Origin of the sequence: Streptomyces sp. NPDC051041 (assembly GCF_044456065.1) — a bacterium.
In the GTDB taxonomy this organism is placed as follows: domain Bacteria; phylum Actinomycetota; class Actinomycetes; order Streptomycetales; family Streptomycetaceae; genus Streptomyces; species Streptomyces glaucus.
On the sequence record NZ_JBITFM010000015.1, the window covers coordinates 1 to 57,671 of the forward strand.

Genomic DNA, 57,671 nt, shown 5'->3' on the forward strand with positions numbered 1-57,671 from the left:
GCGGGGCGGCGGCGGGGGGCGGGGGGGGCCCGCAGTTTGGGTTTGGTGGGGGGGGCCCCCCCGGGGTGGGGGGGGGGGGGGGCCGGGGGGGGGGGGGGGGGGGGGGGGGGGGGCCCCGGCCCCCCCCCCCCCCGCACTCGCGCGGTGAGGGTCAGTCCTTGCCGAGCAGCTTGTTCATCTGCTCGATCTCCGCACCCTGCGAGGCGATGATGTCCGCGGCCATCTTCTTGGCCGGAGCGTAGGCGCCGTCGGCCTGCTCGGTCCTCGCCATCTCGACCGCGCCTTCGTGATGCTTGATCATCATCTCCATGAAGGCGGTGTCGAACGCCTCGCCCGAGGCCTTCTCGAGTTCGGTCATCTCCTCGGCCGTCATCATCCCGCCCATGCCGTGCATGGAGTGGTCCATGGCACCTTCGGCGGGCACCTCCTCGCCCCAGGAAGCCAGCCAGCCCGACAGCTTCTCGATCTCCGGGCCCTGGGCCTTCTCGATGTCGGCGGCGAGCTTCTTCACCTCGGCCGACCGGGCCCGCTCGGGCGCGAGGTCGGCCATCTCCACGGCCTGGCGGTGGTGGGGAATCATCCCCTTGGCAAAGGTGACGTCGGCCGCGTTGTGCTGCCCCTGCGACGCCGGCGTCGAGGCGGACGAGGAAGCGGCGGCGTGGTGACCGCCGTGTCCGGCCGAGCCGGTGTCGTCGCCGTTGCCGCCACAGGCGGCCAGGACGAGTGCTGCCGCTCCCGCGGCAGCAACGGCGGCAGTACGGCGGACGAGTGAACGCGTGCGGTTCATGGTGGTGCAACTCCTTCACGCACGCCGGTCACGGCGCACGGTGGATCGGATGTGGGACGTGCGGGAGCACGGCACCCGCCACCGGTCATCACGGGGCGCGAGGGGTGCCGGGCGGGCCGCTCTATATCCGAGGAAGTTGCAGCTCAAACAGGTCGGGCGGGGCCCGTCCGTCATGGGGTGAGCCGGTGGCCGCCATGGTGGGGGAAGGGGCGGCGGGCACGTGAAGCACCGTGCCGGTCAGCGCCGGCGGCGTATACGCCGAACCCGTGCCGGCGGCCGCGCACGTGCCGTCAGCGTGATCGAGATGACCCGATCCGCCGTCCGTGTGCGCACATTCTCCGTCCTCGTGCGGCACACCGTCAGCTGCGGCCATCATCTGGTGACCGGTCGCTGTCTGCGCCGTCGCCACCCCGCCCGGGGCCAGGCCGTGCATGCCCAGCACACCAGTCAGCACCGCCAGCACCAGCAGCATGAACAGATGCCCGGCCGGGCATCTGTTCATGCTGCTGGTGCTGGCGGTCACGGACTCATCGTACGGGCATCCCCGCCCCGAGCGGGCGCACCCGCCAGCTGCCCTCACCGCCTCCCCGCGCACATGTCCGCTGCGGTCCGGGGATCCCGGCGGTCGCCTTCCGGTACGCGCCCAGTTCTTCTTCGCAGGTCCGGCCGGCGCCAGGCGCCCGCACCGGGGCCCGGCACCGGCCTTCCCGGCGGGGTGAAGGCGGCCGGCACCGTGGCAGTGACGGCCGGCGGCACGCTCGGAGGTGGGACGGCCTGCGCGGATCTCGTCGGCGGCGCTGTGCGTGACCGAGTACAGGACATTGACCGGCCACGCGATCGGCGGGTCGGTGCGGAAAACCCCCTCGGCGCGGCCGCGGGCGATGAGCGTCTCGCCCGGGGCGCGGGCGCCGCCATGCTCTCCCTCGCCGCCCCGTCGGTGGCGGTGAGACTGTTCGGCGGCGACGAACGCGACAAGGCGCTGGGCATCTGCTCGACAGCAGCCCGGGCGCCAAGTGCCTCATCCGGCGCCGGGGCTCACCCCGGGCGAACGGACACGCTATCCGGCCCGTCAGAACCTCGGACGTCTTCTGCCAGTGGACAGGATCTACGCTGTGACCCGCGGCCACCACAAGATCTTCGGTTTCCACACGCCGGTGATCAGCGGTGGCCGTACCCGTCGGTCAGCCGACCCGCATCGAGCGCTCCAAGTGGTTGTGGCCGCGCTCCACGTCGAACGTCGTAAGTCATCACCGAAGCACGGCCGCAGCCTTGCACCTGACCATTCCGATCACCAAACAGGCCCTATCCTCTGACCTGCGCATACGCGCCTTCGAGGTATTCGGGGGCGAGCGTCCGCTGCACGTCCGCCGTGCCGCCTCGCACGCCGTGCCGTCGGGTGTGCATCGGCCGCACCGCTTCATGCGTGAGCGATGAGTCCGGACGGCGGATCGGGTCTGCCCTGGCATGACTCGCCTCATCGCCGATATCTCGGCCTCCCTCGACGGCTTCGTCACCGGCCCCGACCCCGGCCCGGACAACGGTCTGGGCACCGGCGGTGAGGCCCTGCACACCTGGGCGTTTTCCGACGACCCCGACGACCGCCGGGTCCTGCGCGAGGGGACCGCCCGTTCGGGCGCCGTCGTCCTCGGCCGCCGCCTCTTCGACGTGGTCGACGGGCCGAACGGCTGGGACGACACGTCCGGCTACGGTGCCGGCGAGGTCGGCAGGCCCGCGTTCGTCGTCGTGACGAGTTCGCCACCGAAGTCGGTGCGGACGACCGACCTCGACTGGACGTTCGTCACCACCGGTCTGCCCGACGCCGTCACCACCGCGCGCGAGCGAGCCGAGGCGGCGTCGTCGGACAGCGGCCAGGACCTCGACGTCGTCCTCATGGGCGGCGGCGCCACGATCGGCTCGGCGCTCGACGCCGGGCTGGTCGACACGCTGACCCTGCACCTCGCGCCCGTCGTGCTGGGCGCCGGGACGCCACTGTTCACCGGTGGACGGCCGCGCACGCTGGTGCAGCGGAGCGCGGTCCCGACATCGACCGCGACGCACCTGACCTACGACGTCCTGAGGTGATCCGATGACCACGGTCGACGCCGATGGAATCACCTTGGGCATCGAGTCGTTCGGTGACGACGACGCGCCACTCGTCCTGCTCGCGGGCGGGACGACGATGCTGTCCTGGCCCGACGCGCTGTGCGAGCGCCTCGCCGCCGGCGGGCGCCGCGTGGTGCGCTACGACCTGCGCGACAGCGGCGAGTCGACGACGGCGGACCCGGAAGCGCCCGCCTACACGCTGCGCGACCTCGCCGCCGACGCGGCGGCCCTTGCCGTCGCGCTCGGCGGCGGGCCCGCGCACCTCGCGGGGATCGGCGTCGGCGGGATGGTCGCCCAGGTGGCCGTGCTCGACCATCCGGACGCGTTCTCGGCGCTCACCCTGGTCGGCACCCGCGCGGTCGCCCCCGGCCCGCCCGACGACGACCTCCCCGACCACGACCAGGCGACGATGCGCCGGCTGTTCGCCCGTCCGATGCCCGACTGGACCGACCGCGAGGCGGTGGCGGAGTTCGCCGCCGCCGGCGCGGAGATCCTCGGCGACGACCCCGTCGCCGCCCGCACGATCGCCGCCCGCATCTGGGACCGCACGCCCGGCACCGCACCCCCGGTCCACATGGCCAACCAGATGGGCATGGTGTTCTCCCGGCTCGACTGCACGCCCCGCTGGCGCGAGCGCCTGCCCGGGATCGGGATCCCCACGCTCGTCGTCCACGGCCGCCGCGACCGGTTCTTCCCCGTCGGCAACGGCCAGGCGATCGCCCGCGAGATCCCCGGGGCACGGCTGCTCGTCCTCAAGACGGCCGCCACAGCGCTCCCCGATGCGTCGGTCGGCGAGGTCACCGAGGCGATGCTCACGCTCGGATAGGGGACGGCGGGTGCCGCGCGGGTCCGGCCTCCACGCAGCGGTGGACGTCGGAGGCTCGGTCCAGCCGCGCGCCCGCGATCGGCACGAGTCCCCACCGAGGTCGTCCAGGATGCTCCGGTCGACCCGTGTTCCGTGAACCCGCGGCTTCCGCCGTCAGCGCTCCACGCCGAACGTCGCAATCGTCACGGAAGCTCGGCCACAACCGACTGGAGCAGTCCCGACTGCACGACCCCACCAGGACCATCGGCACCGGGCCGAACGGGTGACGGGCCGAGGTGCTCGGGGTTTCAAGATCAACTCATTGCCTCTTCGACCCGCACCTCGGCGATACCCCGTCTTCGTTCGTCCACACACCACCCGATGATCACGTAGTGGCCGTACCCGTTCCCGACCGGGTACGGCCGCAGGATCGCGAAACCGGACCGGAGTGCCAGCGGAGCTTGCCCGGGCCCTCGATGTCCAGGGAGCCCTTGCGGGAGATCAGCACCTGGATGCGGCGGCGTCGCAGCTCAGCGCGTACAGCCTTGGAGTCGTACGCCTTGTCGCGGGTCGTCGGCGGTGCGCACCCGGAGGGCGTGGTGTCCTTCGGGGCGCGCGGCAGGGGGTCGGGTTCAGGCGTTGTAGCCGCCGTGGGCGTCCAGCACCGCGCCCGTGACGTACGACGCGGCGGGGCTCGCCAGGAAGGCGATCGCCGCGGCGATCTCGTCGGGGTGGCCCATGCGTTGCAGGGACAGCGAGCCGACCAGGGCCTTGAGGGTCTCGGGGTCCGGCGGTTGCATGCCGCCCTCCATCAGTCCGGCCTCCACGACGTTGGCCGTGATGTTCCGGGGCCCGAGGTCGCGTGCGACGCCCATGGTGTACCTCTCGATCCCCGACTTGGTCGCCGCGTAGTCGGCAAGGCCGGGGGCGCCGACCCGGGAGCCCAGTCCGGAACTCACCGTGACGATGCGGCCGCCCGTGCGCAGCACTCGGGAGGCGGCCCGGATGATGGCGATCACGCCGAGGTAGTTGGTGGCGTGCATCCGGTCCAGTGCGGCGGTGTCGGCGTCCGGGTCGTCCACCGTGCGGCCCTGCTCCACCGAGATCGCCGCGTTGTTGACGAGGATGTCCAGGCCGCCGAAGTGCGCGACCACGTCGTCGATCAGCGCCGGCGCCCGGCTCGTGTCCGCCTGGTCGGACTGGAAGGCGACGGCCCTGGCTCCCTTGCCCCGCACCTCGTCGACGACGGCCTGCGCCTGCTTCCCGGAGCTGGCGTAGGGAAGGCGACGTCGGCGCCCTGCTCGGCCAGCAGCCGTACGGTCGCGGCTCCCAGTCCCCGCGACCCCCCGGTGACCAGGGCGACCTTGCCCATGAGCGGCTTGCTCATTCTTCTCACCTCGTTGATTGACCCTTCCCAACAGTCGCAACGTTAACTGTTACGACAGAGTGTTGCAACCACTACTGTTACGACTGCGCTGTCGTAACATGAGGCGTTGCGGCCGAGAGGAGGAGTCCATGAGCGCCAACAGCAGGCTGACCATCGCCGCCCACGCGCTGGCCTGGATCGGTCTCTACCAGCGCCAGGGCCACGAGGTCGCCACCTCCGAGCAGATCGCGACCAGCGCGAACACCAACCCCGTGGTGATCAGACGACTGCTCGGCGAGCTGCGCAGGGCCGGGCTCGTGGAGTCCCGGCGGGGCGCGGGCGCGGGCTGGTCGCTGGCACGCGAGCTGGAGTCGATCACCCTGCTCGACGTGTACGAGGCAGTGGAACCCGGCCCGCTGTTCGCGATGCACCGCACCGCCCCGGACCAGGAGTGCGTGGTGGGTCACGGCATCCAGCCGGCATTGCAGAGCATCTACGAGGGCATCGAGGAGACCCTGAGGCACGAGCTGGCCCGCGTCACGCTCGAGAACGTGCTCCGGGACGTACTCGCGGTACCTCGCCAGCCTTCCCGTTACGCCCTGGGAGGACGTTGAGTCCGTTTCCGGTAGCGGCCGCGTCCGGGTGGTTCGAGGAGTCCCCGGCAAACGAGTCGTCCCGCCGGGCGGCGGTGAGGGCGGTCGGGCGACGGAGGCCCAGTAGACGCGGGAAGCCGTGCTGTCGGGCCGGCGACCGTAGTCGCGGGCGAGGCGCCGCTGCACCACGAGGGTGCCGTTGACCTGCTCGGCCACTCACCGCTTCGGTTGCGGAACGAGGCCCCTGCCATCATCGCCGGGGCTGCCCCGGACCACCTCGACGGTGATGTCCCTCACCGCCCCGTGGATGACCGCGGCGTCCTCGGGGCCTGGCCGACCAGGACCTTTTCCGGGCGCATCCCGCGTCGTTCGGCCGTCCGGCCCGGCGGAGCGGTACCGGCCTCGTCGTCGTGCGCGCTCACGGCCAGGACCACAACCCCGGTGATCAGGCCCAGCACGTCGACGGCGAGTCCCCGCTTCCTGCCGGGCGTCTTCTCGCTCGCGTCCAGTCCCGTCGTCTCCTTGGCACCCCGGCCGCCGCGCGCACGGACCGGGTGTCGATGATCACCGGGGACGGGTCCTCTGATCGTCCGGACCGCTCCCGCGCCTGGCAGCGCAGGATCTCCTGGATCCGCTGGCCAAGGCCGCCCCGGCGCCACGGAGTGAGGTAGTGGGGCACCGCCGGCCAGGCCGGGGAATCGTGCGGCGGAAGTCGCCACCGACAACCCGTCCGGTTCTGGCGGAGCAGCGCGTTCACGGCCTCGCGCGGGTCGCAGGAGCCCGGATCCCGGGTCCCGACCGCGCCACCCGCTCCTGCTTCATGCGGTGACCAGCGGCTCGATCAACACCCACTGCTCGCCGGACAAGTCGGTCGCATACGGCCTCCGTCCCATGCCCGCGGCTCCACCATGTGCACGACATGACGCGGGCGAGGGACTCCCGGACCGCCGGTTCTGCGCCTGCCGCACGGCCGGTGACTGTCGGACGTCTCCCAGGAACGGGCTTGCCGGGGCAGCGGCTGGCCCTTCCCGGATGGCGCCGCCTGCGGCGATACGGGGCGCCGACACCGCCCTCGCGCCACGACTCACCACGAACACCGAGCTCAGGATTCTTCCTCGTCCTCGGTGCCGTCGTCGCTCCCGGCCACTTGGCCCCGTGTCATGTCAAGGAAACGCCGGATGACTTCGACCGGCATGTCGAGTCCTTCGGACGCGGATTGCTCGCCGCCGAAGACCTGCACGGCCTCGGTGACCGCCACGGCCAGTTCGACCTCCGCCTTGCGGACCTTGGCCTCGGCCTTGTCCACGGTGTCGACCGCCGCCAACTGGCGGCGCTGTCTTTCCTGGAGCCTCTGTTTGCGGGAAGGGGTTTTGTCAGGGTTCTGCACAGTCATGGCCAAGATCATAATCAGTCGGACGCACGCCCATGAAATCGGCAACTCACCGGCACCACCAGGGCGTTCACGACCTGAAGGCTCGGTATCGGCGGCCCCGGGACGCCGCTGCCCAACACGGGTGGGGTACCAGGGCGTTGTCACGCTGACGGCGGACGCCTGCCGATGGGGCCTCGGAGCGTGCCGAGTCGTGGTCCCGGCTCTCCGCGAGGGGCACCATGTGGTCGATGTCCAGGCCGGAGGCCGACGCCACCCAGACCTGGTCGTGGTACGGCCGCCAGCGCCCGCCCGTCGGACGGCAGCCGGATCCGGCCATGGGGGTTCGACGGCCTCGGGGAGCGGGACCTCCGTATCCGTACGCAAGCCCTGGCCGGAATCGACGGGTGCCGGGCCGACGGGGACACACCTGGTCCGGTCCGCGGACGGCCACGCGCCGGGCCACGACATCCGCCTACGGTCGGCCCGGTTCCCGGCGTGGGCGGAGGGACACCACGACGCGGGCGCCCCCGGGCCGACCCGTCTCCCGTCCTTCGGCTCGGGGGTCGCGCGCCGGGTTCGGTGTCTTCGTACGGAGCGGCGGTCGCGGCGGGCAGCGCATGCCGTGCCGCCACCGGCACGGTCCGGCTCGGTCCGGGGTCATCCGCCCAGCGGCCGGGGCAGCCGGGTCCGGTCCAGGACCTCGATCGACCGGGGGTGCCGCCCCACCGGCTCGACGTGACCAGGAGGGCCATGGGACGGCGCCCCCTCATCGGCGGGGTGACTCATGAGGCCGCTCCCTCCAGCACCGTGATGTCGGCGATCGGCGGCCGACCGTACAGGGCGAGGATCTCGTTGGCGAGGGCGATGGTCCGCAACGGGTTGTCCCGCTGCCTGTGGGCCTCGATGTCCGCGGCGAGAAGCCCGGTGGGCACAGCTCCCGCGTCAAGGAGGACACGCCACTCCGCGGGTGGGAGTTCCAGATACTCCAGGTGGGCGAGCCGGGCGATCTCACAGGGATCGGCGAGAGTGGCGGGATAGGCGGAGAGGGTCCGCAGGCGCGGCAGGCCGAAGACGGGGGCGAGACCGAGGGGCTCCTTGTCCCAGACCCCGATGCTGAGGACCTCCAGGCCAGGGTGGGCGGCAGCCTCGATGCCGGGGATGGAGGCGCGGTTGACGTGGGCGACGAGTGGGGGCCGTTCGGTCCTTCGGACCGGCCGGCCGTCGAAGTGACGGTGGACGACCATGTCGGTGAGGGAGTCGGCGACCAGCTCGGCACCGATGTTCCTCTCGTGATCGATGATGATCACCTGCCCGATGTGCCCGTCCGGACCCGGTGTGAGGTCGACGGCGATACGGTCCCCGCCGCCGTTGTCACCGAAGACGATCCAGCCCGGCGAGCCGACAAGCCCCTGCACGGCGTCCTCCGGCCCCGTCTCGACCGCCTCCATGGCGCCGAACCGCCACAGCACATGCCGGGAAGCCGCGTCGGCGACGTACACCTCGCCGAGGGGAAGGAGTTCGCAGCCGATGGCGTCGTACGGCTCCCGGTAGTCGTCCCAGTCCTCGTACCGGCCCCGGACGACCTGGTACAGGGCCTTCAGCTCGGCGGGCAGCGGCACGCCCAGACGCGCCTCGACCGCTGCGATCTCCTCCTCGGCGGCGCCCACCGCGTCCGGGAGCCGTTCGCGAAGAGTGCGTCGCAGCAGTTCCACGTCCGCGGACGGAGCCGGTACCGCGCCCGGCACCGGCTCGGGCAGGCGGCGCACCGGCTCGGGCAGCGCTCCCTCCGCGAGGAGAAGCGTGCCCGGGTGCGCGGTCGCGATACCCGGCTCCGCGGAGGAGCCCAGGTCGATCAGATGCAGCCGGACACCGCCGGGAGCGGAAGAGGCCTCCACGACGAAGGAGACACCGTCGCTCCCGTCCTCCTTGAGCGATTCGACGATCCGGCCCATGGCGTCGAACTGCTCCTGATTGTCGGAGACCTGTGAGGCGCGCCCCGGCTGCGGCGGCCGGTACGGCAGCGGGACACTCCATGCCCCGGGACTGATCTGCCCCGCCACGTGCCCGCCGGGCGCGGTGAGCGTTTCCGCGTGGGCGACGCACAAGAGGCGCAGCAGGGGTTGCCAGGTGGTGAAGTCATGGAGCGAGGGCACGAGAAGACCTCCTGAAGGTGTGCCCGCTGATTCTGGATCAGAGGCGGGGCGCCGACAATACGAGGCGTCCCGATGCGGAGGCGACCTGGGGGAAGGAGTCCTGCCTCGGGTCCGCGGTTCGGTGCCGTCGCCGAAGCGGGTCTCGACCCGGACCCCGGATCCCGGGCCACCCGTTTGCCGATGGGGGACGGCCCGGCAGCTTCTGGGGGCGGCGAGGAAGGTCGCAGCCGCACAGCCGGGACCCGGCGTGGAAATCGGGGCCCGCCTGCGCACGACCTCATGGAATCCGGCAGTCGATACGCTGCGCGCCCGGAAGCGGACCGACCTGACGGGTGACACCACGCTTGTGGCGGCGCTCGACGACGTGGACCGGCTCTCGCCTCCAGTGGTGTGCGCGAGGGCGGGCGGGCCCATAGGGCGCGCCTATACGGGGCATCGATTTTTGGTCGTGGACCTCCCCTCGCGTGACCGGCTTCACTGACCCGACAGTCAGAGCGGTGCCGGTCGGGCCCGGCGCCGCGTGCATCGCCGTCGCGGCCGTCCGTACCGGACCTCCTCAGGGTGCGTCGGTGATGCTCAGCCGTGCCTGGATGGAGGTTGCAATGACGCACACCCCGGACGAAGCCGCGGGCGGCACCAGCCCGGTGAAGGCCAAGCCCTGGTACCGGCAGCTGTACGTACAGGTGCTGGTGGCCATCGTCGTCGGCGTCGTGCTCGGCTGGCGGTGGCCGGATCTGGGCACCTCGATGGAGCCGATCGGCACGACCTTCGTCACGGCGATGAAGATGCTCATCGGCCCGATCGTCTTCCTGACCATCATCGGCGGCATCGCCGGCGTCGCCGACCTGAAGAAGGTGGGCCGCACGGGCGTCAAGGCGCTCGCCTACTTCCAGATCGGCACTGTCGTGGCCATGGCCGCGGGACTGGTGGCCGTCAATCTCTTCCCGCTCGGTGAGGGCGTGCACGCCGACGTGGGCGAGCTGGACACCGCGGGGGACGCCGGTCAGTACATCGAGAAGGGCGAACACCAGCACTGGTGGGAGTTCCTGACGAACCTGGTCCCGGACAGCTTCTTCGGCGCGTTCGTCGAGGGAGACATCCTCCAGGTGATCTTCCTGGCCGTGCTCTTCGGCATCGCGCTGAAGACGGTGGGCAAGGCCGGCGAGCCGATCATCGCGTCCGTCAACCGGCTGACCGAGGTGGTCTTCGGGGTCCTGTCGTTCGTGATGAAGGCGGCCCCGCTGGGCGCCTTCGGGGCCATGGCCTTCGCGATCGGCAAGTTCGGCCTGTCCACCCTCACCAGCTTGGGCTCGCTGATCGCGCTGTTCTACATCACCTCGATCCTCTTCGTCGTGGTCGTGCTCGGCGCGGTGCTGGCCGCCTACGTGAGGCTCAACATCTTCCAGTTGCTGCGGTACTTCAAGGAGGAACTGCTGCTGGTCCTCGGCACGTCGACGGCCGAGCCCGCGCTGCCGGGGCTGATGCGCAAGCTGCAGTTCATGGGGGTCGACCGGCCCACCGTCGGCCTCGTCGTACCGACCGGTTACAGCTTCAACCTCGACGGCGCTGCGATCTACCTCTCCCTGGCCACCCTCTACATCGCCCAGGCCACCGACACCCCGCTGTCGGCGGGCCAGCAACTCGGTCTGCTCGCGGTGATGCTGCTGACGTCCAAGGGCGCGGCCGGTGTGGCCGGCGGCGGGTTCATCGCCCTGACCGCGACGCTGTCCACCGTCGGCCATGTCCCCGCCGCGGGCATCATGCTCGTGTTCGGCATCGACAAGTTCATGTCCGAGTGCCGGGCCGTCGTCAACTTCTGCGGCAACGCGGTCGCCACCCTGTTCGTCGCGCGCTGGGAGAACGGACTGGACCTCGAACGAGCCCGCCGTGTTCTGGCCGGACAGCCCGTGGAGGACCTGACCGAACCGGAGGCGGCACGGGAGGAGCCCGGGCGAAGCGGCATGACGCCGTTGCGCAGGGGACGAGACGCCGCGGGCGCGGAGGAACGGAGCGCCGATCAGGAGGTTTCGGGGCCACGCCCGGCCGGCGGCCTTCCCTCCGCCGTTCCCCCTCGGCCGGTCCGGGCGGCGCATCGGCTTCCCTGCCCGAGTCCGGGCCGTCGTCCGCCCGTCCAATAGGCTGCCCCTATAGCGCGAGGTGGCGGAGGCAGGCAGAGTGGACGCCCGGCAGTTGCAGTACTTCCTCGCCATCGTGGAGCACGGCGGCTTCAGCAAGGCCGCCGCCGCGCTCCATGTGGCGCAGCCGTCGTTGTCCCAGGCGATGGCCAATCTGGAGGCCGACCTGGGGGTCTCCCTCTTCCACCGCATGGGCCGCGGCGTGGTCCTGAGCGAGGCCGGAGCCCAGCTCCTGGAGCCCAGCCGCCGCGTCCTGCGCGACCTGGACGCCGTACGGGCGCGGGCGGCCGACCTGGCCGGGCTCGGCCGCGGCACGGTCGAGGTCGCCGCCATGCCCTCACCCGGCATCGAGCCGCTGACCACGCTGATCCACCGCTTCACCGAACTGCACCCCGCCGTCACCATCAACACCCGGGCGGCCTTCACCCCGGAGGAGACCGTCGACCTGGTCCGCAGCGGCGCCTGCGAGCTGGGGCTGCTGGGAGCCGCCCGGCCGGTGACCGCCGCGGGCATCGAGGTCCTGCCGGTGGAGGAGCAACCGTTCGTCGTCGTGTCCGCGGCCGGCGGGGGCTTCGAGGACGGCGACGTCCTGCGCCCCGAGGACCTGGCCGGGTGCAAGCTGATCGCCTCCCGCCCGGGCAGTCTGATGCGCACCATCGTCGACGACATCACCGCCCGCAGCGGAAGTACGGAGATCGTCACCGTCGTGGACCACCGCACCTCCATCCTCCCTCTGGTGCTCACCGGCGTCGGCATCGCCGTGCTGCCGGCCTCCTGGACCCGGCTGGCCCGCCGCTGCGGGCTGGCGGTCGCCTCCCTGGCCCCGACCGCCCACCTCCACGTGGCGATGATCAGCCTGCCCGCCCACCTGACCCCTGGCGCGCGGGCCTTCCTCGACCTGACCCGCGCCCTGGCCGCGCGGCGGGCGCACGACACTCGGGAGTGACGGCGCGAACCGGTCGCCGAACCGATCGATCCTGCCTATGAGCCGTATCGGAAGGATGTCTTGGACGCGCCGCGGCACGGGCTGTTGACTCGAAAGCGCATCAGAGCAGCACTCGATCACCGTTCGCCCCTGCCGGTTGGGCACGGGCGTTGCCAGAAGCCGGAGGCTCCCCGTGCCCGAGACCCGAACCTTCCGCATCGCGGCCATCCCCGCCGACGGCATCGGTACCGAGGTCGTCGCGTCAGGACGCGCCGTCCTGGACGCCCTCGCCGACGCCTCCGACGGAGCCTTCGCCTTCGACTGGGAGGAGTTCGACTGGGGCAGCGACCACTACGCCCGCACGGGGAAGATGATGGCCGACGACGGCCTGGAGCAGCTCAAGGACTTCGACGCCATCTACTTCGGCGCCGTCGGCTGGCCCACCGTCCCCGACCACATCAGCCTGTGGGGCCTGAGGCTGAAGATCTGCCAGAACTTCGACCAGTGGGCCAACGTCCGCCCGGTCCACTTCCTGCCCGGCATCACCAGCCCGCTGCGCAAGGCCGACGACACCGAACTCGACTGGGTCGTCGTCCGCGAGAACAGCGAGGGCGAGTACGCCGGCCTCGGCGGACGCAACCTCTCCGGCCGCGGACCCGGCGGTGAGATCGCCGTCCAGTCCGCCCTGTTCACCGAGGTCGGCTGCGAACGCATCATCCGCTTCGCCTTCGACCTCGCACGCACCCGCACCCACCGCAAGGTCTCCTCCGTCACCAAGAGCAACGCCCAGCAGTACGGCATGGTGCTGTGGGACGACGTCTTCAAGCGCGTCGCCGCCGACTACCCGGACGTCGAGACCGAGAGCGTCCTCGTCGACGCCATGTCCGCCAAGTTCGTCCTGCACCCCGAGGACCTGTCGGTCGTCGTCGCCTCCAACCTCAACGCCGACATCCTCTCCGACCTCGGCAGCGCCCTCGCCGGCAGCCTCGGCCTGGCGGCCAGCGCCAACCTCAACCCCGAACGCCGCTTCCCCAGCATGTTCGAACCCGTCCACGGCTCCGCCCCCGACATCGCCGGGCAGGGCCTGGCCAACCCCATCGGCGCGGTCGGCAGCGCCGCCCTCATGCTCGACCACTTCGGCCTGCCCGACCAGGCCGCCCGTCTGAACAAGGCCATCGAGACCGTCACCGGCGCCGGCATCCTCACCCGCGACGTCGGCGGCACCGCCACCACCGAGGACGTCACCAAGGCCCTCATCGACGCGCTGGACGGCTGAGAACGCCGTCCCGGCGTTCCACCGAGCGTCCCGGTCCGAACTCACGTCGCGCCGACGGACCGGGCCGGCCGCTCCGCAGCGGCCGGACCGTGCCGGGCTCCCCTGCTCGGCGGGGGAGCCCGGCACGCAGCGGTTCCAGCTCGACCCGCGCGGTGGCGTCGGCCTTGAGCCGCTCCCACTCCCCCACTCCATGTCCGTGCCCTCCGCGGTCCCCGTGTCGCGGCTGCCGGCCGAGACACCTGCGACGCTTCTGCCCCCGGTCGGGACGGACCTGGTGATTGGGCAGGACCACTGGTCACTTCGGCGGAAGTGAGCACAGCGTTCACGCCACCTTCCCGACTCGCCGTCACAGGGCGGATCCCAGGTGTGTGTCCGCGCGTTTTCACCGCAAAGCCCCGGTCGGCCGGGGAACTTCCCGGCCGGGGCGGCTGAGGGGGGAGCGTGTCGGTGTCAGCCGACCGACAGGGAGTGGCGGAAGAAGCCCGTCGGGTCCCAGCGGTGCTTGATCTCGCGCAGGCGGGCGTGGTTGTCCTGGTAGTAGAGGGTCTGCCAGGGGACGCCGGAGCGGTTGCGGGCGGGGTCCTTCAGGTCCGTGTCGGGGTAGTTGATGTAGCAGCCCTCGTACTGGTCGCCCGGCACGGGAGCGCCCTGGGTGTCGGCGAGGAAGTCCTCGTAGGCGGCGCGTGCCCAGCCGAGGCCGGCCGCGTCGCCGGCGGGGTCGGTCCAGAAGGTCTGGAAGAGCATCTTGAACACCGACCCGCGCTGCGAGTTGGCCGTGGCGTGCGGGGGTACGGCGTTGACCCGGCCGCCGAAGGAGAACAGGACCACCATGGTGTCCGGGTTGGCGTACTCCTCGGTCGTCAGGTGCCGGTACAGGGCCGCGGTGTGGCGGTCGGTGAAGTTGCGGCGCATGTAGGCGGACTTGTGCGCGCCGCGCAGGCCGGGATGGGTGATGGTCGGGTTGTTGGTGCCGACCAGGCGGGTGGCGTCGAGCCAGGGCATGCGCCGCGGGGCGGCCAGCTGCGGCATCGCGGGGAGGTCGCCGGATGCCTTGGTCAGCGCGGTGGCGCGCAGGCCCGTCCCGGCGGTGAGCGCGGAGAGGTAGTCGTCGAGCATCCGCTCCGCGCCCGGTGCCTGCGCGTCCGCCTGGACGAACAGGTCGAGGCTGCCGTGGGCCCGGTGGCACACGTTGAAGACGGTGCCGATCGCCGTCTCGGGCGCGTCGGGCGCGCTGTGCTCCTCGTGCCAGGCGCCGAAGTTCTTCAGCAGCCGGGCGAAGCGGCGCTCGTCGAGGTCCTGCCAGGGGAAGGACAGCGCGCCGGCGAGCACGGTGGACGGCGGCCGCATCAGCTGGCGCGAGGGCTCCTCGCCGGTCGCGTCCGGGGAGCGGAACCAGTAGCGGGTGACCAGGCCGAAAGTGCCGCCGCCCCCTCCGGTGTGCGCCCACCACAGGTCGCGGTGGGGGTCGTCGGCCTCGCGGGTGGCGACGACGGTGCGTACCGTGCGGTCGGCGTCCACGACGACGACCTCCACGGCGTACAGGTGGTCGACGACCAGGCCGTGTGCCCGGGACAGCAGCCCGTAGCCGCCTCCCGCCACGTGTCCCCCGGCGCCGACGCTGTAGCACATGCCGCCGGGTATCGTGACGCCCCAGCCCTTGTACAGGGCCTCGTAGAGGTTCAGCAGGCGGACGCCCGGCTGCACCGCGAAGGCCCGGCGCCCGGCGTCGTAGCGCACCTCGGTCATCTCGGAGAGGTCGATGATGACCTCAACGTCCGGGTTGCACACCAGGTCGGCGAAGGTGTGGCCGCCGCTGCGGACCGAGACCCGCCGGCCGGATCTGACCGCCTCGCGTACGGCCTGTTCGGCGTCCTCGGTGGAGCGGACCATGCGCACGTACTCCGGGGCGGCGACGAACCGCTTGTTGTTGCCGGTGGTCAGCATCGCGTAGCGCGGGTCGTCGGGACGTATGGTGTCGCCCGGCGTGCGGGGTGCGGGCGGGGCGGCGCCCGGCCGGGTGGCCGGGGCGGCGCCCGCCGGGGCGGGTACGGCTGCCAGGGCGAGGGCGCCGCCGACGACGGCGCCGGTACCGGTGAGCAGTCCCCGGCGGTTGATCTCGCTCATGTGCGCAGTCTCCTCGTTCCTGGTCGGTGTCGGTGGGGTCAGCCCGCCACGGGCGCGGTCCGCGGCAGGGGGGCCGTGCGGGCCGGGCCCAGCCAGCGGGTGAGTGCGGCGGTGAGCTGCCGCGGGGCCGGGTCGCTGCCTGCGGGGGCCGCCCAGGCGATGTAGCCGTCGGGGCGGCACAGCAGCGCGTCCCACTCCGGCGGCCGCGGGCCGTCGACGGGCACCACCAGCAGCCGGTCGGACCAGGGCCCGGCGGCCTCGGCCAGGGCCGCGTCCGCGCGCGGGGTGAGCAGCAGCAGCGGCAGTGCGGGCGTGAGGAGTTCCGCGGTGGTGCGCGGGCCGTGGTCGGTGCGGAAGCGGTGGTTGGGCAGGAAGCGGCCCTGGAGCGGCGAGGTGGCGTCCGGGTCGGGGTGGGCGACGGACTGGCCGCTGATCTCGTCGGCGACCCGGCGGCCCGCCTCGGGGGTGCGCAGCAGGTCGGCCATCAGGGCGCGCAGCGGGTCGTGTTCCGGGCCGGGCCGCATCAGGGCGGCCTGCGCGCGCGTGTTGGCGATGACCGCCGCGGCGACCGGGCGCCGTTCGCGCGTGTAGCTGTCGAGCAGTTCGGGCGGGGCGTCGCCGCGGGCGACGAGGGCGAGTTTCCAGCCCAGGTTGAAGGCGTCCTGCAGACCGGTGTTCAGGCCCTGGCCGCCGAGCGGCGCGTGCACGTGGGCCGCGTCGCCGGCCAGCAGGACGCGCCCCGCGCGGTAGGTGTCGGCGAGCCGGGTGAAGTCGCTGAACCGGGACAGGTACGTCGCCTCGTCCATGGGGACCGGCCGGCCGAGGATGTGCTCGGCGGCCTCGCGCAGGTCGTCCAGGTGCACGGGTGCGTGCCGGGACGGCAGCGGCAGGCGGAAGTCGTGGGTGAGGACCCGGCTGGGGCCGTGCGGATTGACGTTGATCAGGGTCCAGCCGTCCCGGCCGTGGGTCCAGCCCGGCGGGACGCGGAGCGGGTCGAGCAGCCGGACCCGGCCGATCAGCGCGCTGAACGTCGGCGGGGTGGTGGTGCTCGTGATGCCCGCCTGCTCGCGTACGGTGCTGCGCGCGCCGTCGCAGCCGACGACGTAGTCGGCCTCGACGGTGTGCCGTCCGCTGCCGGTGGCGATGTCGACGCGGACGGTGCGGGGGCCCGGGTGCAGGGCCTCGACGCGCTGTCCGCGCCGGATGTCCGCGTTCAGGCTGCGGGCGCGGGCCTCGAAGACGCCTTCCAGCACCTCCTGGGGCCGGTTGAGTATCGGGACGCCCTCCGCGGTGGGCGTCGATATCTCCAGCACCGGCAGGCCGCCGAAGTGGAAGCCGGTGGTGTGGCGGGAGGTCAGGCTGCCCTCGAAGGGGGTGCGGAGGTAGCCGCGGCGCAGCAGCGACTGCACGCTGCGGGCGTGCAGGGTGCCTGCCCGGGGGATGTCCCGCGGCTTCGCGTGCTCCTCCACCACCACCGTGTCGACGCGTTGCTGGGCCAGCTCGGCGGCGAGCAGCATCCCGACGGGGCCACCGCCGACGATGAGGACGGTGGTCTGCTCGTACGGGGTCATGTGGGCGGCTCCTTACGGCGACGGGCGCGAGTGCTGGGCGGGTGGGGGCGACGGCCGGGCGGCGGGGGCGGCGGCAGGACCGCGGCCGGCCACGGAGGCTGCCCGGCCCCACTCCGGACGTCCCGTGACCGGCCGCGGCCGGTCGTGGGGGTCGGCGCGCACACGGCCGCCGGCCACCAGCGCCTGCGGCCCGGCACGGCGGCCGCCGTGCGGTGCGGGGCGCCGCCGCGGCGAGGGCCGCCCCGCGGGACCCGGCGGCGGGACGCCGCCCCGCGGAACCCCACCGCGGCGGGCCGCCCCGGGGCACCCGCAGCAGCCCTGCCGACCCCGACCTGCTTACGGCTGCGGTTACTTGTCGAAGCTGGCGAAGTACCCCGCCGCCATGTCCTTGTCGCCGTGACCCAGTTCGGAGGCCCGGACGAAACGGGCGTGGCCCGCCTCCACCGTGTCCATGCGGACCCCGGCGCGCCGGGCGGCCTCGAGGACGAGGCGGGCGTCCTTCGCCGCGTTGTCGACGGAGAAGCTGGTGGTGTAGTCGCCGGAGATGACGGCGGCGGACTTGCCCTGGAAGTAGCCGTTGTCCATCGGGCCGCCGCTGACGACCTCGACGAAGTGCTTGGGGTCGACGCCGAGGCCCTCGGCGAGGGCGAGGGCCTCTCCCACCCCGTGGGTGAGGGCGATGACCCAGGTGTTGAGGACCAGCTTCAGGCGGCTGGCGGCGCCGCTCCCGCCGTCGTCGGCCACCCACAGCGTCCGCTTGCCGATGGCGTCGAAGACCGGCGTCAGCGTGTCGCGCACGCTGGGCGCACCGGCCGCCATGACGATCAGCTGGCCCTGCTCGGCGGGCTGGCGGGTGCCCTGCACGGGCGCGTCGACGAAGACGAGGGAGTGCTCGCGGGCGAAGCCCGCCAGCGTGTCGACGGCGTCGCCCACGGTGCTCAGCTGCGCCCAGACGGTGCCCTCGGCGAGGGAGGGGGCGGCCGCGGTGACGGCCTCCAGGGCGGCGGGGCCGTCCTTGACGACGGTGAGCACGATCGAGGCGCCGTCGACGGCCTCGGCGGCGGTGTCCGCGACGTGCACACCGTGGGCGGTCAGCGGCTCGGCCTTGCCGCGGGTGCGGTTCCACGCCCGTACCGGGAAGCCGGCCCGGGCCAGGTTGCGGGCGACCGGGAAGCCGATGATGCCGGTGCCGAGGACGGCGACGGTGGGCTGCGGCGCGGTGGTGTCCGACATGGGGTGTGTTCCTCCGGAAGGGGTCGGCGGTCCGGGGCGGACCGGGACTGGCGGGGTCGGGTCAGGAGACCGCGGACGGTTCGGGGGCGGTCTCGCGGCGGGGCGTTCCGTCGTCGGCGTCGGCCCGGCGGCGCAGGACACCCGAGGTCAGGGCCGCGAGCAGGCCGGCGACGGCGAGCAGGGCGGCGGCGCGGGGCGGCGCGGTGAAGCCCCACCCGGCGTCGATGACGCTGCCGCCGACCCAGGGGCCGAGGGTGTTGCCGACGTTGAACGCCGAGGTGTTGGTCGTGGTGGCCAGCGTCGGGGCGTCGCCCGCCTCCCGCATCACCTGGGCCTGGAGCGCCGGGTTGATGGAGAAGGCGGCCACGCCGAAGGCCACGACGGCGACGACGCACGCGATCCGGTCGTGTGCGGCGAGCGGGAACAGGGCGAGCACCGCGCCCATCGCGGCGATGCCGGCGTACAGGTTGGGCAGCAGGTGCCGGTCGGCGAAGCGCCCGCCGATCAGGCTGCCGAGGAAGCAGCCCGCGCCGAACAGGGCGAGCAGCGGCGGCACCGCGGCCTCGGAGAACCCGGTGACGTCGGTGAACAGCGGCGACAGATAGCTGAAGCAGCAGAAGACGGCGGCCTGGGTGAGCATGGAGGTGCTGAGCGCGACCCAGACGCGCGGGTTGCGGAAGGCGGTGAACTCCGCGCTCAGTCCGGTGTACGGCGCGGTCGGCCGGCGCGGGACGAGGACGGCGACGCCGAGCAGCGCGACGACGGCGAGGGCGTCGACGACCCAGAAGCTGAGCCGCCACCCGGCGTGCTGGCTGAGGAAGGTGCCGGCCGGGACGCCGACCACGTTGGCGACGGTGAGCCCGGCGAACATGATGGCCAGGGCGCGGCCGCGGCGTTCGGGACCGGCGAGGTCGACGGCGACGACGGAGCCGATGCCGAAGAAGGCGCCCTGGGCGAGGGCGGCGATCACCCGGCCGGCCATGAGCACGCCGTAGCCGGGGGCCAGCGCGCAGACCGTCTGGCCGGCGACGAACAGGGCCAGCAGGGCGAGCAGTGAGGTCTTGCGGTTGATCCGCAGGGTGGCCACGGTCAGGGCGGGGCCGCCGATCACCACGCCGAGGGCGTAGCCGGAGATCAGCCAGCCCACGGCCGGGATGGACACCGAGAGGTCGCCGGCCAGGTCCGGGAGCAGTCCGGAGATCATGAACTCGGTCGTTCCGATGCAGAACACGGTCAGGCCGAGGATGTAGACCGCGACGGGCATCGCCACTCCTCGCAAGGGGACGGTCAGGGACGGTCGTTCTGGAATATTCATTAAAGAATCCGGGCAGCCCGAGGCGGCCGTCGCGCGACGCCGACGGCTCAGAGAGCCGCCAGCGTCGTGTCGACGATCCCGGTCAGGGTGCGGCGGTCGGCGGTCTTGCCCAGGACCCGCAGGCCGTACAGGGCGTTGAGGACGAACTGCGCGAGGGCGCGCGGGTCCTTGTCCGCGCCGATCTCGCCGTCCCGCTGCGCCCGGGCGAGCGCGCCGTACAGCGCCTCCTCCACACGTCCGAAGATGTGCCGGACCCGGGCGGTGACGTCCGGGTCGAGGCCGGCCAGCTCCACCGCGGCGTTGACCGCGAGGCAGCCCCGGCGGCCGTCCTGCGCGGCGGCCTCCTCCTCGACGACGGTCATCATCACCGCGCGGATCCGCTCCCGGACCCCCTCCGGCCCTTCCAGGACGGCTTCCTGGCGGGTCGTCCACTGGTCCTCGTACCGCCGCAGCACCTCCTGGAAGAGGCGGTGCTTGCTGGTGAAGGCGTTGTACAGGCTGCCGCGCCCCAGTCCGGTGCTGTCCACCAGGTCCTGGGCGGACGTCGCCGCGTACCCCTTGCGCCAGAAGGCGTCCATCGCGGCGTCGAGCGCGCGGTCGGGGTCGAACTGCTTCGGACGGGCCATGGTTCGAGCATGACATGTTATGGAACGATCAGTCAAATTCTGTCGGCGCTCCCCCGGCCCGGCCGGGCCGGGGGCATCCGCACCAGGGCCCGTCCACCGGCTACCGGGTCACCCGGTGGCCCGGCGTGAAGCCGTGCGCCTTCGCCGCCGCGACGACGCCCAGGGCGGCCAGCGCCAGGACGAGCAGCGCCCACGGGAAGGCCGCCGCTCCGGCGGACTCCAGCAGCAGGCCGCCGACCAGGCCGCCGCCGGCCACGGCCAGGTTGAAGATGGTGACGAGCATCGACTGGGCGACGTCGGCCCCCTCCCCGGCGGCGTCGGCGATCGCCGTCTGCAGCAGGGTGGGCGCGCCGCCGAAGGTCAGGCCCCAGGCGACGATGCCGGGGAAGACCGCCCACGCCGACTCGTGCCCGATCCCCAGGACCAGGGCGGCGGCGGCGAACACGGCGAGGCTCACCAGCGTGACCGCGCGCAGCTTGCTGTCGACCAGGACACCGGTTCCCCAGATGCCGACGATGGCGGAGGCGCCGAAGACCAGCAGGGCCACGTCGACCCGGCCGCCGAGGCCGGATTCGTCCAGGAACGGGGCGATGTAGGTGTAGAGGATGTTGTGGCCCAGGATCCAGAAGAAGACCACGGCGAGGACGGGGCGGACGCCGGGCGTGGTGAAGATCCGCCGGATCGGCAGGCGGTCGGCCGCGGCCTGGCCGGGCACGTCGGGCACCAGGGCCCGCACCCAGGCCATGAGCAGCAGCGCCACGGCGGACATGATCCAGAAGACGCCGCGCCAGTCGAACAGCGACCCGAGCCAGGTGCCCAGCGGCACACCGGCGGTCAGGGCGATCGGCTGCCCGACGCCGACGACGGCCAGCGCCCGGCCCTGCAGGTGCGCGGGGACCAGGCGGCGGGCGTAGCCGGCCAGCAGGCCCCAGATGACGCCGGAGGCCATGCCCGCGACGAACCGGGCGACGAGGGTCAGGCCGTAGGCGGCGGACAGCGCGGTGACGGTGTTGAACACGAACAGGCCGCCCACGGCCCACAGCAGCAGCGGCCGCCGGTTCATGCTGCGGGTGGCGGCGATCACGGGAATGGCCGCCACGGTCGATCCGATGGCGTACAGCGTGACGAGCTGGCCCGCCCACGCCTCGGACACGTCGAGGCCGCCGCCGATCTGCGGCAGCAGGCCGGCGGGCATCGTCTCGGTCATGATGGCGAGGAAACCGGCGGTGGTGAACGCCAGCAGGCGCCCCACGGGAAGCCGGCTCTCGCTCTGCACCCCCTCCGGGTGCAGGACGGTCGTTTCGGTGCTGCCAGGACTACTCACGGGATGTCTCCAGGTAGGGCGCGGATCCGCGGCCGGATCCGCGTTCTGACGTGCCGTCGGGTGGGCGCGGCGACCGCCGCGCCCGGGGCGGTCGCCAGGCCTGTCGTGCGGATCGGCCCGGCTGCGGGGTGCGCCGGCTCGCAGCGCACCCGAGCGGGCTGATCCGGCCGACAGGGGTCAGTGGTGGGCCAGCAGCGTGCCGAAGCCGTGCAGCCGGTCCTCGATGCCGCTGCTGCGCAGGGCGTGCCAGTACAGGACCGCGTTGTTGGAGATGACCGGCTTGCCGAGCCACGTCTCGGCGGCGGTGGCGAACCGCATCATCGGGACGTTGGTGCCGACCTGGACGATCGCCTCCACGTCCGCGCTGTCCACTTCCCGCACGGCGTCGCGCAGCTGCGCCTCGGTGACGTGGGAGATCTTCGCGGGGCTGGGCATGCCGAGGCCCTGGATGGAGACGACGTCGTAGCCGCTGTCCTTGAAGAAGCGGCTCACGGAGTCGTCGCCGAGGGGCAGGTAGGGGGTGATGACGCCGATGCGGCGGGCGTCCAGGGCGGTGAGCGCGGCCTTGATCGCGTCGGGGCTCATGATGACGGGCAGCCCGTCCGCGGCCGACCTCATCGACTCCAGGACCCGGGCGTGGGAGTCGGGGCCGTCCCAGTAGCTCTCCGGCGAGACACCGATGATCACGCAGTCGGGGCTGCAGCTGACGACGCTGCGGATCGCCGGGTGGGTGGAGTTGCGGATGCTGTGCATCACGTGGTCGAAGCCGGGCTCGTCCTCCATGGAGTCGTCGTTGATCACCATGCGGCCGATGTGGTTGGTCACGCCGACGGGCCGCATCGCGTCCAGCTCGGGCTGGGCCGAGGTGTTGGTGGACGGGACGACGGCGCCGACCTTCAGACGGTAGCCGAGCATGTCGGTCATGGGGTTCTCCTCGGGGGCGGTGCGGGTCCCGCCCGCCCGGGGCGGGCGGGACCCGTCGACGGGCTTACCGGGTGCGGTAGTTCGGTTCCTTGATCAGCAGGTGGGCGCGGCCCTGGACCTCCGGGACGGTGACCGCCTCGGCCCAGTCGTCCGCGGCGACGGGCTCCAGGGCGATGGAGACCGCCCCGTCGTAGGTGCCGAAGTGGTCGACCACGACCGCCGTGACCGCCTCGGCCAGGCGCTGCTTCTGCTCGTCGGTGAAGTCGTGCGGGAAGTGCTTGATGTGGACGTGCGGCACGGTGCTCCTCCGTGTGCTGCGGGAGTGGGGACTGCCGGGTCAGCGGATCAGGCGGGCGCGGATCGCCGCCACCAGCTCGCCGACGCCGCGTTCCTTCAGTACGTCGTAGTGGTCGCCGTCGAGGCTGATCACCGTGGGCGGCGCGGCGGACCAGCCGGAGCGGCCCTCGATGAACGAGTAGTCGTCGCCGGCCGCCTTGAAGAGCGTCACCGGTGCGTTCAGCCTCCGCTCGGCCAGTTCGCGGAAGCTGTACTCGAACTCGTAGGTCTCGGCGACGATGCGGGTGATACGCCGGATCAGGTCCTCGCCGAGGGCGGGCAGCAGCTCGGCGACGAAGGTGACGAAGCCGTCCTCGTCGTGGACCGTGGCCAGGCACTCCTCGAGGTCCGGCCCGCTGATGGTGCCGGTGAAGACGGAGAACAGGATGGTGACGTAGGCGGGGTTGGCGTAGCTCGCCTCGCGGCCGAAGCGGTCCGCCTCCGCGGCCCGGACCTTGGGGTTGCCGGGGCAGATCAGCAGCAGGTTCTCCACCGTCTGCCCGGCCTGCTCCAGCTGCCAGGCGGCCTCGAACGCCACCCGGGCGCCGAAGGAGTAGCCCCACAGGGTGTACGGCCCCTCGGGCTGGACCCGGCGTATCTCGGCGACGTCGGCGGCGGCCATCTCGCGGACCGTCGGGTAGGGCGTCTCCCCGGGGTTGATGCCGTGCGCCTGGATGCCGTGGAAGGGGCGTCCGAGCGCGGCCTCGCGGGCCAGCAGCCGCAGGTTCATCGGGTAGCCGCCGAGGCCGGGCCAGCAGAACACCGGGGCGCCGGTGCCGTCGGTGGAGAGCGGCACGAGCCGGGAGGCCGGCGCGTCGGAGTCCTCGGCGATGCGGGCGGCGAGATCGGCGAGCCTGGGGCTTTCGAAGACGACCTGGAGGGGCAGCCGGGTGCCGAAGGTGCGGTTGATCCGGTTCACCAGGGACACCGCGGTCAGCGAGTTGCCGCCGGCGGCGAAGAAGTCGTCCTCGACGGAGACGTTCTCGTACTTCAGCGCCCTGCCCCAGGCCTCGGCGAGCCACCGCTCGTGGTGGGTGGCGGGGGCGACGTACGGCGCGTCGCCGCCGGCCGTGCGCACCTCCTCCAGGGCGGCGAGCGCCTTCGCGTCGACCTTGCCGTTCGCGGTGAGCGGCAGCGCGTCCAGCACCAGGACCCGGTTGGGGATCATGTAGTCGGGCAGGAAGTTCGCCAGCTCGTCCTTGATGATCTCGGCGGGGCCCTTCATGTGGACGCTGTCCTCGCGCATGCCCTCGCTGCGGATCTGCTCCTGGTCGACCTTGCCGCCCAGGAAGAAGTACGAGGCGCCCGTGGCGATGCCGCAGGAGGCGAGGATGTCGTCGATGCGGCGGGCGGCGGGCAGCGGATGCCCGGTCTTGGAGCTGTAGCCGGAGGACATGAAGCCGAACCGCAGCCCGTTGCGCTGGAGGTGGTGCAGCCTGGTGCCGAGGCAGACGTACTCCAGCCAGGGTTCGGCGGCGCGGCTGACGGCGGTGATGCCGAAGGAGGCGCGCTGGTAGACCGCCTGGTTGATGGCGATGACGTGCTTGGCCTGCACGAGTTCGCCGGAGATCCGCTCGAAGTCGCCGTCGCGCCAGCGGTACTGGCCCTCGGGCAGGCCGTCGACGCGGCCGGGGTGGGCCTGGACGAAGAGTTCGGTGGGGTCCGGGGCGGGTGTGCCGTCGTCGCCGCGGATCTCGAACGTGCCGAGGTAGTGGTCCTCCTCGGCGACCGACAGCCGCTCCTTGACGGCGGGGTCGTGGACCAGGGGGCGGATGGTGAGCCCGTACTCGGGCAGGACCTCTTCGAAGACGCCCACCATGTGGCCGGTCTCGAACTCCAGGACCTCCAGGATGTTGTTCTTGTAGACCGGTTCGATCGCCTGCCGCTTGCCGCTGAAGTGCACCAGCAGCCGGCCCGGCCCGGCCGTGGTGCGGCCGGTGACGCGGACCAGGGCGTGGTCGGCGGGGTGGTAGTAGTACACGCCCGGGTCCAGGCCGGCCAGGCCGCCGGTCTCCAGGTACAGCTGGGTGGCGTACAGCGCGCCGGGAGAGGCGTAGGCGTACTTCGGCAGCAGCCGCTCGTCGCTGTGGTACTGGCCGAACCAGCGCAGCAGCTCGCCGAGTTCGCCGGAGGTCAGCCCGGCGGCGTCCCGGGGGTGCGTGCCGCCGGTGGGGCGGGGCGCGAGCAGGGCGGCCAGCTCGTCGCGGGTGACCCGTCCGCCCTCGTAGAAGCGGTAGGTCTTGCGGGCGAACACCTCGCGCCGCTGCCGCTCGGACTCCTGCCGCCCCGGCAGTTCGATGACCGGCAGGCCCTCGAGCTGCTGCGGCGAACGCAGGCCCGGGTTGGACAGCTGGGCCCGCACCTGGAGCCGGCTGGACTTGGACTGGTGGTGCGCGCCGTGGTTGCCCTGGTCCATCAGGGCCGCTTCCTTCGGGTTCAGCTCCACGCAGGCGACCAGGTTCTGGAAGCCGGTGCGCTCGTCGTCGGTGACGACGGCGGCGGCCCGGCGCACCCAGGTGTGCTCCTCGATGGCCAGGGCGATCTCGTCCAGCTCCACCCGGTAGCCGCGCAGCTTGACCTGGTTGTCGGCGCGGCCCACGAACTGGATCGAGCCGTCGGGGTTCCAGTAGGCCAGGTCGCCGGTGCGGTACAGCCGCTCGGTCGGCACGAACGGCGAGGGCACGAACCGCTCCCTCGTCTGGTCCGGACGGTGCAGGTAGCCGCGCGCCAACTGCACGCCCCCGATGTAGAGTTCGCCGGTCTCGCCGATGTCGACGGGGGCGAGCTGCTCGTCCAGGATGAAGCACTGCGTGTTGTCGACGGGCACGCCGATCGGCACCGCGCCCGTGCCCTCGCCCAGCTCCTCGGGGTCCACCAGATGGGCGGTGGCGTTGATGGTGCACTCGGTCGGTCCGTACAGGTTGACCAGGCTCGCCCACGGCAGCGCCTCGCCCAGAGCGCGGGCCAGCGGCCGGGAGAGCGCCTCGCCGCCGGAGAACACCTTGCGCAGCGAGGTGCAGGCGGCCAGCCGCTCGGTGTCCAGCAGCGCCTGGAGCAGCGTGGGCACGCACTGGAGCGTGGTGACCTCGTGCGCGAGGACGGTGTCGATCAGCGCCTCGGGGTCCCGGTAGATGCCCGGTGCGCCCACCACCACCCGGGCGCCCTGGGCCGGGGCGAGGATCTCCCACTGGGCGGCGTCGAAGCTCATCGGCGTCTTCTGGAGCACCGTGACCCCCGCGTCAAGGTGCCCGCACAGCTGCATCCAGCGCATCTGCGACACGATGCTCCGGTGCTCGATCATCACGCCCTTCGGGCGGCCCGTGCTGCCGGAGGTGTAGATGACGTAGGCCAGTGAGTCCGGCCGCGGCCCGGCGGGTACGGGTCCCCGGTGGCCGCGGGCGTCGGCGGCGGTGACGATGCGGGTCCCGCGCGGCGCCAGCGCGGTGAGGCGGTCCCTGAGGTGTTCCTGGGTGACGATGACCCGGGTGCGGCTGTCCTCGATCATGTACCGCAGCCGGTCCTCGGGGTACTCCGGCGAGAGCGGCAGGTAGGCGGCGCCGGCGTGCAGGATGCCCCAGACCCCGGTGGTCAGCTCCAGGGAGGGCTCGACGTACAGCCCCACGCAGTCGTCCGCGCCGACGCCCAGTTCGTGGAGGTGTCCGGCCAGTTCGCCGGAGGTCTCGCGCAGTTCGCGGTAGGTCAGGTGCGCCTCGCCGCAGACGACGGCGACGGCGTCGGGCCGGGCGTCCGTCTGCTGGTCCAGCAGGCCGGTCAGGCAGGTGATCGGTCGTATGTCATGGGTCCGGGTGAGCGATGGTGCGGTGGTCAAAGCATCCCCCATGGAATTCGGACAGACAGATGAACAGACACTGGACGGAATGCGATCGCCAGGGTCAGACTGTTCCGGAAAATTCCTGCGCCCCCATGGAACAATTGGCGATTACCCCTGTCAACTTTGCGATCATGCCTCTGACCTGCAATTTCTCACCCCGAGAGAAAACTTCGAGACCCTCGCGATGTGACGATGGCCTCTTTTTCGCCAGGCGAGAAAGCAAAAAGACATGGCGGCCGGAAAGAATCCCTCGGCGGCATGACGAAGAGCGCCGGCCGGGGCCGCGGCGAAGCGGCCCCGACCGGCGCTCGGTCGTGCTGGGCGATGGCCGGACGGTCTGGTCCGGGAGCCGGCTCAGTCGTCGAGGACGACCAGCCTCCGCACCTCCTCGGCGGCCGCGCGGACGGCGGCGATGTGCGGGGCGCGCTCGGTCGGCGTGAGCGCGCCCGGGGCGAGGAGGGTGACCGCGCCGATGACGAGGTCGCCCCAGAACACGGGCGCCGCGAGAGAGTCCCAGCCGGCGGCGCACTCCTCCAGCCCCAGGGCGTATCCCTTGGCGCGGACCTCCGCCAGCGAGGCGAGCATCCGTTCGCCGTCGCGGCAGGCGCCGGGGCCCATGCCGTCCGGGACCGGCTCCGCGGCCACCCGGCGCTGGACCGATTCGGGCAGGTGGGCGAGGATCGCCCGCCCGGAGGCTCCGATCCGCAACGAGCGGTGGGAGAAGACCAGTTCGCGCGGCCCCAGGCCGACCTCGGAGAGGTCGGAGGCGCCCACCGCCATCTCGATGCACTGGCGCTGCATACCGGCGAAGGAGCTGAGCCCGTAGAGGAAGACGAGGCTTCCCTCGACGCTCAGCCGCAGCCGTTCCAGGACGGCGCGCAGGGCGTCGCCGTCGACGGCCTGCTCCAGCGCGCCGACGCCGAGCAGTGCCGCCTGCGGGCCGAGCCGGTAGCGGCCGCGCCCCACCTGGAGGAAGGTGCCGTGGGCGACTCCGGAACGCAGGATGCGGTGCACGGCGGAGTCGTCGATGCCGGAAGCCCTGGCCAGTTCGGCGAGGCCCTGCGGGCCGCCGCCGAGTTCGGTGAAGGCCTGCTGGACCCGGAAGACGCGCTCGGCATGGCTGGTGCCGCCGGTACGCCGCACCCCTCTGGGGGTGGCCGGGCGGCGACCGGGCCGCGAGGCGACGCCGGCCGGCCCGGTGGTGGTGTACGTGGACGTGATGGACATGGGAACGAGCCCTCTCTGGAAGTCGTGGGGCAGCGGGCCTGCGGTCGCGGACACCGCCGGTACCGCTGGAAGACCAGAGGAGATGCTGGTGCGCACGACGTCTTCCCCCCTGTTCGGTCGGCGCTCTCATCACCGGTTTAACAGCAACGTAACAACAGACCGCTCACGCTGCTTCTGACTGAAACATGACCGTGAGTGAGCACTCGGGCACCCTTCCTACCCGAGAACGGGGCGGCGCACCGTGAAGAGCGTCACATCCAGCGAAAGCACAACGCATCGTCAAGAGTGCGGACGTATAAGGGATCGCCTCATTCCGCCTGATCGGTAGTCCGGGTCGGCGTCGATCATGGAACGCTCGGCGCCGGACGAGTTGCACCACCTGTTCCAGCGGGTGGTGCCGCCCGCTCCGTCGTGGCCACGAAGACGGTCGCCGCCGGTCTTCGGCCCGTCGGGGCCGACCGCGCACCGGCGTTCCACCGAGTGGAGTGCCGCCCGGCCCGGCACCCCGGACGAGCAGGCGTCCGCCGGGGCCTGCCACCGGGACGGCGGCAGCGCGGCCCGCCGCAGGATCACCGGCACCCGGGCCTTCCCCGGCCGGCGCGGGGCGGGCGGCCCCTCACCCCCGAAGCCGCACTGCCGTTCCCCGACGCACAGGAGCGGCACGAAGCCCTCGGCGAAGCCGAGGCGCGCACGCGGTCGGCGTGCGCAGACGTGACCGACATCGCGGTCTGCGCCCTGGCCCCGGACGCTCGGCGCCGCCGGTACGCGAGCGGTTGCCCGTCCCCTGCTGCGACATGCCGTCCGGCGACAGTTACCGTAAATGAAAACCGTTGTCGTATGCTGTCGCTGTCTCCCTGGTGCGGTGTCGTGGTTGACGATCTCCGACCCGGTCGAGGCCATCCCCCGTCCTGACCGAGAGGAAGCGCCCATGGCCGTGCCCAAGCGAAAGATGTCCCGCAGCAACACCCGCCACCGCCGCGCCCAGTGGAAGGCGAACACGCCGAACCTGGTTCCGGTCACGGTGGACGGCGTGACGCATCTGGTGCCGCAGCGCCTCGTCCCCGCCTGCCGGCGCGGCCTGCTGCGTCCGGAGGGCTGACGCGGATGTCCGCACAGCGCCTGCCCGTCACCGTATTGTCGGGCTTCCTCGGCGCCGGCAAGACCACGCTCCTCAACCACGTCCTCACCAACCGCGAGGGCCTGCGCGTGGCGGTGATCGTCAACGACATGAGCGAGATCAACATCGATGCCGCCCTCGTACGCGGCGGCGAGGCCGCGCTCTCCCGCACCGAGGAGCGGCTGGTGGAGATGACCAACGGCTGCATCTGCTGCACGCTGCGGGACGACCTGCTGGAGGAAGTCGGTCGCCTGGCCCGGGACGGCCGCTTCGACTACCTGCTCATCGAGTCGAGCGGCATCTCCGAGCCGATGCCCGTGGCCGCCACCTTCGCCCTCGGCCGCGACGACGGAGCCACTCTGGAGGACGTGGCCCGGCTGGACACCATGGTCACCGTCGTGGACGCCGCCAACTTTCTCACCGAACTGAGCACCGGGGACGACCTGGCCGAACGCGGACTCGCTCCCTTCGAGGACGACGAGCGCACCGTGAGCGACCTGCTGATCGACCAGGTCGAGTTCGCCGACGTGCTGGTGCTCAACAAGCTGGACCTGGTCGGCGACGCCGACGCCGACCAGGTGCGTGGCGTGCTGACACGGCTCAACCCGACGGCGAGTCTGATCTCCGCCGTACACGGCCGGGTCGACGTCCGCGACGTCCTGGAGACCGGGCGGTTCGACCTGGAGCGCGCACAGCAGGCGCCGGGCTGGGTGAAGGAACTCAACGGCGACCATGTCCCGGAGACCGAGGAGTACGGCATCTCCTCCCTGGTCTTTCGATCCTCCGCCCTGTTCCATCCCGAGCGGCTGTGGGCCTTCGTCACCGAGGAACTGGACAGCGGAAAGCACGGCCGAGTGCTGCGTTCCAAGGGCTTCTTCACGCTCGCCGGCCGCGAGGGCGTGACGGGCCTGTGGTCGCAGGCCGGGGCCGTGGCCCGCTTCGAGCCGTCCGGCACCCGGGACGCCGGCCTGCCCCACGCCCAGGAACTGGTGTTCATCGGCGTCGGTCTGCGGGAGCCGAGCCTGCGCACCGCCCTCTCCGCGTGCCTGATGGCCGAGGGCGAACAGCTGCCTGCCGACGACCCCTTCCCCTCCTGGGACACCGGCCAGGCCTGCGATCCCGAGCACGGTCACCGGAGTCCGGCAGGGGCCGTCTAGCCGGATCACAGGGACGTCCGCTCATGTCCGGCGGCCCCGGACGGCCGTCCGGGAGCGACGGGAGGCACACTGATGCACGGAACGGTCCGCGGCGAATGGCGCCCGACCCCGCAGCGAGCCGCCGTCCTCGCGGCCCTGCACGCCTGCGACGGTTTCGTCTCGGCACAGACCCTGCACGCCGCGCTGGTCACGGACGGCGTGGCGGTGGGGCTGACCACCGTCTACCGCACCCTTCGGTTACTGGAGGCTGCCGGACGCGTCGACGTGGTACGTGAAAGCGACGGTGAGCGTCTCTACCGGCCCAGGCCGGATGGCGGTCACCGTCACTATCTCGTGTGCCGGGAGTGCGGCCTCAGCCTGGCGGTCGACTCCGAAGAGGTCGAACAGTGGGTGGCGAGGATCGCGCGCGACATCGGGTTCCACTCGGTGGACCACACCGTCGAACTGACGGGTGTGTGCGACGGCTGCCGCACCGGACGGGCCGGCCGCCGAACGGATCCCTGACCGGCCGACCGGCCCGGAAGTACCGGTGACGGATCCGGTGCGCGGGCGATCGGCAGCCGGTGCGCCCACCCGGCCGTCCCGCAGGCCCCGCGGACAGGGGAGCGCACCGGCTGGACCCCTCACAGCATCTGCAGCTCCGCCGCGTCATCGGCCGCCAGGTCTTCGACGACCCGCGCGGGATCGAGCACGTCCGCGGCGAAGTGCACGCCCGGAGCGACCGCCCCGCGGAGCGTATGCAGCCCGGCGGCGGCAGCGAGGAACCCGCTCAGCTCGTAGGAGTCGGCGGCACGCAGGACGAGTCGCGCGGCCGGCGGACCGTCCGCCGTGCCGGCCCGGAGGTGGAACTCCTGTCCGTACCAGGCTCCGTGGCGCCGCACGTCCTCGTCGGCCGCCGCGACCAGTTCGGCGGTCTCCGTGCTGTCCAGCGCCCAGGCCATGGCCAGTTCCTCGGCCAGCCGCCCGCCACCGAAGACGTTGTACCAGCGCACCTGGCCGATGCCCGTGGCGCGGGCCAGCCGGACGGCCTCGGCGGACAGGAAGGGGAAGGCGTCGACGGGTGCGGGAAAGGCGTCGAGCCGCATTCCCCGGCGGGGGGCCAGCGCACGTTCCTGTATGCGGCCGTCCCGCCAGGCGGCCCCCGAGGTGCCGTGCTCCGGCCCCCGGCCGAGCAGCACGTCGCCGGCGGCTGCCGGGGTGAGCGGCGCGACGCCCCCGATGTAGGCGTCCAGCGCGACGGCACCGGTGACGGGGGTGGAGGCGGCGAGCGCACGGGGCAACAGCGACGACAGGCCCGGCAGTACGCCCGCGGAGAGCACGGCCACGCGTCCGGCGGCGGCCCATCGTTCGGCTCCCCCGTCGGCGGACAGCAGAGTGCGGACCGGGTCGTCACCGGCCGCGTCGACGTAGTCCGCGCCGTGGCGCAGCGCGGCCTGCGCGACCGCGTCGAGGACGCGGTAGGAGGGCCCCGCGCAGTTGACGACGAGCCGGCAGCGCGCCGCGAAGCGGTCCAGCGCGTCGGAGTCGGTCAGGTCGACGGCCGTGGCGCTCGCGTCCGGGCCCTCCTCCGGGAGGCCCGCGATCAGCGCTTCCGCCCGGTCCGGGTCGCGTCCGGCCACCAGCAACGGGTGGACACCCGCGCGGTGGAGCCGTCGTACGACCGCGCCGCCGACCGCTCCGTAGCCGCCCATCACGCCGATGGCTTCAGTGTGTTGCACCGGTGTTCCTCACCCTTTCCCGGCGATCCGCCAAATGAAAATGATAATTATTACCGTAGTTGGTGTTCGAACGGACTACGGAAGAAGTGACGACGATGTACGACGTGATCGTGGTGGGCGGAGGGCCCGCGGGCCTCAACGCGGCGCTGGTGTCCGGGCGCCAGCGCAGACGGGTCCTCCTGCTGGACTCGGGTCGCCCGCGCAACGCGCCCGCGGCGCACATGCACATGTTCCTCAGCCGCGACGGCTTCGACCCCGCCGAACTGCGCCGCATAGGCCGGGAGCAGCTCACCGCCTACCCGGACGTGGAGGTGCGTGAGGCCACCGCCACGGCCGCCGCGTCCGCGCCGCAGGGGTTCACCGTGACGCTGGCGGACGGCACGGAGGAGCGTGCCCGCAAACTGGTCCTCGCCACGGGACAGGTCGACGTGCTCGACGACCAGGTGGAGGGACTGTCCGCGTTGTTCGGCCGCGGGGTGTACCACTGTCCGTTCTGCCACGGCTGGGAGACCAGCGGGATGAGCCTGGCCGTCCTGGGACACGAATTGCCGCAGGTGATGCAGGCCCTGTACGTGGCCGACCGTTTCAGCGGCGATGTGATCGTGTGCACCAACGGGCATCCGGTGCCCGAGCAGGCCGCGGGCAGGCTCGCCGGCGCCGGGATCGCCGTGGAGGAGACGGCGGTGGCCCGGATCGAGGGTGAGGAAGGCGCCGTCCGCCTGGTCCTCGCCGACGGCCGGGTGCTGGAGCGGCAGGGCGTCTACCACCGGGCGCCCACCCGTCAGCATTCGCCGCTGGCCGAGCAGTTGGGGTGCCGGATGCTGCCGGACGGCTGTGTGCGGGTGGACGAGTTCCAGCGCACCTCCGTGCCCGGTGTGTACGCGGCCGGGGACACCGCCCGGCTGGAGGCGCTGCCGGACGCCCTCACCTTCGTGATCACGGGAGCCGCCGACGGCGCCCGTGCCGCGGTCTGGCTGGACCAGGAACTGTTCCGTGAGGACGCCGGTCTGAACGGCTGACGCCGTGGGGGCGGCGGGGACGATCCCGTGCCCGCCGCCCCCACGCCCTCTCACCGGTCGTCCGGTTCGCGCAGGGCGGCGGCGAGTCCGGCCACCGTCGGCTGCTCCAGGAAGCGGCGCGGTGTCACCCGCCCCAGTCCCTCCCGCGCGAGCGACCCGAGCATCCTGACCGCCAGCAGCGAGTCGCCGCCGAGCGCGAAGAAGTCGGCGGTGCGTTCCTCCACCGGGCAGTCCAGCAGCTTCCGCCAGTGCGCGGCGACGGCTCGTTCCGTGTCGTTCCGGGGCGGCCCCGGTTCCCCCCGGTCGGCCGCCGCAGCGGGTACGGACAGACGTCGGCCGGTCCCCCGCCCGGCCGGCTCGGTCCGCTCGCCGTCGACCCCGTCGGGCAGCTCGACCACGGCGGACCAGCCGTCCCGTTCGACCAGCGACTCGACGGTGTCCATGAGATCGCTGAACATCCGGTCGACATCCTCCCGCGCGAACAGCTCCTCCACCAGCGAGAAGACGACCACCAGCTCCCCGCGCAGCTCGAACAGCCGTACTTCTAGGGCCACCTGGGGGGTTCTGAGCTGCTGGTGATGGCTCAGGAGATCGATCGCTCCGAGCGGTCCGGCCTCCTGCGGCACCTCGCTGCCCAGCGCCGCGTCCACGCCCAGGGTGGACTGGAAGACGACGGGTGCCACCGGGCGGTGGGTGCCCCGGCGGCGGCCCAGTTCGCGGGAGACCTCGACACCGGTGATCAGGTTGTGGGCGAGCGCGTCGCCGAAGTCCTGCTGGGCGCGGGTGGCGAGGTCGGCGAAGACCGGGGCCTGCGGCAGGTCGACCGGCATCAGCATGGTGGAGGAGAAGGCTCCCACCAACCGGGGCACGTCGGGGTGGAGCGGGAGCCGGTTGAGCTGCAGGGTGTTGAGGAGGAAACGGCGGTGGCCGCAGGCCCGGGCGACGGCCGCGGCGAACGCGGCGAACATCGCCGCGGACGGGGTCACGCCGTGCTCGGTGCACAGGCGGCGCAGCGCCGACCAGCGCTGCGGGTCCAGCACCGCCTGGCGGGTGCCCATGAGGGTCGGGCGTACCTCTGCGGGGTCGGCCACCAGGGGCAGGGCCGGCGGCAGGGGGAAGCCGTCGAGACGGTCCCACCACCAGTCGCGGTCCTCCTGCCAGGCCTGCGTGCCGGGCAGCTCCCGCAGGGTCGTCACGTAGTCGCCGTAGTCGATGTCCAGGGGCGCGAGGACGGCGTTGTAGTCGGAGGCCAGGGCGAACAGGTCGCGGTAGAAGACGCCGGAGGACCAGCCGTCGATGATCAGCAGGCTGGTGGAGGAGTGCAGCCTCGCGCGGTCGCCGGGCATCAGCGTCAGGCGCATGTCCAGGCCGCAGCCCCGGGACGGATCGGGACCCTCGGTGCTCATCTCGTGCCGGATCTCCGCGAGCCGGGCGGCGGCCGTCTCCTCGTCGGCGTCGCGCAGGTCGGTGACCCTCAGCTGCGGTATCGCCTCGGGGTCGTCCAGGGGCAGGATGCGCTGCCGGCCGTCGGGCAGGATACGGGCCCGCAGCACGGCCTGGTGCTCGGCCAGCCTCTCCAGGGCGTCCTGCAGCGCTTCGGGGGCCTCGTCGGCGTCGATGTCCTCCAGCCCGATGTCCACGTAGTGGTGGGCGGAGCGGTAGGACAGCTCCCAGGCGTCCTGCTGGCCCACGAAGTAGCCCTGCTGGAGCGGCAGGAGCGGGAACGGGGCGTCCGGGTCCTCGCGCCGGCACAGGTCCAGGGGCAGCGGGCGCAGGGCGCCGGTCCCGGAGCCGGTGCTGCGTTCGTGGACCAGGGCGGCGAGCTGCGCGGCGCTCTGTTCGACGCCGACGTCGGCCAGTGCCAGCGGAGTGCCCAGCCGTTTGCGGAGCATCGCCGCCATGCGGACGGCCAGGACGGAGTCGCCGCCCAGGCTGAGGAAGCTCGCGTGCGCCGGTACGGCGGTGAGGTCGGTCTCCAGGGCGTCGGCCCAGACGGCGCGGACCGCGTCGACGAGGCCGGCCGGAGCCGTCTGCGTGTCGGCGCTGTGGTCGGTGGTGGCGGAGGAAGAGGTCAACGGGGTGCTCCAGTCGGGATGGCGGTGCGGATGATGTCGTCCACGGCGTGGATCCGTGGGAGGGCCATGGCGGGTGGCAGCCGGTCGGCGAGCGCAGCTCGGACACGGCCGGGGTCCGGCCTGCCGCCGTGGGTGCGGACGCGGCCGGCGATGACGCGCTGGCCCGCGGCCAGGGCCAGGGGATGACCCTCGTGCGGCAGGACGGGCAGCGGGTCGAAGCCCGCCGCGTCCAGTTGCCGTGTCCACTCCTCGGCGGTGAGGAAGACCCGGTCCTGACCGGCCCGCAGGTCCGTGAACCAGCCCCGCTCCTCACGCGCGGGCGACATCAGCAGGTACATGGAGGTGAGCGCCTGGTAGTGCTCCTGGCACGACTCGACCAGCACCAGCAGCCCCCCGGGTACCAGCAGTTCCCGCAGGGCGGCCAGGGCCCTGCCGACGTGCCGTGCGTTGTGCAGGACGTTCGCGGCCAGGACGACGTCCTGGGACGCCGCCGCGAACCCCTGCGTGAGCGGGTCGGCCTGGATGTCGAACAGGGCGTGGCGCAGCCCCGGACGGTCGCCGAGGACGTCCCGGGCCGCTCGGAGGAAGAACGGGGAGACGTCGGTGAACAGGTAGTCGGCAGGGGTGTCGCCGAGCGCCTCCAGCACGGTGCCGGTGGTGCCGCCCACTCCGGCGCCCGCCTCCAGGACACGCAGGGGCCGGTGCGCCGCCCGGCGGCGGGCCTCGTCGGCGATCAGGGACGCGGCGGCGTGGTTGACCCACCGGCTGGGGGCGCTGTCACGGTAGTTGCCCTGTGCGGTGTCCGTCTCCCCGTTCGGGAAGAGCACCTCCTGCAGGGACGCGCGGTCCTGCAGGAGCAGCGGCAGGCGTTCGGCCGCGGCGCGGAAGAAGCGGACCATCGACGTCGGGTAGCCGAGTCCCCGGCACGCCGCGTCGAGTGTGCGCAGCGCATGGGCGTGGTCGCGGCGGTCCGGCGCCTTCAGGGAGTGGTAGCGGCCGGTTCCCGTGTCCAGGGCGAGCCTGTTCTCGGCGGTCAGGGTGCGCAGCCAGCGCCGTACGATCCAGGCGTGCCGGGGTGCGGCCGCCAGGGCGGAGAGGATCTCGCCGGTGTCGTGCCCGCCTCCGTCGCGGAACAGGCGGGTCCGGTCCAGTACGCGGGCCATCGTCAGCAGCGCGGTCTCGTCGAGCTGCCGCATCAGGGCCGGGAGGGGGGCCGGGTCGACGCCGTCGAGCGCGACGTCGGCGTCGGCCGCCGCCCGGGCCGCGGCGCGACCGTCGTCAGCGGCGGCGTCCCGCACCGCCGGGGGCTGTCCGGCCACCAGCAGGATGCCGTGCGGATCGCCGGGCAGGAGCTGCCAGTCCGTCACGCCCGGGAGCCCGGTGAGGTCGGCGTCCGTGAGTGCCGCGGTCATGACGGGTCGTCCTCGAGGCGGTCGACCACGGTGATACCCGGCAGCGGGGTTTCCGGCCCGGCTCGGCGCAGGTGGTCGCGCAGCACCTCGGGCAGGCGGCGGCGGACGAACAGGGGAAACGGTTCGTGGGCGGTCGGGCCGGAGGGCACCGGGGTGCCGTCGGACGCGGCGGGGGCGCAGTGCGCCGGTGCCGCCACGGCCAGCATCCGGGGGTCGGCTGCGTCCAGCAGGACCGCGGCGTCGATTCCGTCCAGGGCCTGGCGCAGGGCGTACGGGGTCACTGCCCCCGGGGTGTCGAGGAGCAGGGCGTTGGGGATGCCGTGCAGAACGACGGGACGGTCCTCGAGCGCAACGCGCAGTGCCTCCTCCGTCCCGCTCCCCCGGTGTTCGCCCCAGGACATGCGGCGCACCCGGTCGGTGCCGGGCCCCCCGGTGTGCGGGCCGACGCGCAGGACGATGTCGTAGCGGTAGCGGGTGAGTTCGGTGTCCTCCGCCATGGTGCGGGCGTGGACGCTCATGCGGAACGGCCGCGGCTGGGCGGCGGCCGCGGCACGGGCGGCCGCGGGGGTGAAGGACAGTTCCTCGTCCGTCTCGGCGGCGGCCGCGGCACGGGCGGCGATCGTCGCGTCGTCCGCCTCGGGGTCCCGCGCCCTCTCCAGCCGGCCGAAGTGGTCGTGGAGAAGGTCCGAGTGCCGGATGTCTCCGATGATCACGGTGCCTCCGTCCTCGACGGCGGCCAGTGCCCCGTGCAGGACGGCCGTCAGGTAGGCGAGGCCGGGGAAGCACTGGGTGACGGAGTTGAGCAGCACGCAGTCGGGGCGCGTGCCGGGGCCGAAGACGGTGGCCATGGCGTCCCGCACCTGCGGGGCGGCCGTCTCGTGGGCGGCGGCCCGGACGAACGCGGTGCGGGGCAGGGCGGCGGCGGTGAGCCGGTCCACCGCGACCTGGGCGACGTCCGTCCCCACGTATCCCGTGAGGCGCGGGTGCAGGCGGTGCGCGAGCAGACCGGTGCCGCAGCCGAGTTCCAGCAGTCTGCGCGGGCGCTGGGCGAGGACGAGGTCCACGGTGCGGTCCACCCAGTCGCGCATGTGGGTCTCGGGCAGCGGAGCCCCGGTGTCGGAGGCCCGCCACCCGGACAGATCCAGGTCGTCGGCGTGCCGCCCCTCGCCCGTCTCGTACACCCACTCGTACACCTCGGCCCATTGCTCGAGGTGTTCGCGCAGCAGGGGGCCCGGTTCGGGCGAGGCGGCCACGGCGTCGGGGTGCGGGACGACGTGGACGCCGCCGTCGGGTGCGGGGCGGGCGCCGGCCACCCAGGGATGGGCGGCCAGCAGGTCCGCGATACGGCCGGTGCGGGCGGCCGTGAGATCAGCCGTGGTGCGGTCGGACACCGGGGTGCTCCGTTCGTTCGTCGTGTGCGTCACGTTCGTCGCGTCGGTCGTGGCGGTGGTCGGTGAGCGCGGGCGGCCGCGGTGCCGGCCGGCGCCCGGTCAGGTGCAGGACGCGGTCGGCGCGGGCGGCCGTGTCCGGGTCGTGGGTGACGGTCAGGACGGCCAGGCCGTCCTTCCTCAGCCGGTCGAGCAGATCGAGCACGTGCCGTGCCGAGGCGGGGTCGAGGGCCGCGGTGGGCTCGTCCAGGAGCAGTACGTCGGGGCGGGCGGCCAGGGCCCGGGCGAGGACCACCCGGCGACGCTGGCCGCCGGAGAGCGCCGACGGCCTGCGTCCGGCCAGTTCGGCGGCGAGTCCGACGGCTTCGAGCAGTTCCCGCGCCCGCTCCCGTCCGGCCGTCCCGCTCATGCCGTGGAACACCTTCAGCGGCCGGGCCACCGACCGGCCGGCGGAGTGCGCCGGGTTGAGTTCCGTCGCCGTGTCCTGCCCGGCCAGTTGGACGGCTCGCAGCGCTTCCCGGTCGCGCAGGCGTGCCGTGGCGGGCAGCGGGCGTCCGTGCAGCAGCAGGCATCCGCCGGCCGGTGGGCGCCGGCCGGCCAGGGCGTGCAGCAGTGTGGTCTTCCCGGCACCCGACGGTCCGGTGACGGCCAGCCAGCCGCCCGCCGGCAGGTCCAGGTCACAGGGGTCGAGCAACGGCGTGCCGTCGGGAGCGCGCAGTTGGAGTCCGCGTGCCGACAGCACCGGAACGTCGGTGGCCGGGCGGGAGGGCTCGCGCACCGCAGCGGCTGGAGGCGCCGCCGGAGCAGCCGGCGGAGCCGTACCCGGTTCCCGCCGGTCCCGGGGAGCCGGGCGGGGGACGACCGCGGCGGATCCGGCGACCGCGGCGGGTTCCAGCACCAGTGTCCGGTCGGCCAGTTCCCCGGCCAGGCGGGCGTCGTGGGTGACCAGGACGACACACCGGCCGGGCGCGTCCCGCCGGGACCGCACCACCTCGGCGACCAGACCGGCGGTGGCCGCGTCCAGCGCCGAGGTCGGCTCGTCCAGGACGAGCAGCTGCGGGTCCGCGCACAACGCACGGGCGAGGGCGACCCGCTGGGCCTGTCCGCCGGAGAGTTCGCCCACGCGCCGGGAGGCGAGCCCGGGCGCCAGGCCCAGCCGGTCCATCAGGGCACCGACCCGCTCCGCACGGGCGGCGGTGCCGCCGGTGAACCCCTCGCCGATCAGACGGTCGACCCGCCACAGCGGGTTCAGAGCCACGCCGGGGTCCTGTCCCAGCCAGCCGAGGTGGGCACGCCGCCACCGCCTGGCCGCCCGTCCCTGCGGCACCGTCGCACCCCGCCAGCTCACGGTGCCCGCCGAACGGCGCAGACCGTCCGGGAGGACGTCGAGCAGGGCGCGCAGCAGCGTGGTCTTTCCCGCGCCGGACGCGCCGGTGATCGCCAGGACCTGGCCGGATCCGACACTCAGGTCCACCGGCGGGAGCACGGTGGCCTCGTCGTGGACGCGGCGGACGGTCAGCCGGTCGGCCGCCAGCAGCGGCACGGCGGTCCCGGCGGACGTGTCCCGCATGCGCGCGGTCATCCGGCCTCCCCCGGTGTGCGGGCGGCGGCCCGGGCCGCCGCGGCGCACACCCAGGCGCAGCCCGCCAGCGGGACCGCGGGGGCCAGGAGCGCCATGGGATTGAGCGCGGCCCCGGGCAGGTTCTCGCCGAGCATCAGGGCCCAGTCGGGTGCGGGTGGCTGCGGCCCCAGGCCGAGGACGGCGAGGGCCGCCGCGATCTGCAGTGCCGTGACCAGTCGGAGCCCGGTGTCGGCTGCGACCAGACGGCGCAGGGACGGCAGCACCTCGTGGACGAGGACGGCAGGGGTGCGCTCGCCGCGTTCGACGGCGGCGTGCACATGTCCGCTGGCGCGCAGATGCGCGCACTGCGCGGCGACGACCCGTGCGGTGAGCGGCGCTCCGCTGAGCACCGCCGCCACGACGACCGCCGTCGCCCCGGGCAGCGCGGTGGCCAGAACCAGCGCCAGGACGAGGGCGGGAACCGCCAGCAGCAGGTCGCACAGCGCGCGTACCGTACGGGCGGTGCGGCCGCCCGTCCAGCCCGCGGCAAGACCGAGGGCGGTACCGCAGGCGACGGCGGCGGCCGCGGCCGACAGGGACACCGCGAGCAGGTGGGCGCCGCCGGCCAGTACCCGGGACAGGACGTCGCGTCCCAATGCGTCGGTGCCCAGCAGGTGCTGCCCGCCTGGCGGCGTCCAGGGCGCGGCGACCGTGCGCTCGGGCGGGTGCGGGGCCGCGTACTCGCCGAGCGGCACGCACACCAGCAGGACGACGGCCGCGGCGACGGGCGCCGAGCGGCGGGCGGCGCCCGGGAGGAGGGGACGGGGCAGGGGCAGTACGGCGCGGGCCATCACACGCCCCTCCCCGCGGTTCCTGGCACGGCTGGGCCGGCGCCGGCCGGAGTGTCCGCGCCTCTCACCGCGTACGGCACCGTGGTCCGGCGGGCGGCCAGGTCGGCCAGGAGCATGCCCAGCAGCAGGACGACGGCCGGGAGGAGGGCGGCGGCCTGGACGACGGGAACGTCCCGCACCGCGACGGCGGACACCAGCAGCTGCCCGGTGCCCGGGTAACCGAACACCGTCTCCACCAGGGCCGTTCCCGCGACGAGGCCGCCGGCCAGCAGGGCCGTCACCTGGAGCGCCGGCACGTACAGGAAGGACAGGACGTGCCGGCGCAGCACCAGTGGGGCCGGCAGGCCGCGCAGCCGTGCGTCGGTCACGTGCGGGCGGCGCAGGGCGTCGCCCAGTGCTCCGCGGAGCAGAGCGGTGGCGAAGGCCGCCGAGGGCAGGGCCAGGGTGAGGGCGGGCAGGACCAGGACACGGGGGTCGGCCAGCGGCGAGCCGCCGGGCGGAAGCAGGGACACGGCGGGCAGCCAGCCCAGCAGCCCGGCGAGGACCGCGCCGAGCACGGCCGCGTAGACCGGCTGCGGCACGGCGGCCAGTCCGGTGGCGGCCGAGCCGCCCCGGCCGCGGCGCAGGTACGCGATGCCCAGGGCCGTCACGGTCAGCAGCACGGTGACGGCCAGGGCGGCCGCGACCAGGGCGGCGGTGGCGGGCAGCCGCTCGGCGAACAGCGCCGCCACGGGCCGTCCTCCCGCGAGTGAGCGGCCCAGGTCGCCCCGGACCACGCCGTACAGCCAGTCGAGGTAGCGCACCACGGCCGGCCGGTCCAGCCCGAGCCGGTCCCGCTCCCGCGCGATCTCCGCCGCGGAGGCCCGTCCCGCCGTCCTGAGCTCCCCGGCGTCGCCGGGGAGCAGTTCGGTGGCCGCGAACACCACGGCCGTGGCGGCCACGGTCAGCGCGGCGGTGCGGCCGACAGCACGCAGGATCACCGGGACAGCCACACCTGGTCGATGAACATGCGCTGGAAGCCGGGCCCGTCGGGCAGTCCGCGTACGCCGGGCGCGGCGAGGTCCAGTCCGTCGCCGGTGCCCCAGACGACGTAGCCCCCGTCCTCCCACAACTCCCTCTGGATGTCGGCGAGCAGTTCCGCGCGCCGCTTCTCGTCCGCGGTGGCCATGGCGCGGGCGAAGCCGTCGTCGAAGGTCTCGCTGCGCCAGGCGGTCTCGTTGGTGGGGGAATCGGACAGCAGGCCGACCCGGGTCAGGTCGGGGAAGGAGATGCCGCCGTAGTAGCCGGTGTAGAAGGCCTTCTTGGCGTAGACGGCGGTCCAGTAGGTGTCGGCGGGCTCGACCTTCACCTCGGCCCTGACGCCGATGTCGGCGAGCTGCTGGGCGTAGAGGGTGGCCGCGGTGTCCATGCCGGGGTACGAGGTGGTGGTGTGCAGGGTGACGGACAGTCCGTCCGCGTGACCCGCCGCCGCCAGCAGCCGCTTGGCCTTCCTCACGTCCCGGGTGCGCTGGGGCAGGTCCTTGGGAGTGGAGGGGTCGTAGGGGGTGGGGAGGTCGTTCGCGATCTTGCCGTAGCCCAGGTACACGGTGTCGACCAGGGCCTTGCGGTCGGCCGCCAGACGGAAGGCCTCGCGGACTCGGGGATCGTCGAACGGCTTGGTGTCCAGGCGCATGACGAACGGGTACTCGGTGACGCCTTCACGGCGTACCACCTGCGTCTTTCCCGAACCGCCCGTACTCGCGGCGCTCTTGACGGCGGCCGGGCTGACGCTGCCGGCGACGTCGGCCTGCCCGGAGGTGACGGCGTTGGCCCGTGCCTGCGGGTCGGCGATCGCCCGGATCTCGATCCGGTCCAGGTGCGGTCGCTCGCCCCACCAGGTTTCGCTGCGGGTCAGGACGGTGGTCTGGGCACTGGTCCTGTCGACCCGGTAGGGGCCCGAGCCGGGAACGGCGCGGGAGAAGTCCTCGGTGCCCTCGGGCACCACGAAGCTGACGGACTCCAGCGCTCCGGGCGCGTCGGCCATGGGGGTGCGGGTGGCCAGGACCACGGTGTGGTCGTCGGAGGCCGTGGACTTCTCCATGTCGAAGTCCGCGAGCCGGCCGTAGTTCTCGGCGGCCTTCTCGCTGATGCGCCGCAGGGAGTACAGCACGTCGGCGGCGCGCACCGGCGTGCCGTCGGTGAAGCGGGCGTCCTCGCGCAGCGTGAAGGTCCAGCGGTCCATGGCGTCGTTGGGTTTCCACGACGTGGCGAGCCGCGGACGGGTCCCGCCGTCCTTGCCCGGGACGGTCAGGACGTCGTAGGTCAGGGCGAAGCGCAGGACATCGGACTCGTTGCCGAGGCCGCCGTGGGGGTCGTCACTGGCGGTGGCGGGGGATCCGGTGGCCGCGTAGCGCAGGGTGCCGCCGTCGACCGGGGTGGCGGACGCGGTGGCCGCGGCGGGGTCGGCGGAGTCGGTGGAGGACGTGCCGGTGCAGGCGCCCAGTGGCAGGACGGCGAGCGCCGTCAGGGCGGTGAGGACCGATCTGCGGGGCACGGGGGCGTGGAGCGATGAGTGCTGGGGCATGGTCGCTTTCCGGGTGGTTCTCGTGATGCGTGATGTCACAGGGGCAAAGGCGGGTTCACCGGCCGGCGCGTACGGCGGCCAGGGCCCGGTCGATCAGGGCGGCGGTCCGCCGTACCGCGGGGTCGTGCAGCAGTGAGTAGTGGTGGCCTTCGACGGTGTGTGCGTCGACCGGGCCGCCGACGTGCGGCAGCCACCCCAGGGCGGGCAGGTCCCCGGCGTCGTCGACGCCCATGCCGACGCCGGCGTTGTGCGGCGAGGGGCGGGACGCGGCGATGAGCAGCAACCGGGTGGCCGGGTCGGTGAGACGACCGGCTCTGTGGTCCGCCAGCGCCCGCAGATGGCGTTCGAAGACCTCCAGCCGCTTGTCCGCGGTGTCCCTCGGGCCGAGCAGGCCGGCCGCCCGCAGCCGTTCGGTGACGGCCTCGCGTACTCCTTCGGGAGTCAGCTCCTGCCAGGCCGCCTTCGCGTCCGCGTCCGTGCCGAGGCCGAGATCCAGGTCCAGGAACGCCTCCAGCGAGCGCAGGTAGCGGAGGGCGGCGGAAGCGGTGTCCCGGGTACGGTCGGTGCCGCCCAGCGCCCGGATGCGGTCGGGGGTGTTGGAGTCGATCATGATCAGGAGGTCGGTCCGCTCACCGCGCCGTTCGAGTTCGACGGCCATCTGGTGGGCGACCGTGCCGCCCATCGACCAGCCGCCCAGCAGGTAGGGACCGTGCGGTTGGTGGGCGCGAACCGCGGCGAGGTAGCGGTCCGTCATCTCGGCGATGGTCCGCGGCCCGGTGCCGCCGGTCAGGGCGGGGTCGGTGAGCGCCACCACGGGGCGGCCGTCGGTGAGAAGACGGGCGAGTTCGCCGTAGCACAGCACGTCCCCGCCGGAGGGGTGCATCAGGAACAGCGGGCGGTCGTCCCGGCCGCCCTCGGTGCTGCCGTCGTGGCCGTCGTGCAGCAGCAGGGCGGCGTCGGCGTCGCCGGCTCGGGCGCCGGGTCCGGCGGGCACCTCCGCGGTGGTACGTGTCGCGGGGGCCTCGTCGAGGTCCCACAGCTCCGGTTCCTCGGCCAGCCGGCGTATCCGCTCGGCGTAGGCCGTGAACGCCGCGTCCGCCTCGTCGGCGGGCAGCGCGCCCTCCAGGACGTCCCACTGCAGCAGGAGCGCGCCGTGCTGCTCGATCACCTGGTGGTCCAGCCAGGTCTGCGGGGTGCTGCTCACGCCGTACACGGGGGTGCCGGCCCAGTCCAGGTCGTGTCCGCCGCCCAGCGGGCCGGACAGGCCCAGGGCGCTGGTGAAGACGACGGGGACGGACTCGGTGCGCCCGGTGCGGGAGGACTTCTCGGCGAGCAGGTCCAGGGCGTTGAACTCCCGGTGGTCCAGGTCCTCGAACAGGGTGCGCTGGGCGCGCGCGGCGGCGCCGGCGAACCGGGTGACGTCCGAACGGTCCACCACGTGCAGCATCAGCGAGGTGAAGTCGCCGACCACGTCGTCCGCGCCGGGCAGGTGGGCCGGCCGGTCGAAGAGGGTGAGGGTGACGGAGAACCGGTCCTGCCGCGCCCACTGGGCGAGGGCCTCCCCGTAGGCCGCCAGCAGGACGGCCGTAGGGGTCAGACCGCGCCGGGCGGCCTCGGCCTTCAGGGCCTCCCAGCGGTCCGGCTCCAGGCGGGCGGTACGGCGCGCGAAGCGGGGCCGTTCGCCCGGGTCCTGGGGCCGAACGGGCAGCGCGGGGGCGCCGGGCAGGTCGTCCTCGTCCAGCCGGGCACGCCAGTAGGCGGCGGCCCGGGCGTACTCGGGGCCCTCGGCGCGGCGCTCGAGTGCGGCCACGCAGTCGGCGAAGGTGGTGCGCAGAGGCGGCAGCCGGGCGCCGGGATCCTGGTAGAGGGTGCGCAGTTCGCGGTCCCAGATCAGGTAGCTGGCGGTGTCGCACACCAGTACGTCGACGTTGACGAACAGGCGGACGACGCCGCCGGGCAGCCGGGCCGCCCGGATGTCGACCAGCGGCCAGCGGGCCGGGCGGGGTTCGCGGCGCACCATGCGGTCCCGGACGCGTTCCAGCCTCCGGGCGCGCTCGGCGTCGTCGTACCCCGTCAGGTCCTGGACGCGGATGCGGTAGCGGGGGACCCTCTCCAGCACCCGGTTGCGGCCTTCCGGGGAGATGACCGCGCGCAGCATCGGATGGCGGGCGATCACCGCGTTCCATGCCTCTTCGTAGCGGTCGGTGTCCAGGCCGGGGCAGTCGTACTCCAGGTGGAAGGAGCACGGGACGTCACCCAGGCGGTAGCCGCCCGAGCCGCCGACCCAGTAGGCGTGCTGCACCCGGGTGAGGGGGAACTCCCGCGCGCCGCCGGGTGCCGTGACCGGGCGCGGCGCGTCCGTGTCCCGGGGTTCGGCGGGGACGTGCCGAGGTTCCCGGCCGGACAGCAGCGGTGCCAGGGCCGCGATCGTCGGCCGGGCGAGCAGGTCCTGCAGCCGCAGGTCGGCGCCGTGGTCGTCACGCAGCCGGGCCAGCATCCCGGTGGCCAGCAGGGAGTGACCGCCGAGCGCGAAGAAGTCGGCGTCGCGGTCGGTGACGGGGAAGCCGAGCAGTTCCGTCCAGAGCTCGGCGAGTTCCGTCTCCGCACCGGCGCGGAGCCCCGCACCGGTCCGCGGCCGTGCCGCGGGCGCGGCGGAGGCGGGCGCGGCGGAGGCGGGTGCGGCGGAGGCGGGTGCGGCGGAGGCGGGCACGACCGCGGGCGTGCCCGTGGCGCGGGGGGCGAGGTCGGCCGGGGAGACCACGACGGAGGCCGGGGCGCGGCCCCGGGCCGCCAGCGCGAGCAGCCGGTCCACGGAGCGCATGCCGTCCGCCAGACCGATCGAGTGCCGGGCGGCCACCGTGCGTTCGGTCCGTCCCGGGCCCACGCGCCAGGCGTCCCAGGCGACGCTGATCCAGCGGGTCGTCTCCGGGTCCGCGGTGTGCTCGTGCTCGGCCAGCGCGTCCAGGAAGCGGTTGACCGCCGCGTACGGAGCCAGTCCCAGGCCGCCGACGAACGCCGTGGCCGAGGACATCAGCAGGACGGTGCCCGGCCGGCGGCCGGGCGGGAGGCCGTGCACGGCGGTGCGCAGCGCCAGGGCGGCCGTGACCTTGGCGTGCGCGTGGGCGCGTACGGTGTCCTCCTCGGTGGCCCGCAGCGGTGCGACGGCGGCGGACGCGACCACTCCGGCGGCGTGGACGACCACGTCCAAGGGGCCGTCGCGGTCGGTCAGTTCACGCAGCAGGTCGGCGGTGGCGCGCGGGTCGGCGGCGTCCGCGGCTCGGATCTCCACGTCGGCGCCGGATTCCCTCAGGAGGCGGACGCTCTCGGCGCGTTCGGCCTCGGCGCTGCCCGGGGCGGGGTCGGGCGGGAGTCCGGTGCGGCCGGTCACCACCACCCGCCGCCCGGTGCGCGCCAGGTGTCCGGCGAGGGCCAGGCCCACGTCTCCGAGACCGCCGAGCACTACGGCCGTGCCGGTGCCGAAGCCCGTGCCGCTGCCGGAGTCGGTGCCGGCGCCTGCGGCACCGTGCTCGTCCGGGTCCGGTTCGGGTGCCACCGGCCGCCAGGGGGTGATGCCCCGTACCCAGCGGTGTCCGCCGCGGACGGCGCTCTCGATGCCGCTGGGAGCGCCGGACGCCAGGTCCGCGGCCTCCGCGCACACGGCCCGCAGGCTCATGGCGTCCGGCGGTCCGGCCGGCAGGTCGAGGGCGCGCCAGCGCAGCCCGGGGAACTCCTGGGCGAGAACGCGGGGAACGGCGACGGTCGCGGCGCCGTGGGCCGTGGGCCGGTCGGCGCTCTCCACCTGCTGGGCGTTCCGGCTGACGTGCAGCAGACAGGTCCGGTGCGCCCAGGCGGCGGCGGTCCGGGCCAGCCTCGCGTAGCGCAGCACCGATGCGGTCACGGTCTCGGCCGGGTCCGTCCCGTCCGCGGTGGTCCCGTCGGACGAGTCGACCACGACCACGCCCGTGCAAGGGGTGTCCGGGGTCCGGGCGGCCTCGTCGAGGGTGACGGCGCGGGCTCCGGCGGCGGTGAGCGCGGCACGGACCTGTTCCCGCAGCGGGGAATCCTGCGGGCCGTCGACGAGCCATCGGCCCTCCGGCGCCGGCCGGTCCGCGTCGGGCGGGGGTGTGCGCCGCCACGTCGGAAGCTGGAGGGGTTCCGCTTCGTCGGGGGCGGGGGCGGCCGCGGCGGAAGCGACCCCGCCGTCGCCCGGTCCCCCTGCGGTGGGCGTGCCGTCCGCGGGGCGCGGGGCGGGCGGATCGATCCACAGCCTGCGGGGCGCGAGCGGAAGACCCGGCAGGGTGATCCGGCGCCGCCCCGGGCGGTGCAGGGCCGCCGCGTCCAGGGGGATTCCGTGCGTCCACAGCTCTCCGGCGGCCGCGAGCAGCGCGGCACGTCCGCCGCGGGGATCGTCGCGGTCGGGGAGAGCGGCCACAGTGGCCGGCGGTCGTGTGTCCCGCTGCTGACGGGCCAGCTGGAGCAGCGCGCTGCCCGGTCCGGCCTGCACCAGGACGGCCGGCCCCTCGTCCAGGACGGTGGCCAGGGCGTCGGAGAAGCGCACCGTGGACCGCAGGTGCGCCACCCAGTGGTCGGCGTCGGGGGCGGTGTGCAGCCACTTCCCGGTGAGGGTCGTGGCGAGCGGGACGGCGGGGACGCGGGGGCGGATGGTCGCGGCGGCCTCGCGCAGTTCGGGCAGGACCGGGTCGACCAGGCGGGAGTGGAGGGCCGCGTCGACGAAGAGCCGCACGGTGCGCTCACCCCGGGCGGCCAGGGCGCGCTCCAGCTCGCCGACGGCCTGCTCGGGCCCGGACACCACGCAGGACCGCGGGCTGTTGACGGCGGCCAGGTCCAGTTCGGGATGGTCGGCGAGCAGCGCCAGGGTCCGCTGTTCGGACAGTGGGACCGTCAGCATCGCCCCGCCCCCGGCCACCCGGGACACGCCGCGTGAGCGGACCGCCACCAGTTTCGCGGCGTCGGGCAGGGACAGGGCTCCGGCCAGGACGGCGGCCGCGTACTCGCCGAGGCTGTGGCCCACGACCGCGTCCGGTTCGACGCCCCAGGAGCGCAGGGTGCGCGCGGCGGCGAGGGAGACGGTGAACAGGGCGGGAAGGCCGTGGGCGGGATCGCGCAGCAGCCGGCGGGCCCGCTCGTCCGACGGGTCGGCCGTGACGAGGTCGGTGAGGCCGACACCGGTGCCGTCGTCGAACAGGTCGGCGCACTCGCGCACGGTGCGGGCGAACTCGTCCTCCTCGGCGCACAGTTCGCGGCCCATGCCCGCGTACTGCGCTCCCGCGCCGGGAAACACGAGCACGATCCGCGGCGGGGTCGGGCCGGAACGGCGGCGGGGGGCGGTGCGCAGGGCCCGGATGTCGGCCTCCGCCTCTCCGGTGATCACCGCGGCGGCCCGGTACGGCAGTGGGGCGCGGCCGGTGTGCAGGGTGTGGGCGGCGTCGGCGGGATCGGCGGGAGCGGTCGTGGCCGGGTGCAGGGCGGCGGCGGTGTCCTCGGCCAGGCGGGCGAGGGCGTCGTCGCGGTGCGCGCTGAGCAGGACGAGCTGCGGGCGCGGGTCGGCGGGGGGCACGGGCCGCACCGGGGCGCTGCCCAGGACGACGTGGCAGTTGGTGCCGCCGATGCCGAACGAGCTGACTCCGGCGTACCGGGGCCCGGTCCAGGGGGTGGCCTCGTGGACGACGGTGAAGGGGGAGTCGTCCAGTCCGAGGTCGGGGTTGAGGGGCAGGGCGTCCAGGGTGGGCGGCAGCAGGCCGTGGTGCAGGGCGAGGACGGTCTTGGCGAATCCGGCGATGCCGGCGGCCGAGTTGGCGTGCCCGATGTTGCTCTTGACGGAGCCCAGGCCGCACCAGGCCGGGCCGGTGTCGCCGAAGACGCGGCGCAGCGCGGCGACCTCCACCACGTCACCGAGGCGGGTGGCGGTGCCGTGGGCTTCGACGTAGGTGATGTCCCTGGGCGTGAGACCGGCCACGGCGAGCGCCTCGGAGACGACGCGGGCCTGCCCTCGCGGAGAGGGGGCGGTGAAGCCGGTGCGGTCCCCGCCGTCGTTGTTGACGGCGGAGCCGTGCAGGACGGCCAGGATCGGATCGCCGTCGGCCAGCGCGTCCCGCAGCCGGCGCAGGACGGCGACGCCGACGCCCTGGGTGTGCACGATGCCGGTGCCCTCGGCCGAGAAGGTCCGGACGTGCCCGTCGGCGGAGAAGATCCCGTCGGGCACGTGGAGGTAGCCCCGGCCCTGCGGGACGATCAGGGAGGATCCGCCCGCGAGCGCGGTGTCGCACTCCCCCGCCAGCAGCGACTGGGCCGCCAGGTGCACGGCGACCAGGGAGGTCGAGCAGGCGGTGCCGACCGCGACGGCGGGCCCGGTGAGACCGAGCCGGTGGGCGACGTGCAGCGGCAGGTAGTCGGCCACTCCGCCGAGGGCCGCCTGGAGGCTGCCGACGGGGTCCGTCGGGGAGGCGGCGTACCGGTCGGCCAGGTTGCGGGCGAGGTAGTCGCTGTGGGCCGCGCCGGCGAACACACCCACGGCTCCGGCTCCGGCGCCGCCGCCGTGCCCGGCGCTCTCCAGGGCGCGCAGGCACGCTTCGAGGAACAGCCTCTGCTGGGGGTCCATCAGAGCCGCTTCGGCGTCGGTCAGCCCGAACGGTTCGGGATCGAAGCGGTCCTGTCCGTCGATGATCCCGCTGACGGGCACATGGGCCGGGTTGGCCTGCAGCCGCGCGGATACGCCGTGTCCGGCCAGTTCCCGCTCGGTGTGCCGGGTCAGTCCGCTGCGGCCACCGGCCAGCAGATCCCAGTACGCCGCCGTGTCGGGCGCTCCGGGGAACCGGCAGTCCAGGGCGGTGACCGCGATCAGGTCGTCGTCCACGGGCGGGTGATCGGACCGGGGGGCGGCCGTCGGTCCGGTCGTCGATTCGGGCATTGGTCCGGTCATCGGCTCGGTCATCGCGTGGTCTCCTCGGCGAGGGCGCGCGCGGCGACGCGGGAGGTCCTGCGCGCGGGCCGTGCGGGCTGCGGGGCCGTGGACGGGGAGAGGAACGGGGCGCCGTCGGCGGTGGGGGATTCGGTGGCGTGCTCGGCGCGTTGAGCGGTGATGCGGGCGGCCAGGGCGGCGACCGTGGGGTGCTCGAACATGTCGGCCAGCGCCAGGTGGGGAGCGATGCCCTCGCGGAGCCTGCGGTGGGTGAGGACCAGGGTCAGCGAGGTCGCGCCGAGGGCGCCGAAGGTGCTGTCGGGCGTCACCGGCAGGTCGGTGAAGTCGGCCAGGACGGCGGTGAGCGCTTCCAGCACGGCCGGGTCCACGGGGGCGGCCGTGCCCCGCCCGCCGCCGTGGGGGGCCGTACGGGGGCCGGTGACGTGCCGGTCCGGGGCCGCCGAGCCGGTCGGACCGGTAGGAGGTGAGGGCTCGTTGGCCGGGGGGAGCGCGGTGGCACCGCTCCCGCGGGGACGGCAGACCACCTCCGCCAGCCCGTCGGCGGGCAGGCGCGGTTCGGCGGCCGTTCCGCCGGCGGTCCGTGCCACGTGTCTCAGCCAGTGGGCGGACGCCTCCAGTGCCTGGTCGGGCCGGAGCCGGCCGGGCCGGACCACGAGGGCGGCCTCGAGCCCCAGGGCGGCCGCCTCGGCGAGCGCGGCGGCGACCCAGTCCTCTCCCGAGGCGGCGACGGAGGCGGTGGCGGACGCGGCCGGAACCGTACCCGGGGCGGCTTCGGCGGGCCCGCTCCGCCCGGCGGCCGTGCCGGACACCTCCGTGTCCACGGACCGGACGCTCGGCGCTGCGGTCAGTGCGGCGTGGTCGATCTTGCCGTTGGCCGTCATCGGCAGCTGGTCCAGGATCACGAACCGGCTGGGCACCATGTAGTCGGGCAGCCGTTCACGCAGGGCGTCCGCCAGTTCCTCGGCGGTCGGCGGCGCGCTCGCTCCCCGGGGGGACAGGTGCGCGACCAGCCGGGGCCGCCCGTCGGGACCCCGTACCGACGACACCACGCACTGGCGGACCGCCGGATGACGGGCGAGCACCGCTTCCACCTCGCCCAGTTCGATGCGGTGCCCGCGGATCTTCACCTGCCGGTCGACGCGCCCGAGGAACTCGATCGTGCCGTCGGCTGTCCACCGGCCCAGGTCCCCGGTCCGGTACAGTCGGCGGCCCAGCACGGGATGGACGGCGAACCTCTCGGCGGTCTGCACCGGATCGCCGGTGTAGCCGCGGGCCAGTCCGTCACCGCCGATGAACAGCTCCCCCGCCTCACCGACCGGGCAGGGCGCGCCGTCCTCGTCGAGGACGAGGAAGCTCTGGCCGCGCAGCGCCCTGCCGTAGGGGATGCTGCGCCAGCGCGGGTCGGTGTGCTCGACCGGATAGGTGATGGACCAGATGGACGCCTCCGTGGCCCCGCCCAGGCTCATCACCCGTGCCTGCGGGGCGAGTCGGCGCAGGCGGTCGGGCAGGGTCAGGGGGATCCAGTCGCCGGAGAGCATCACCAGGCGCAGGGTGCGCAGCGCGGCGGCGGCCGTGTCCGGCTCCATCTCCGCGTACTCGACGAGCATTTCCAGCAGGGCGGGGGCGGTGTTCCACACGGTGACGCCGTGGCGACCGGCCTGCTCGAGCCAGTGCTGAGGGTCGCGCTGCCGGGCGGGGTCGGGCAGTACCAGGCTGCCGCCGGCGCCGAGGACGCCGTAGATGTCGAACACGGACAGGTCGAAGCTGAGCGCCGACAGCGCCAGCACCCGGTCGTCGGGGCCGATGGCGAACCGGTCGACGATGTCGTCGATGGTGGTGCGTGCGGCCCGGTGCTGGATCTCCACGCCCTTGGGACTGCCGGTGGAACCCGAGGTGAAGATGGTGTAGGCGAGGTCGTCGGGGCGCGGTGCCGCGGGCGGCGTCGCGGGTCCGGCGGGACGGGTGGCGCCGCGGGCGGGCCGGCCCGCGGCGGTCAGCCGGTGCACGGTGACGCCCTCGGGCCAGTCGACGGCCACGCCCCGGCCGGTCAGCGCGTGCCGGACACCGGCCCGCTCGCAGACGGCGGCGATCCGCGCGGCCGGCCAGGAGGGTTCGACCGGCAGGTAGCCCGCCCCGCTCAGGCTGACGCCGAGTACGGCGGTGATCTGCGCGGGACTCTTCTCGCAGGCGACGGCGACCATGTCGCCGGGCCCCGCTCCGTGCGCGGCCAGCAGGGCCGCGGTGGCGGCGGCGTTGTCCGCGAGGCGGGCGTGGGTGACGGTGGTGGTGGAGGTGCGCAGGGCCGGCCGCTGCGGATGCCGTCGGGACGCGTCGACGGCCGGGTCGTGCAGCAGTGGACCGGCGGCCGGGAAGGGCTCGGCGTCGAGAGGCTCCTCGGGGCGGAAGGAGGGGTCCCAGCCCAGTGAGGGGTCGCGCCAGGCGGCGGACTGCGTCAGGGCGCGCAGCAGGCGTACGTAGGCGTCGAGCAGGGCCGGTATCCAGCCGTCGGGGAAGGCTCCCTCGACGGCGTCCCAGGCCAGGCGGAGCCGTCCGCCCTCGTCCCACACGATGTGGTCGAGCAGGACCTGCGGGGTCTGGGAGATGCCGTACACCTCCTGGCCGATCCACGCGGCCGGGGGTTCTCCGCCGCCCGCGAGACCCACTCCGCTGGTGAAGACCACCGGGTGACTGGGGGCCTGCACCGACGGCGAGGTCTGCGCCCGCATCTCCCGGAGCACCTCGACACCGGACACGGACCGGTGGTCCAGGTCCTCCCAGAAGCGGTGGTTGACGGCGGTGGCGTAGTCGGCGAAGCCCTTCCAGTCGGCGGGGCTGAAGCGGGGCGTGCCGACCAGGGCGGTGGTGGTGAAGTCCCCCACCACGCCTTCGGCGCCGCCACCGTCCTCCGGGCGGTCGAACAGGGTGGTGTTGAGGCAGATCCGCTCCCCGGCGCCCCACCGGCCGAGTACGACGGCGAAGGCGGCGAGCAGGGCGGCGGTCGGCGTGACCGCGTGCTCCGTACATCGGGCGCGCAGTTCCGCCCAGGCGTCGGCGTCGAGTTCGGCGGCGGAGCGGACGAAGCGGGGCGGGGTGGTGTCGGCGGGGTCGCGCAGCAGGGGCAGCCGCGGGGCCGGCGGCAGCTCTGGAGCGCGCTCGGCCCAGTAGGCGCGGTCGCGTGCGCGCCGGTCCGCCCACTCGGGGTCCGTGGTCCGGGCGCGCTGGAGGTCGGCGAACCGCGCCGGCGGCTCGGGAAGCCGGTGGGCGGGGTCCTCGACGAGACGGCCCCACTGGCGCATCAGCAGCATCCAGCCCGCCAGATCGGTCAGCAGTACGTCGACCCCGACGTGCAGCCGGGTCCGTCCGTCGGGCAGCAGCGTGGCGTGGATGTCGAACAGCGGCCAGGAGCCGGTGGGCCGGTTCTGGTGGGAGCGTTCCCGGCGCTGGGCCGACAACGTCTCCCGCACTCGCTCCGCGGACTCGCGGCGCAGGTCGGTGACGCCGATCCGGTAGGGACCGGGGTTCTCGGCGATGCGCTGGCGGCCCCGGTCGTCCACTGTCATGCGCAGCATCGGGTGGTGGTCGACCAGCCGGTTCCAGGCGGTCTCCAGCCGGTTCACGTCCTCGAGCGGGTCCGCGCCGTCGGGCGTGCGGTCGTACTCGTAGTAGTAGTAGGTGGCGACCCCGCCCAGCGGCATGCCCTCGGCGCGTCCGGCCAGGTATGAGGCCTGAATCGGTGTCAGGGGAAAGGCTTCCTCTTCTCTTTCGGTCGCCCCGCCGCGCCGCGCACCATCGCGTTGCGCCTCCCCCCGCGCCTCGGAACCGACGGGCCCGGGACGCGTAGCACCCCCGGGCGCCCGGGAGGCGAGCAGGCGGTCCGCCAGCGCGCGGGCCGTGGCACCCTCACCGAGGAAAGCGGTCAACGGCAGGTCCGCGCCGATGCGTTCGCGGATCCGCCGCCTCAGCCGCACCGCGGTGAACGATTCCAGCCCCAGGGCCGCGAGCGGAGTCGTCAGCGTGACCTTCTGCGGTGGCGTGCCGAGGACGTCGGCTATGCAGTCGATGACGCGGGCAAGGATGTCTTCGCTCGGCACAGGCTGGTTCATCCGGTCTCCGTTGCGGCGGCAGGCAGAAAGAAGGCCTCCCCCGCCCTTGCGGCAGGGGAAGCGGGACACCGACGAACCTAAGTGAAAATGATTATCAGATCAACCAACGAGCGTTGACATTTCCCTCACACGCCCCGCAACACACAACCCCAACTCCGGATCGCCCGCCCGGCGGAGCAGGAGCCCCGCCTCGGCGACCTCGGCCGCCAGCGCCTCCACCGCAGCGACCCACCACCGGTACTCGACCGACGTTCCAGCCAACGGCCGGCCGTGACGCAGGACGCCGTACTCCATGCGCCAAGTGATCTCGTCCGGGCCCGTGGGGCGCGCACTCGCCCAGCCCTCGTACTCCAGTTCACCGATGACGACCCGGGCCATCCGCACCCGCTCCACCCCCACCGGGGCGAACGGCGGGGACACGTTGAAGACCAGCAGCCCGCCCGGGGCCAGTTGCCGAGCGGCGCGGGCCCACAACGCACGCCGCTGCCCGGGCGGCAGATGACCGATCACGTTCAGGGCCACCACCGCGCGCACACCGTCGGGCCAGTCGACGCTCGCGCAGTCACCGGGAACCACCGTGACCCGCTCGCGCAGTTCGTCGTCCTCGTGCACGCGGGCGAGCAGGACGGCGCGCATCGCCGCGGAGGGTTCGACGGCGAGCACCGGAGCCTGCGGCAGCGCGTCGCGGATGACGCGCACACCCCGGCCGGATCCGGCTCCGAGGTCCACCACGGTGCCCGCCTCGGCACGAACACGCGACAGGACATCCGCCAGCGCCGGAGTCAGCGACTCCCACGCTTCGGCGATCATGATGTCGAGGTACTCCGCGGACCGCTCGTAGGGGTCACTCATCACTGCTCCCGGGATTCGAAGTCGCACACGGCTCGTCAGCGAGCGGGCGCACACGCCGGGCGCGACGGCCCGCCCCCGGCGACACGGCGGACGCCGGGCGGCGACCCTTCCGGGCGCCGTCCGGCGTCCGCGAGCAGGCCCCGGACGGCCGAGGCGCCCTTCGCGTCAGAGCGCGCGACGCTCGACCGGCACAGTAATCGATAATGAATTTCATCACCAGAATCGTGAGGGTGCAGCGTCCTGACGGCGCGTCGGGCAGGACACCGCCGGCACCCGCCGGCTTGCGCGACGGGTGCCGGCGGCTGCGGGCGACTCGGCAGCCGTCCCGGTGCCCCTTCTTCATCTCGGCACCACGTTTTGCGGGCGGCGCACAGCGTCGTCTGCCCGGCTCGCGGGTCCGGGCCCAGGGCGCAGCGTTCTTCGTGGAAGCGGCCAGTGCGGTCTTCGGTTTCGGCGCAGGCGGTGGTGCCGCTGGAGAGCAGTGGTGGTGAGGATGCCGCGCGGGTCGCGGGTGGCGATGTTCTCGGCGAGGCCGGCGGCCCACAAGACGGTGTCGTCTTCGTCGAGCTGCCGGCGGGTGGTGTCCCCTCGGTACCGGCCGGTGCCGGTGGCGGCCGGGCACGTTCGCCGACACGGAACCGCCGGCGGGCCCGCACCGCCTCCCGGAAGCGCGGGGCGAGGTTGGCCCGGAACCAGCGGACCCGGTCTTTTTCGTACCGCTCCACGGCGCACTGCGAGATGCCGAGCGCGTGGCGGCTGCGCGGCTGTCTTCGAACTGTTGGACCAGGCAACGCATCCGTGTGCCGGCCGACTCGGGAGGGGGCGGGAGCCGGCCGTCTCCCGTTCCCGCCCCGGCATACGTGATCCCCACCGGACACGGAAACGTCGGCTGCGCTTCTCGAGGACGCCATTGACGCGCGTAGCTCGTTGCCGCACTCTGGGCTCCGGTTGGTGTCGACTCGACGGTCGGGAGGCCGGAATGTTCAGACGTGTGTCACGCCTGTGCCTTTCACTTGTCATGCTCATGGCTGGAATAATGGTCGGGGTGGGTGCCGGCGCCGGCACCGCGCATGCCGACTCCTGCTACACCTGGAACCGCTCCCTCTCCCAGGGGGCATCTGGCAGCGACGTGACCCAGCTCCAGATCCGGGTCGCCGGCTGGGTGACCTCCGGCGAGCGACTCTCCTACGACGGCCAGTACGGCGCACGGACCGCCGCCGCCGTCAAGAAGTTCCAGGCCGCGTACGGACTGAGCGCGGACGGAGTCGCCGGACCCGCGACCTTCAGCAAGATCTACGCTCTCCAGGACGCCGACTGCACGCCCGTCCACTTCAGCTACGCCGAACTCAACAAGTGCAACTCCGACTGGTCCGGCGGCGCGGTCTCCGCGGCCACCGCCAAGTCGAACGCGCTCAAGACCATGTGGAAGCTGGAGGCGATGCGGCATGCCCTCGGCGACGTCCCGATCACCATCTCCAGCGGCTTCCGCTCCCACGCCTGCAACAACGCGGTCGGCGGCTCCGCCACCAGCCGTCACCTCTACGGCGACGCGGCCGACCTCGTCGGCTCGCCGTCCCTGTGCCGCCTCGCCCAGCAGTCCAGGACGCACGGCTTCTCGGAGATCCTCGGCCCGGGCTACCCGGACCACAACGACCACACCCACGTGGCCTTCGACCCGTCACCGTACTGGTCGGCCCCCACCTGCGGCATCTAGGACCGGTCCCACGCGGCGAGGCGGTCGTTGGTCCGTCCATGGGGCGGGGTGCTCGGAGTCGGATCGTTCCGGACGGACCGTGGGAGATCGCGAAGCCGCTGACCCTTTCGTCGCAGGCGCGGCCACGGAGCGGCAAAACGCTGGGCACCCCCGATGAGCCGCTGTTCGCGGCGATCATCTACGTCCTGGTGTCCGGGCGCGCCTCGCGTGCGCTGCCGCCGTGCTTCGGCGTCCCGAAGCGGGCCGCCCACCGCCGGTTCCTCATCTGGTCCGGGGCCGGTGTCCGGGGCCGGTGTCCGGGGCCGGTGTCCGGGGCCGGTGTCCGGGGCCGGTGTCCGGGGCCGGTGTCCGGGGCCGGTGTCCGGGGCCGGCTGCACGAGGCCGTGCTGCGCCGGCCCGACGACGCCGGCCTCGTCCACGTCACCCGGATCGTCCTCGACACCGCCCGCGTCCGGGCCCCGGAGGGGGCGAACACGCGGGTCCGAGCCCCGTGGACCGGGGCAGGCCGGGTTCCGGGATGCACGTCCTGTCGGACGCGAACGGCCCGCCCCTCCCCGGCGGGCCCGGGCGGGCGACACCCACGACAGCGAGGGGCTGACACCGATGGCGGTGGCGAACCCGCCGTTCAGGTGGAGCTGGTGCTCCTTGACGGGCGCGCTGGTACGGGCGGGGCCAGGTGAGGACGATTCCACCGGGGCGGGCGGCCGCGCTCACCCGGTGCGGGTGCGCGGCTGGGCGAGGGCGCGCTCGATCCGGTCCAGGGAGGCTCCGGCGAACTGCTCGATCAGCGCGGCCCGTTCCTCGCGGGTCGGCCGGGGCGGCCGGGGCCGGGCGTGCGGGGCGGTGAGCCATGCGACGGCGAGGGCGCGGACGGCCTGGTCCAGGGCCGGGGTGCGGAGGATCTCGCCCTCGTGGTCGTGCACGGCGTAACCGCCGCCGTGCTCGTCGAGGGCGAGCCCGAGTTCGTCCCCGTCCGCCAGGGCCACGAGCCGGCCGGGAGGCCAAGGCCGTGCCTGCACGTCGTACCAGCCCTGGGCGCCGTACCAGTCCGCCTTCACGTCGGCGAGCCAGCGGGCGACCCGCGGCAGGTGCCCGCGGTCGAGGGGGACGGTGAGGCTGTCGGCGGTCCGCTTGCCGAGCAGCGGCAGGCCGGAGGCGCCCGCCAGCGAGGTGC

At 73.6% G+C, this 57,671-nt stretch carries 38 protein-coding genes and 2 pseudogenes (1 of these 40 running past the window's edge); 12 read left to right on the forward strand and 28 right to left on the reverse strand.

Annotation, left to right across the window (positions count from 1 at the left end; all coding sequences use genetic code 11):
• Positions 1–151: 151 nt before the first annotated feature.
• Together ACIBAI_RS21680 and ACIBAI_RS21685 are read right to left on the reverse strand one after the other, a co-directional pair.
• Positions 152–787, reverse strand: a complete 636-nt coding sequence (locus ACIBAI_RS21680) for a DUF305 domain-containing protein (RefSeq protein ID WP_399036498.1) — start codon at positions 785–787, stop codon at positions 152–154.
• Positions 788–908: 121 nt separating this feature from the next.
• Positions 909–1,310, reverse strand: a complete 402-nt coding sequence (locus ACIBAI_RS21685; RefSeq protein WP_399036500.1) for a DUF6153 family protein — start codon at positions 1,308–1,310, stop codon at positions 909–911.
• A 941-nt stretch (positions 1,311–2,251) separates the two neighbouring features.
• Here ACIBAI_RS21685 and ACIBAI_RS21690 point away from each other — a divergent pair.
• Both ACIBAI_RS21690 and ACIBAI_RS21695 read left to right on the forward strand, forming a co-directional pair.
• Entirely contained in the window at positions 2,252–2,869 is a 618-nt protein-coding gene (locus ACIBAI_RS21690; RefSeq protein WP_399036501.1) for a dihydrofolate reductase family protein, read from the forward strand.
• A gap of 4 nt (positions 2,870–2,873) precedes the next feature.
• A complete protein-coding gene (locus ACIBAI_RS21695; RefSeq protein ID WP_399036503.1) occupies positions 2,874–3,716 on the forward strand; it encodes an alpha/beta fold hydrolase in 843 nt (280 codons plus the stop codon).
• A gap of 611 nt (positions 3,717–4,327) precedes the next feature.
• Here ACIBAI_RS21695 and ACIBAI_RS21700 read toward each other — a convergent pair.
• Positions 4,328–5,082, reverse strand: a pseudogene (locus ACIBAI_RS21700) (SDR family NAD(P)-dependent oxidoreductase).
• Positions 5,083–5,210: 128 nt separating this feature from the next.
• Here ACIBAI_RS21700 and ACIBAI_RS21705 point away from each other — a divergent pair.
• Positions 5,211–5,675 (forward strand): Rrf2 family transcriptional regulator, encoded by a 465-nt coding sequence (locus ACIBAI_RS21705; protein WP_399036505.1) that lies wholly within the window; start codon positions 5,211–5,213, stop codon positions 5,673–5,675.
• A 424-nt stretch (positions 5,676–6,099) separates the two neighbouring features.
• Here ACIBAI_RS21705 and ACIBAI_RS21710 read toward each other — a convergent pair whose 3' ends face one another.
• The 3 genes from ACIBAI_RS21710 to ACIBAI_RS21720 all read right to left on the reverse strand — a co-directional run bounded on the left by ACIBAI_RS21710 (position 6,100) and on the right by ACIBAI_RS21720 (position 9,179).
• Positions 6,100–6,411, reverse strand: a complete 312-nt coding sequence (locus ACIBAI_RS21710) for a hypothetical protein (protein ID WP_399036507.1) — start codon at positions 6,409–6,411, stop codon at positions 6,100–6,102.
• Positions 6,412–6,756: 345 nt separating this feature from the next.
• Entirely contained in the window at positions 6,757–7,047 is a 291-nt protein-coding gene (locus ACIBAI_RS21715) for a hypothetical protein (protein ID WP_399036508.1), read from the reverse strand.
• A 761-nt stretch (positions 7,048–7,808) separates the two neighbouring features.
• Positions 7,809–9,179: an SMI1/KNR4 family protein gene (locus ACIBAI_RS21720; protein ID WP_399036510.1), complete on the reverse strand. Its 1,371-nt coding sequence runs from the start codon at positions 9,177–9,179 to the stop codon at positions 7,809–7,811.
• A 602-nt stretch (positions 9,180–9,781) separates the two neighbouring features.
• Here ACIBAI_RS21720 and dctA point away from each other — a divergent pair.
• The 3 genes from dctA to ACIBAI_RS21735 all read left to right on the forward strand — a co-directional run bounded on the left by dctA (position 9,782) and on the right by ACIBAI_RS21735 (position 13,515).
• Positions 9,782–11,317: a C4-dicarboxylate transporter DctA gene (gene dctA / locus ACIBAI_RS21725; protein WP_399036512.1), complete on the forward strand. Its 1,536-nt coding sequence runs from the start codon at positions 9,782–9,784 to the stop codon at positions 11,315–11,317.
• A gap of 37 nt (positions 11,318–11,354) precedes the next feature.
• Positions 11,355–12,260: a LysR family transcriptional regulator gene (locus tag ACIBAI_RS21730; protein ID WP_399036515.1), complete on the forward strand. Its 906-nt coding sequence runs from the start codon at positions 11,355–11,357 to the stop codon at positions 12,258–12,260.
• A 172-nt stretch (positions 12,261–12,432) separates the two neighbouring features.
• On the forward strand, positions 12,433–13,515 hold the full coding sequence (locus tag ACIBAI_RS21735) for a tartrate dehydrogenase (protein ID WP_399036517.1): 1,083 nt from the start codon (positions 12,433–12,435) through the stop codon (positions 13,513–13,515).
• Positions 13,516–13,965: 450 nt separating this feature from the next.
• On the opposite strand, the gene ACIBAI_RS21740 is transcribed toward ACIBAI_RS21735, so the two are convergent.
• From ACIBAI_RS21740 to ACIBAI_RS21785, 10 genes are all read right to left on the reverse strand, one after another.
• Positions 13,966–15,639 carry an FAD-binding protein gene (locus ACIBAI_RS21740; RefSeq protein ID WP_399036518.1) on the reverse strand — a complete coding sequence of 558 codons (1,674 nt, stop codon included), beginning with the start codon at positions 15,637–15,639 and terminating at the stop codon, positions 13,966–13,968.
• A 38-nt stretch (positions 15,640–15,677) separates the two neighbouring features.
• On the reverse strand, positions 15,678–17,210 hold the full coding sequence (locus ACIBAI_RS21745) for an FAD-dependent monooxygenase (protein WP_399036519.1): 1,533 nt from the start codon (positions 17,208–17,210) through the stop codon (positions 15,678–15,680).
• Between the two features lie 348 nt (positions 17,211–17,558).
• Positions 17,559–18,443, reverse strand: a complete 885-nt coding sequence (locus tag ACIBAI_RS21750) for an NAD(P)-dependent oxidoreductase (protein ID WP_399036520.1) — start codon at positions 18,441–18,443, stop codon at positions 17,559–17,561.
• A 61-nt stretch (positions 18,444–18,504) separates the two neighbouring features.
• Complete coding sequence (locus tag ACIBAI_RS21755; RefSeq protein ID WP_399036522.1) at positions 18,505–19,707, reverse strand: Cmx/CmrA family chloramphenicol efflux MFS transporter; 1,203 nt, start codon at positions 19,705–19,707, stop codon at positions 18,505–18,507.
• 98 nt (positions 19,708–19,805) lie between these two features.
• Positions 19,806–20,384: a TetR/AcrR family transcriptional regulator gene (locus ACIBAI_RS21760; protein ID WP_399036524.1), complete on the reverse strand. Its 579-nt coding sequence runs from the start codon at positions 20,382–20,384 to the stop codon at positions 19,806–19,808.
• Positions 20,385–20,484: 100 nt separating this feature from the next.
• On the reverse strand, positions 20,485–21,708 hold the full coding sequence (locus ACIBAI_RS21765; protein ID WP_399036526.1) for an MFS transporter: 1,224 nt from the start codon (positions 21,706–21,708) through the stop codon (positions 20,485–20,487).
• A 177-nt stretch (positions 21,709–21,885) separates the two neighbouring features.
• The gene (locus tag ACIBAI_RS21770) at positions 21,886–22,632 is read right to left on the reverse strand and encodes an arylmalonate decarboxylase (protein ID WP_399036528.1); all 747 of its coding nucleotides are present in this window, start codon (positions 22,630–22,632) and stop codon (positions 21,886–21,888) included.
• A 64-nt stretch (positions 22,633–22,696) separates the two neighbouring features.
• On the reverse strand, positions 22,697–22,930 hold the full coding sequence (locus tag ACIBAI_RS21775; protein WP_399036529.1) for a tautomerase family protein: 234 nt from the start codon (positions 22,928–22,930) through the stop codon (positions 22,697–22,699).
• Between the two features lie 39 nt (positions 22,931–22,969).
• Positions 22,970–26,797: an amino acid adenylation domain-containing protein gene (locus ACIBAI_RS21780; RefSeq protein ID WP_399036531.1), complete on the reverse strand. Its 3,828-nt coding sequence runs from the start codon at positions 26,795–26,797 to the stop codon at positions 22,970–22,972.
• Positions 26,798–27,154: 357 nt separating this feature from the next.
• Positions 27,155–28,027, reverse strand: coding sequence for an IclR family transcriptional regulator (locus tag ACIBAI_RS21785; RefSeq protein WP_399036534.1), 873 nt, complete (start codon positions 28,025–28,027; stop codon positions 27,155–27,157).
• Positions 28,028–28,955: 928 nt separating this feature from the next.
• Here ACIBAI_RS21785 and rpmF point away from each other — a divergent pair.
• From rpmF to ACIBAI_RS21800, 3 genes are all read left to right on the forward strand, one after another.
• Positions 28,956–29,126 carry a 50S ribosomal protein L32 gene (gene rpmF, locus ACIBAI_RS21790; protein WP_399036536.1) on the forward strand — a complete coding sequence of 57 codons (171 nt, stop codon included), beginning with the start codon at positions 28,956–28,958 and terminating at the stop codon, positions 29,124–29,126.
• A 5-nt stretch (positions 29,127–29,131) separates the two neighbouring features.
• Positions 29,132–30,301 carry a GTP-binding protein gene (locus ACIBAI_RS21795; protein WP_399036538.1) on the forward strand — a complete coding sequence of 390 codons (1,170 nt, stop codon included), beginning with the start codon at positions 29,132–29,134 and terminating at the stop codon, positions 30,299–30,301.
• 72 nt (positions 30,302–30,373) lie between these two features.
• Positions 30,374–30,805 (forward strand): Fur family transcriptional regulator, encoded by a 432-nt coding sequence (locus ACIBAI_RS21800; RefSeq protein WP_399036540.1) that lies wholly within the window; start codon positions 30,374–30,376, stop codon positions 30,803–30,805.
• A gap of 119 nt (positions 30,806–30,924) precedes the next feature.
• Here ACIBAI_RS21800 and ACIBAI_RS21805 read toward each other — a convergent pair whose 3' ends face one another.
• Positions 30,925–32,019, reverse strand: a complete 1,095-nt coding sequence (locus ACIBAI_RS21805) for a saccharopine dehydrogenase NADP-binding domain-containing protein (RefSeq protein ID WP_399036542.1) — start codon at positions 32,017–32,019, stop codon at positions 30,925–30,927.
• Between the two features lie 95 nt (positions 32,020–32,114).
• Between ACIBAI_RS21805 and ACIBAI_RS21810 the strand changes: the two genes are divergently transcribed.
• Positions 32,115–33,038, forward strand: coding sequence for an NAD(P)/FAD-dependent oxidoreductase (locus ACIBAI_RS21810; RefSeq protein WP_399036544.1), 924 nt, complete (start codon positions 32,115–32,117; stop codon positions 33,036–33,038).
• A 50-nt stretch (positions 33,039–33,088) separates the two neighbouring features.
• Here the strand turns inward: ACIBAI_RS21810 and ACIBAI_RS21815 are convergent, their stop codons facing one another.
• The 10 genes from ACIBAI_RS21815 to ACIBAI_RS21860 all read right to left on the reverse strand — a co-directional run bounded on the left by ACIBAI_RS21815 (position 33,089) and on the right by ACIBAI_RS21860 (position 54,783).
• A complete protein-coding gene (locus ACIBAI_RS21815; RefSeq protein WP_399036546.1) occupies positions 33,089–35,113 on the reverse strand; it encodes a condensation domain-containing protein in 2,025 nt (674 codons plus the stop codon).
• On the reverse strand, positions 35,110–36,525 hold the full coding sequence (locus ACIBAI_RS21820; RefSeq protein ID WP_399036548.1) for a methyltransferase: 1,416 nt from the start codon (positions 36,523–36,525) through the stop codon (positions 35,110–35,112). The genes ACIBAI_RS21815 and ACIBAI_RS21820 overlap by 4 nt, the downstream gene beginning before the upstream one ends.
• Positions 36,522–37,916, reverse strand: a complete 1,395-nt coding sequence (locus ACIBAI_RS21825; RefSeq protein ID WP_399036549.1) for a class I SAM-dependent methyltransferase — start codon at positions 37,914–37,916, stop codon at positions 36,522–36,524. Before ACIBAI_RS21825 ends, ACIBAI_RS21820 begins: the two co-directional genes overlap by 4 nt.
• Positions 37,894–39,495, reverse strand: a complete 1,602-nt coding sequence (locus ACIBAI_RS21830) for an ABC transporter ATP-binding protein (protein WP_399036551.1) — start codon at positions 39,493–39,495, stop codon at positions 37,894–37,896. The genes ACIBAI_RS21825 and ACIBAI_RS21830 overlap by 23 nt, the downstream gene beginning before the upstream one ends.
• Entirely contained in the window at positions 39,492–40,325 is an 834-nt protein-coding gene (locus ACIBAI_RS21835) for an ABC transporter permease (protein WP_399036553.1), read from the reverse strand. Before ACIBAI_RS21835 ends, ACIBAI_RS21830 begins: the two co-directional genes overlap by 4 nt.
• On the reverse strand, positions 40,325–41,305 hold the full coding sequence (locus tag ACIBAI_RS21840; protein WP_399036555.1) for an ABC transporter permease: 981 nt from the start codon (positions 41,303–41,305) through the stop codon (positions 40,325–40,327). The genes ACIBAI_RS21835 and ACIBAI_RS21840 overlap by 1 nt, the downstream gene beginning before the upstream one ends.
• On the reverse strand, positions 41,302–42,888 hold the full coding sequence (locus ACIBAI_RS21845; RefSeq protein ID WP_399036557.1) for an ABC transporter substrate-binding protein: 1,587 nt from the start codon (positions 42,886–42,888) through the stop codon (positions 41,302–41,304). Before ACIBAI_RS21845 ends, ACIBAI_RS21840 begins: the two co-directional genes overlap by 4 nt.
• Positions 42,889–42,943: 55 nt before the next feature.
• Positions 42,944–49,840 (reverse strand): SDR family NAD(P)-dependent oxidoreductase, encoded by a 6,897-nt coding sequence (locus ACIBAI_RS21850; protein WP_399036559.1) that lies wholly within the window; start codon positions 49,838–49,840, stop codon positions 42,944–42,946.
• Positions 49,837–53,931 (reverse strand): amino acid adenylation domain-containing protein, encoded by a 4,095-nt coding sequence (locus ACIBAI_RS21855; protein WP_399036561.1) that lies wholly within the window; start codon positions 53,929–53,931, stop codon positions 49,837–49,839. The genes ACIBAI_RS21850 and ACIBAI_RS21855 overlap by 4 nt, the downstream gene beginning before the upstream one ends.
• Positions 53,932–54,030: 99 nt before the next feature.
• A complete protein-coding gene (locus ACIBAI_RS21860; RefSeq protein WP_399036563.1) occupies positions 54,031–54,783 on the reverse strand; it encodes a class I SAM-dependent methyltransferase in 753 nt (250 codons plus the stop codon).
• Positions 54,784–55,762: 979 nt separating this feature from the next.
• On the opposite strand from ACIBAI_RS21860, the gene ACIBAI_RS21865 reads away from it, so the two are divergent.
• Entirely contained in the window at positions 55,763–56,497 is a 735-nt protein-coding gene (locus ACIBAI_RS21865; protein WP_399036564.1) for a D-Ala-D-Ala carboxypeptidase family metallohydrolase, read from the forward strand.
• Between the two features lie 38 nt (positions 56,498–56,535).
• Positions 56,536–57,115, forward strand: a pseudogene (locus ACIBAI_RS21870) (transposase); the annotation flags it as partial.
• Between the two features lie 92 nt (positions 57,116–57,207).
• Here ACIBAI_RS21870 and ACIBAI_RS21875 read toward each other — a convergent pair.
• Positions 57,208–57,671: the final stretch of a hypothetical protein gene (locus ACIBAI_RS21875; protein ID WP_399036566.1), read on the reverse strand. 2,131 nt of this gene lie beyond the right edge of the window; only the last 464 of its 2,595 coding nucleotides appear in the window; its start codon lies off the right edge, out of view; its stop codon occupies positions 57,208–57,210.

Bases quoted from the DNA above. Each gene is read 5' to 3' on its own strand.
- ACIBAI_RS21795 (WP_399036538.1), top strand. From the start codon at position 29,132: ATGTCCGCACAGCGCCTGCCCGTCACCGTATTGTCGGGCTTCCTCGGC.
- ACIBAI_RS21745 (WP_399036519.1), bottom strand. From the start codon at position 17,210: ATGACCCCGTACGAGCAGACCACCGTCCTCATCGTCGGCGGTGGCCCC.
- ACIBAI_RS21860 (WP_399036563.1), bottom strand. From the start codon at position 54,783: ATGAGTGACCCCTACGAGCGGTCCGCGGAGTACCTCGACATCATGATC.
- ACIBAI_RS21705 (WP_399036505.1), top strand. From the start codon at position 5,211: ATGAGCGCCAACAGCAGGCTGACCATCGCCGCCCACGCGCTGGCCTGG.
- ACIBAI_RS21740 (WP_399036518.1), bottom strand. From the start codon at position 15,639: ATGAGCGAGATCAACCGCCGGGGACTGCTCACCGGTACCGGCGCCGTC.
- ACIBAI_RS21695 (WP_399036503.1), top strand. From the start codon at position 2,874: ATGACCACGGTCGACGCCGATGGAATCACCTTGGGCATCGAGTCGTTC.
- ACIBAI_RS21810 (WP_399036544.1), top strand. From the start codon at position 32,115: ATGTACGACGTGATCGTGGTGGGCGGAGGGCCCGCGGGCCTCAACGCG.
- dctA (WP_399036512.1), top strand. From the start codon at position 9,782: ATGACGCACACCCCGGACGAAGCCGCGGGCGGCACCAGCCCGGTGAAG.
- ACIBAI_RS21845 (WP_399036557.1), bottom strand. From the start codon at position 42,888: ATGCCCCAGCACTCATCGCTCCACGCCCCCGTGCCCCGCAGATCGGTC.
- ACIBAI_RS21690 (WP_399036501.1), top strand. From the start codon at position 2,252: ATGACTCGCCTCATCGCCGATATCTCGGCCTCCCTCGACGGCTTCGTC.
- ACIBAI_RS21830 (WP_399036551.1), bottom strand. From the start codon at position 39,495: ATGACCGCGCGCATGCGGGACACGTCCGCCGGGACCGCCGTGCCGCTG.
- ACIBAI_RS21800 (WP_399036540.1), top strand. From the start codon at position 30,374: ATGCACGGAACGGTCCGCGGCGAATGGCGCCCGACCCCGCAGCGAGCC.
- ACIBAI_RS21715 (WP_399036508.1), bottom strand. From the start codon at position 7,047: ATGACTGTGCAGAACCCTGACAAAACCCCTTCCCGCAAACAGAGGCTC.
- ACIBAI_RS21680 (WP_399036498.1), bottom strand. From the start codon at position 787: ATGAACCGCACGCGTTCACTCGTCCGCCGTACTGCCGCCGTTGCTGCC.
- ACIBAI_RS21855 (WP_399036561.1), bottom strand. From the start codon at position 53,931: ATGAACCAGCCTGTGCCGAGCGAAGACATCCTTGCCCGCGTCATCGAC.
- ACIBAI_RS21865 (WP_399036564.1), top strand. From the start codon at position 55,763: ATGTTCAGACGTGTGTCACGCCTGTGCCTTTCACTTGTCATGCTCATG.
- ACIBAI_RS21835 (WP_399036553.1), bottom strand. From the start codon at position 40,325: ATGGCCCGCGCCGTACTGCCCCTGCCCCGTCCCCTCCTCCCGGGCGCC.
- rpmF (WP_399036536.1), top strand. From the start codon at position 28,956: ATGGCCGTGCCCAAGCGAAAGATGTCCCGCAGCAACACCCGCCACCGC.
- ACIBAI_RS21750 (WP_399036520.1), bottom strand. From the start codon at position 18,443: ATGTCGGACACCACCGCGCCGCAGCCCACCGTCGCCGTCCTCGGCACC.
- ACIBAI_RS21770 (WP_399036528.1), bottom strand. From the start codon at position 22,632: ATGACCGACATGCTCGGCTACCGTCTGAAGGTCGGCGCCGTCGTCCCG.
- ACIBAI_RS21760 (WP_399036524.1), bottom strand. From the start codon at position 20,384: ATGGCCCGTCCGAAGCAGTTCGACCCCGACCGCGCGCTCGACGCCGCG.
- ACIBAI_RS21820 (WP_399036548.1), bottom strand. From the start codon at position 36,525: ATGACCGCGGCACTCACGGACGCCGACCTCACCGGGCTCCCGGGCGTG.
- ACIBAI_RS21850 (WP_399036559.1), bottom strand. From the start codon at position 49,840: ATGACCGAGCCGATGACCGGACCAATGCCCGAATCGACGACCGGACCG.
- ACIBAI_RS21785 (WP_399036534.1), bottom strand. From the start codon at position 28,027: ATGTCCATCACGTCCACGTACACCACCACCGGGCCGGCCGGCGTCGCC.
- ACIBAI_RS21755 (WP_399036522.1), bottom strand. From the start codon at position 19,707: ATGCCCGTCGCGGTCTACATCCTCGGCCTGACCGTGTTCTGCATCGGA.